The sequence below is a fragment of the Streptantibioticus ferralitis genome, assembly GCF_029223525.1.
GTDB lineage: Bacteria > Actinomycetota > Actinomycetes > Streptomycetales > Streptomycetaceae > Streptantibioticus_A > Streptantibioticus_A ferralitis.
Map to the genome: position 1 here is coordinate 172,104 of NZ_JARHTQ010000004.1, position 57,671 is coordinate 229,774.

The 57,671-nt window shown below is 71.3% G+C and carries 51 protein-coding genes (2 of these 51 cut by a window edge); 28 read left to right on the top strand and 23 right to left on the bottom strand.

All coding sequences use genetic code 11. The features are described from left to right. The 10 genes from P2L57_RS08065 to betA form a co-directional block, all read right to left on the bottom strand. On the bottom strand, positions 1 to 131 hold the start of the coding sequence (locus P2L57_RS08065) for a YchJ family protein (RefSeq protein WP_275810614.1). It extends 289 nt beyond the left edge of the window; 131 of the gene's 420 nt are visible here — the first part of the coding sequence; the start codon lies at positions 129 to 131; its stop codon lies beyond the left edge, outside the window. Positions 132 to 209: 78 nt separating this feature from the next. Next, positions 210 to 830, bottom strand: a complete 621-nt coding sequence (locus P2L57_RS08070; protein ID WP_275810617.1) for a DUF4126 domain-containing protein — start codon at positions 828 to 830, stop codon at positions 210 to 212. Positions 831 to 948: 118 nt separating this feature from the next. After that, positions 949 to 1,581, bottom strand: a complete 633-nt coding sequence (locus P2L57_RS08075) for a sarcosine oxidase subunit gamma (RefSeq protein WP_275810620.1) — start codon at positions 1,579 to 1,581, stop codon at positions 949 to 951. Continuing rightward, positions 1,574 to 4,414 carry a 2Fe-2S iron-sulfur cluster-binding protein gene (locus P2L57_RS08080; RefSeq protein WP_372515647.1) on the bottom strand — a complete coding sequence of 947 codons (2,841 nt, stop codon included), beginning with the start codon at positions 4,412 to 4,414 and terminating at the stop codon, positions 1,574 to 1,576. Before P2L57_RS08080 ends, P2L57_RS08075 begins: the two co-directional genes overlap by 8 nt. Next, positions 4,411 to 4,689, bottom strand: coding sequence for a sarcosine oxidase subunit delta (locus P2L57_RS40625; protein WP_372515648.1), 279 nt, complete (start codon positions 4,687 to 4,689; stop codon positions 4,411 to 4,413). The genes P2L57_RS08080 and P2L57_RS40625 overlap by 4 nt, the downstream gene beginning before the upstream one ends. A gap of 52 nt (positions 4,690 to 4,741) precedes the next feature. Then, the gene (locus P2L57_RS08085; RefSeq protein WP_275810623.1) at positions 4,742 to 5,974 is read right to left on the bottom strand and encodes a sarcosine oxidase subunit beta family protein; all 1,233 of its coding nucleotides are present in this window, start codon (positions 5,972 to 5,974) and stop codon (positions 4,742 to 4,744) included. After that, positions 5,971 to 7,254, bottom strand: coding sequence for a serine hydroxymethyltransferase (glyA, locus tag P2L57_RS08090; RefSeq protein ID WP_275810626.1), 1,284 nt, complete (start codon positions 7,252 to 7,254; stop codon positions 5,971 to 5,973). The genes P2L57_RS08085 and glyA overlap by 4 nt, the downstream gene beginning before the upstream one ends. Before the next feature lie 35 nt (positions 7,255 to 7,289). Further along, positions 7,290 to 9,728: a GcvT family protein gene (locus tag P2L57_RS08095; protein ID WP_275810630.1), complete on the bottom strand. Its 2,439-nt coding sequence runs from the start codon at positions 9,726 to 9,728 to the stop codon at positions 7,290 to 7,292. A 181-nt stretch (positions 9,729 to 9,909) separates the two neighbouring features. After that, positions 9,910 to 11,376 (bottom strand): aldehyde dehydrogenase family protein, encoded by a 1,467-nt coding sequence (locus P2L57_RS08100; protein WP_275810633.1) that lies wholly within the window; start codon positions 11,374 to 11,376, stop codon positions 9,910 to 9,912. Continuing rightward, positions 11,373 to 13,049, bottom strand: coding sequence for a choline dehydrogenase (betA, locus tag P2L57_RS08105; protein ID WP_275810636.1), 1,677 nt, complete (start codon positions 13,047 to 13,049; stop codon positions 11,373 to 11,375). Before betA ends, P2L57_RS08100 begins: the two co-directional genes overlap by 4 nt. A 152-nt stretch (positions 13,050 to 13,201) precedes the next feature. Here betA and P2L57_RS08110 point away from each other — a divergent pair, with 152 nt between their 5' ends. Further along, positions 13,202 to 13,999: an IclR family transcriptional regulator gene (locus P2L57_RS08110; protein ID WP_275810639.1), complete on the top strand. Its 798-nt coding sequence runs from the start codon at positions 13,202 to 13,204 to the stop codon at positions 13,997 to 13,999. Between the two features lie 8 nt (positions 14,000 to 14,007). Here the strand turns inward: P2L57_RS08110 and P2L57_RS08115 are convergent, their stop codons facing one another. The 4 genes from P2L57_RS08115 to P2L57_RS08130 all read right to left on the bottom strand — a co-directional run bounded on the left by P2L57_RS08115 (position 14,008) and on the right by P2L57_RS08130 (position 17,942). After that, positions 14,008 to 15,132, bottom strand: a complete 1,125-nt coding sequence (locus P2L57_RS08115; RefSeq protein ID WP_275810642.1) for an aromatic ring-hydroxylating oxygenase subunit alpha — start codon at positions 15,130 to 15,132, stop codon at positions 14,008 to 14,010. A gap of 66 nt (positions 15,133 to 15,198) precedes the next feature. Beyond that, positions 15,199 to 16,383 carry an NAD(P)/FAD-dependent oxidoreductase gene (locus P2L57_RS08120; protein ID WP_275810645.1) on the bottom strand — a complete coding sequence of 395 codons (1,185 nt, stop codon included), beginning with the start codon at positions 16,381 to 16,383 and terminating at the stop codon, positions 15,199 to 15,201. Next, positions 16,380 to 16,742, bottom strand: a complete 363-nt coding sequence (locus tag P2L57_RS08125; RefSeq protein ID WP_275810648.1) for a bifunctional 3-phenylpropionate/cinnamic acid dioxygenase ferredoxin subunit — start codon at positions 16,740 to 16,742, stop codon at positions 16,380 to 16,382. The genes P2L57_RS08120 and P2L57_RS08125 overlap by 4 nt, the downstream gene beginning before the upstream one ends. A gap of 111 nt (positions 16,743 to 16,853) precedes the next feature. Then, the gene (locus P2L57_RS08130; RefSeq protein WP_275810651.1) at positions 16,854 to 17,942 is read right to left on the bottom strand and encodes an S-(hydroxymethyl)mycothiol dehydrogenase; all 1,089 of its coding nucleotides are present in this window, start codon (positions 17,940 to 17,942) and stop codon (positions 16,854 to 16,856) included. A gap of 341 nt (positions 17,943 to 18,283) precedes the next feature. Between P2L57_RS08130 and P2L57_RS08135 the strand changes: the two genes are divergently transcribed. The 5 genes from P2L57_RS08135 to P2L57_RS08155 all read left to right on the top strand — a co-directional run bounded on the left by P2L57_RS08135 (position 18,284) and on the right by P2L57_RS08155 (position 23,273). Beyond that, positions 18,284 to 19,882, top strand: coding sequence for an amino acid permease (locus P2L57_RS08135; RefSeq protein WP_275810654.1), 1,599 nt, complete (start codon positions 18,284 to 18,286; stop codon positions 19,880 to 19,882). 118 nt (positions 19,883 to 20,000) lie between these two features. After that, a complete protein-coding gene (locus tag P2L57_RS08140; RefSeq protein WP_275810657.1) occupies positions 20,001 to 20,135 on the top strand; it encodes a hypothetical protein in 135 nt (44 codons plus the stop codon). 312 nt (positions 20,136 to 20,447) lie between these two features. Beyond that, complete coding sequence (locus tag P2L57_RS08145) at positions 20,448 to 21,005, top strand: M48 family metalloprotease (RefSeq protein WP_275810660.1); 558 nt, start codon at positions 20,448 to 20,450, stop codon at positions 21,003 to 21,005. 67 nt (positions 21,006 to 21,072) lie between these two features. Next, on the top strand, positions 21,073 to 22,281 hold the full coding sequence (locus P2L57_RS08150) for an MAB_1171c family putative transporter (protein ID WP_275810663.1): 1,209 nt from the start codon (positions 21,073 to 21,075) through the stop codon (positions 22,279 to 22,281). After that, positions 22,278 to 23,273 (top strand): aldo/keto reductase, encoded by a 996-nt coding sequence (locus tag P2L57_RS08155; protein ID WP_275810666.1) that lies wholly within the window; start codon positions 22,278 to 22,280, stop codon positions 23,271 to 23,273. The genes P2L57_RS08150 and P2L57_RS08155 overlap by 4 nt, the downstream gene beginning before the upstream one ends. Before the next feature lie 57 nt (positions 23,274 to 23,330). Here the strand turns inward: P2L57_RS08155 and P2L57_RS08160 are convergent, their stop codons facing one another. Beyond that, the gene (locus P2L57_RS08160) at positions 23,331 to 24,092 is read right to left on the bottom strand and encodes an alpha/beta hydrolase (protein ID WP_275810669.1); all 762 of its coding nucleotides are present in this window, start codon (positions 24,090 to 24,092) and stop codon (positions 23,331 to 23,333) included. Between the two features lie 488 nt (positions 24,093 to 24,580). Between P2L57_RS08160 and panD the strand changes: the two genes are divergently transcribed. Next, complete coding sequence (gene panD, locus P2L57_RS08165; protein WP_275810670.1) at positions 24,581 to 25,003, top strand: aspartate 1-decarboxylase; 423 nt, start codon at positions 24,581 to 24,583, stop codon at positions 25,001 to 25,003. On the opposite strand, the gene grpE is transcribed toward panD, so the two are convergent. The 4 genes from grpE to P2L57_RS08185 form a co-directional block, all read right to left on the bottom strand. After that, a complete protein-coding gene (gene grpE / locus P2L57_RS08170; RefSeq protein WP_275810672.1) occupies positions 25,004 to 25,570 on the bottom strand; it encodes a nucleotide exchange factor GrpE in 567 nt (188 codons plus the stop codon). Next, positions 25,567 to 27,453 (bottom strand): molecular chaperone DnaK, encoded by a 1,887-nt coding sequence (dnaK, locus tag P2L57_RS08175; protein WP_275810674.1) that lies wholly within the window; start codon positions 27,451 to 27,453, stop codon positions 25,567 to 25,569. Before dnaK ends, grpE begins: the two co-directional genes overlap by 4 nt. A 111-nt stretch (positions 27,454 to 27,564) precedes the next feature. Beyond that, a complete protein-coding gene (locus P2L57_RS08180) occupies positions 27,565 to 28,755 on the bottom strand; it encodes a sensor histidine kinase (RefSeq protein WP_275810676.1) in 1,191 nt (396 codons plus the stop codon). Then, the gene (locus tag P2L57_RS08185; protein WP_275810678.1) at positions 28,752 to 29,426 is read right to left on the bottom strand and encodes a response regulator; all 675 of its coding nucleotides are present in this window, start codon (positions 29,424 to 29,426) and stop codon (positions 28,752 to 28,754) included. The genes P2L57_RS08180 and P2L57_RS08185 overlap by 4 nt, the downstream gene beginning before the upstream one ends. 509 nt (positions 29,427 to 29,935) lie before the next feature. On the opposite strand from P2L57_RS08185, the gene P2L57_RS08190 reads away from it, so the two are divergent. Then, positions 29,936 to 31,318: a S53 family peptidase gene (locus P2L57_RS08190; RefSeq protein WP_275810680.1), complete on the top strand. Its 1,383-nt coding sequence runs from the start codon at positions 29,936 to 29,938 to the stop codon at positions 31,316 to 31,318. Positions 31,319 to 31,372: 54 nt separating this feature from the next. Here P2L57_RS08190 and P2L57_RS08195 read toward each other — a convergent pair whose 3' ends face one another. Together P2L57_RS08195 and P2L57_RS08200 are read right to left on the bottom strand one after the other, a co-directional pair. Continuing rightward, a complete protein-coding gene (locus P2L57_RS08195) occupies positions 31,373 to 32,605 on the bottom strand; it encodes a glycoside hydrolase family 27 protein (RefSeq protein ID WP_275810682.1) in 1,233 nt (410 codons plus the stop codon). Positions 32,606 to 32,660: 55 nt separating this feature from the next. After that, positions 32,661 to 34,121 (bottom strand): sugar porter family MFS transporter, encoded by a 1,461-nt coding sequence (locus P2L57_RS08200; protein ID WP_372515649.1) that lies wholly within the window; start codon positions 34,119 to 34,121, stop codon positions 32,661 to 32,663. Between the two features lie 217 nt (positions 34,122 to 34,338). On the opposite strand from P2L57_RS08200, the gene P2L57_RS08205 reads away from it, so the two are divergent. From P2L57_RS08205 to P2L57_RS08220, 4 genes are all read left to right on the top strand, one after another. Continuing rightward, the gene (locus P2L57_RS08205) at positions 34,339 to 35,244 is read left to right on the top strand and encodes an SIS domain-containing protein (protein WP_275810686.1); all 906 of its coding nucleotides are present in this window, start codon (positions 34,339 to 34,341) and stop codon (positions 35,242 to 35,244) included. A gap of 40 nt (positions 35,245 to 35,284) precedes the next feature. After that, entirely contained in the window at positions 35,285 to 36,169 is an 885-nt protein-coding gene (locus P2L57_RS08210) for a class II fructose-bisphosphate aldolase (RefSeq protein WP_275810688.1), read from the top strand. 63 nt (positions 36,170 to 36,232) lie between these two features. Further along, complete coding sequence (locus P2L57_RS08215; RefSeq protein ID WP_275810690.1) at positions 36,233 to 37,027, top strand: DeoR/GlpR family DNA-binding transcription regulator; 795 nt, start codon at positions 36,233 to 36,235, stop codon at positions 37,025 to 37,027. A gap of 184 nt (positions 37,028 to 37,211) precedes the next feature. Continuing rightward, positions 37,212 to 38,054: an SAM-dependent methyltransferase gene (locus P2L57_RS08220; RefSeq protein ID WP_372515650.1), complete on the top strand. Its 843-nt coding sequence runs from the start codon at positions 37,212 to 37,214 to the stop codon at positions 38,052 to 38,054. A 3-nt stretch (positions 38,055 to 38,057) separates the two neighbouring features. On the opposite strand, the gene P2L57_RS08225 is transcribed toward P2L57_RS08220, so the two are convergent. After that, complete coding sequence (locus P2L57_RS08225; RefSeq protein ID WP_275810694.1) at positions 38,058 to 38,582, bottom strand: ATP-binding protein; 525 nt, start codon at positions 38,580 to 38,582, stop codon at positions 38,058 to 38,060. Between the two features lie 229 nt (positions 38,583 to 38,811). Here P2L57_RS08225 and P2L57_RS08230 point away from each other — a divergent pair, with 229 nt between their 5' ends. The 15 genes from P2L57_RS08230 (at position 38,812) to P2L57_RS08300 (ending at position 55,207) form a co-directional block, all read left to right on the top strand. Then, positions 38,812 to 39,048 (top strand): DUF397 domain-containing protein, encoded by a 237-nt coding sequence (locus P2L57_RS08230; protein ID WP_275810696.1) that lies wholly within the window; start codon positions 38,812 to 38,814, stop codon positions 39,046 to 39,048. Between the two features lie 110 nt (positions 39,049 to 39,158). Beyond that, complete coding sequence (locus tag P2L57_RS08235; protein WP_275810698.1) at positions 39,159 to 40,070, top strand: Sco1979 family transcriptional regulator; 912 nt, start codon at positions 39,159 to 39,161, stop codon at positions 40,068 to 40,070. 260 nt (positions 40,071 to 40,330) lie between these two features. Continuing rightward, entirely contained in the window at positions 40,331 to 42,193 is a 1,863-nt protein-coding gene (locus P2L57_RS08240) for a WD40 repeat domain-containing protein (protein WP_275810700.1), read from the top strand. Beyond that, positions 42,190 to 42,840: a GTP cyclohydrolase II gene (locus P2L57_RS08245; protein WP_275810702.1), complete on the top strand. Its 651-nt coding sequence runs from the start codon at positions 42,190 to 42,192 to the stop codon at positions 42,838 to 42,840. The genes P2L57_RS08240 and P2L57_RS08245 overlap by 4 nt, the downstream gene beginning before the upstream one ends. Continuing rightward, positions 42,831 to 43,796 (top strand): formylglycine-generating enzyme family protein, encoded by a 966-nt coding sequence (locus tag P2L57_RS08250; protein WP_275810704.1) that lies wholly within the window; start codon positions 42,831 to 42,833, stop codon positions 43,794 to 43,796. Before P2L57_RS08245 ends, P2L57_RS08250 begins: the two co-directional genes overlap by 10 nt. Then, the gene (locus P2L57_RS08255) at positions 43,793 to 44,842 is read left to right on the top strand and encodes a pyridoxal-phosphate dependent enzyme (RefSeq protein WP_275810706.1); all 1,050 of its coding nucleotides are present in this window, start codon (positions 43,793 to 43,795) and stop codon (positions 44,840 to 44,842) included. Before P2L57_RS08250 ends, P2L57_RS08255 begins: the two co-directional genes overlap by 4 nt. Next, entirely contained in the window at positions 44,826 to 45,473 is a 648-nt protein-coding gene (locus P2L57_RS08260; RefSeq protein WP_275810707.1) for a class I SAM-dependent methyltransferase, read from the top strand. Before P2L57_RS08255 ends, P2L57_RS08260 begins: the two co-directional genes overlap by 17 nt. Positions 45,474 to 45,475: 2 nt before the next feature. Then, complete coding sequence (locus P2L57_RS08265) at positions 45,476 to 48,859, top strand: ATP-grasp domain-containing protein (protein WP_275810708.1); 3,384 nt, start codon at positions 45,476 to 45,478, stop codon at positions 48,857 to 48,859. Positions 48,860 to 48,902: 43 nt separating this feature from the next. Further along, positions 48,903 to 49,835, top strand: a complete 933-nt coding sequence (locus P2L57_RS08270) for an isopenicillin N synthase family dioxygenase (protein WP_275810709.1) — start codon at positions 48,903 to 48,905, stop codon at positions 49,833 to 49,835. A gap of 2 nt (positions 49,836 to 49,837) precedes the next feature. Beyond that, complete coding sequence (locus tag P2L57_RS08275) at positions 49,838 to 51,133, top strand: ATP-grasp domain-containing protein (RefSeq protein WP_275810710.1); 1,296 nt, start codon at positions 49,838 to 49,840, stop codon at positions 51,131 to 51,133. Further along, on the top strand, positions 51,130 to 51,729 hold the full coding sequence (locus tag P2L57_RS08280; protein WP_275810711.1) for a serine O-acetyltransferase: 600 nt from the start codon (positions 51,130 to 51,132) through the stop codon (positions 51,727 to 51,729). Before P2L57_RS08275 ends, P2L57_RS08280 begins: the two co-directional genes overlap by 4 nt. Continuing rightward, positions 51,726 to 52,949 (top strand): MFS transporter, encoded by a 1,224-nt coding sequence (locus P2L57_RS08285; RefSeq protein ID WP_275810713.1) that lies wholly within the window; start codon positions 51,726 to 51,728, stop codon positions 52,947 to 52,949. The genes P2L57_RS08280 and P2L57_RS08285 overlap by 4 nt, the downstream gene beginning before the upstream one ends. Positions 52,950 to 53,009: 60 nt before the next feature. Continuing rightward, the gene (locus P2L57_RS08290) at positions 53,010 to 53,420 is read left to right on the top strand and encodes a VOC family protein (RefSeq protein WP_275810715.1); all 411 of its coding nucleotides are present in this window, start codon (positions 53,010 to 53,012) and stop codon (positions 53,418 to 53,420) included. A gap of 22 nt (positions 53,421 to 53,442) precedes the next feature. Beyond that, complete coding sequence (locus P2L57_RS08295; RefSeq protein ID WP_275810717.1) at positions 53,443 to 54,261, top strand: flavin reductase family protein; 819 nt, start codon at positions 53,443 to 53,445, stop codon at positions 54,259 to 54,261. A gap of 76 nt (positions 54,262 to 54,337) precedes the next feature. Continuing rightward, complete coding sequence (locus P2L57_RS08300) at positions 54,338 to 55,207, top strand: arylamine N-acetyltransferase family protein (protein ID WP_275810719.1); 870 nt, start codon at positions 54,338 to 54,340, stop codon at positions 55,205 to 55,207. Positions 55,208 to 55,220: 13 nt separating this feature from the next. Here P2L57_RS08300 and P2L57_RS08305 read toward each other — a convergent pair whose 3' ends face one another. Then, the gene (locus tag P2L57_RS08305; RefSeq protein WP_275810721.1) at positions 55,221 to 56,552 is read right to left on the bottom strand and encodes an LmeA family phospholipid-binding protein; all 1,332 of its coding nucleotides are present in this window, start codon (positions 56,550 to 56,552) and stop codon (positions 55,221 to 55,223) included. A gap of 536 nt (positions 56,553 to 57,088) precedes the next feature. Between P2L57_RS08305 and P2L57_RS08310 the strand changes: the two genes are divergently transcribed. Next, on the top strand, positions 57,089 to 57,671 hold the 5' portion of the coding sequence (locus P2L57_RS08310) for a hypothetical protein (protein WP_275810723.1). Its footprint extends 374 nt past the window's final position; 583 of the gene's 957 nt are visible here — the first part of the coding sequence; its start codon is at positions 57,089 to 57,091; the stop codon falls past the right edge of the window.

The window sequence follows — 57,671 nt, forward strand, 5'->3', positions numbered from 1 at the left end:
TGCTCCGCGGTCGCCGCCCGGGCCGCTCCGCGGTGCAGTCGGCCGCAGCAGTCGTCGTAGGCCGAGGGAAGCCCGCAGGGGCAGGTCGTCCCGGCGGGGCGGCCGGCCGGGGGTGTGGTACGTCGGGACATGGCTCCAAGGTGACTGTGCGTGCCGGAAACCTGATGCGTGCCACAGCGTAGGGCACCCGGCGCGGGCGGGCCGCCAGGTCAGCCGCTGGCCACCGCCCGCAGGGCCCGCGCGGCGGCCCGCGCCGCCGCCCGCTCGCGGCGGCGCTGGAGGTAGCGCCGGATGCGCGACACCGCCAGCACCACCAGGACCACTCCGGCCACCAGCAGGACCGCAGCGACCGAGGCCGCCGCCCACGGGTGGAAGATCGCCAGGGTGACCACGGCGGCGACCGCCAGATCTTCCAGCAGACTGACCGTGATGTTGCTGGCCGGTTCGGGCGAGGTGTTGACCGCCATCCGCAGCGACGCCTTGACGGCATGGCTGACCAGCGCGGTCGCACCGCCCATCGCACCGGCCGCCACCTCACCGAGTGACCCCGGGTGGTGGCTGGCGAGCAGCGCGGCGACCGTGGCGCCGGCGATCGGCCGGATGATCGTGTGGATCCCGTCCCAGAAGGTGTCCAGGTACGGGATCTTGTCAGCCACCGCTTCGCACACGAACAGCGCGGTCGCCGCGATCAGCACATCGGTGCGTTCCAGCACCGGCGGCACCGCGGCCGCGCCGCCGTACCGTCCGAACAGTCCGAGCAGCATCACCACGCCGTAGGCATTGATCCCACTGGCCCAGCCGCTGGTGAAGACCAACGGGACAATCGTCAACTCACTCGCCTTTCCTGTCCGCTTCGCGGGCCGCGGCCGATCGGTACGCACCGCCGCCCGCGCCCAGCATGTCAGGACCGGAGACGGGGACGACCGGTTCCCCCCACCCAGAAGCCGCTCACTGCGAGGCGGAGCACCCCTGGGCCGCGTACCCCGGGGCCGTGTACTCAGAGGATGCGTCGAGCAGCCACTGCGCCAGATACCCGGCGAACGACGAACGCACCAACACCCAGAACCCCGGCCCTCGTTCATCACGGGCGGTCAGGATCACCTGTGCACGGGCGAGCATGGTCTGCGCACACCGGCCCGCGCCGAAGGACCGCGGATGCAGATCGAGCGCGATGCCGTGCGACAGCAGGTCGCGGGAGCGCGGACCGCTGACGAGCAGCGTGCTGCGCTGCGCCGACACATCGGTGACGGCCGCGTGATAGGCGCCGACCGCACCGCGCAGCCGCGATTCCAGATCGCCCGCCGTCCCGGCCGGGCCCACCACCAGCCATTCGTCGGGCCCCAGCCACAGCGCGGCCAGGCCGCCGCCGCGCACCGCGGTGTTGGGCTCCACCGGCAGCGCGATCCCCAGTGCCAGCCGGACGGCGTCCGCCGCCGGGCCCTTGGGGTCGAGCCGTACGTTGATCTGGGCCGGATACGGCAGTTCGGCCAGGCGCACCGCCCCGCCCGAGCCTCGGGTGGCGGCCGCGAAGCGGGCGGCGAAGCCGCCCAACGGGCTGTGGCGGGCGATGTGTTCAGCCATCACGGCGGGCCCCCTCGGGGTCGTAGAGAACCGGGCCGGTGACCGTCACCGGGATCAACTCCTCGCCGACCGGTACGTACAGGCGCTCGCCGACCCGCTCGCGGCCGGAGCGGACCAGGGCCAGCGCGAAGGTCCGGCCGAGGGCGACGCTGCGGTAACTGGAGGTGATGTGGCCCAGCATGGGCACCGGGGGATCGGCCAGCCGGTCGCCGGCGACGAGTTGGGCGCCTTCGGGGAGCAGTACGTCGTCCTGCGGCAGCAGGGCGACCAGCTGCTTGCGGTCGGCCCTGCCAGTGTCCGCGCGCAGGTGCGAGCGCTTGCCGATGAAGTCCCGCTTCTTCTTCGACACCACCCACCCCATGCCCAGGTCCTGCGGCGTCACCGTGCCGTCGGTGTCCTGACCGACGATCGGGTACCCCTTCTCGGCCCGCAGTACATGCATGGTCTCGGTGCCGTACGGGGTGATGCCGAGCGGACGCCCCGCCTCGTACAGCGCCTCCCACAACGCGGTCGCGTACCAGGGCAGGACGTTGATCTCGTAGGCCAGCTCGCCGGAGAAGCTGATCCGGCAGACCCTGGCCGGGATCCCGGCGACGGCCGTCTCCCGCCAGGCCATGAACGGGAAGCTGCAGGCGTCGACGGCGAGCTGCGGCGCCAGCCCGGCCAGTACCTCGCGTGACCGCGGGCCGACGAGCGCGACGGTGGCCCACTGCTCGGTGACCGAGGTGCAGTGCGCCCGCAGGTCGGGCCACTCCGTCTGCAGCCACTCCTCCATCCAGTCCAGTACGGCGGCCGCGTTGCCGGTCGTGGTGGTGAGCAGGAAGCGGTCCTCGGCGAGCCGGATGACGGTGCCGTCGTCGAAGACCATGCCGTCGGCCCGGCACATCACGCCGTACCGGATCATGCCGACCCGCAACGTGCTGATCATGTTGGTGTAGAGGCGGTCGAGGAAGTCGCCCGCGTCCGGGCCCTGGACGTCGATCTTGCCGAGCGTGCTGGCGTCCATGAACGCGACGCCCTCGCGGGCGGCCCGGCATTCGCGGGCCACCGCCGCCGCCATGTCCTCGCCGTCCCGCGGGTAGTACCAAGGGCGGTGCCACTGGCCGACGTTCTCGAAGCGCGCGCCGTGCGCGAGGTGCCAGTCGTGCAGTGCGGTCACCCGTACCGGATCGTGCAGTACCCCCCGGTTCCGGCCGGCCAGCGCGGCGAAGCTCACCGGTGTGTACGGCGGGCGGAACGTCGTCGTGCCCAGCTCGGCCACCTCGACGCCGAGGAGTTGGGCGATCACGCCGCTGGTCAGCACGCCCGATGTCTTGCCCTGGTCGTGCGCTGTGCCCGCGGTGGTGTAGCGCTTGAGGTGCTCCACCGATCGCAGGCCCGCGCCGGTGGCCCGGGCCAGATCGGCGACGGTGACATCGCGCTGGAGGTCCACGAAGTGCGTTCCGAAGCCGTCCGGACCCGGCACGACCCACAGGTGCGCGGACGGCGCGCTCCGCTCGGCGGACCCGGCCGCGGACGTCGGCGGCAGCGGCCGGGCGGCCGTGAACCCCGCGTCCTCGGCCGCCCGGCGTCCCGCTTCGGCGCCATCGGCCAGACACCCCGGCAGGTCGAACACGCCCCGGGCGGCACCCGCCACCCGCACCGCCTGGCGACACCCGTCGGGGACGAACGCGCCGAGCCCCGCGTCGTACCGCAACTGCCCGCCCGCCTGGCTGAACAGGTGCGCCACGGGGTTCCACCCGCCCGACACCAGCAGCAGATCGGCCGCGAACTCCCGGGCGGGACCGGTCAACTCCGCTGCGCACAACGCCCGTACGGCCACCGAGGCGACCCGCGGCTCGCCCGACGTGCCGGTGACCGCGTGCCCGGCGAGCACCTCGATCCCGGCCCGTGCGGCCCGCTCGGCCGCGCCCCCCGGCTCCGGGCGGGCGTCCACCACCGCGGCGACGTCCACCCCCGCCGCCGCCAGATCGAGCGCCGCGCAGTACGCGCTGTCACCGGTGGTGAACACCACCGCCCGGCGGCCCGGGGCGACCGCGTAGCGGTTGACGTACGTCCGTGCCGCGGCGGCGAGCATGACGCCGGGTCGGTCATTGCCCGCGAAGGCGACCGAGCGCTCGTGCGCCCCGGTCGCCAACACCACCTGCCGGGCGCGGATGTGCCAGATTCGTTCACGCGAGAGGCGCGAAGGCGCCTGTGAGCCGAGGTGGTTGGTGCGGCGTTCGGCCGCCAGCAGGTAGTTGTCGTCGTAGTAGCCGAAGACCATGGTGCGGCGCAGCACCCGCGCCTCGGACGCAGCGTCGAGTTCGGAGCCGGTCTCGGCGGCCCAGTCCGGTATCTCGGCGGTGCCCAGCAGGCTTCCGCCGGGCTCGGGTTGGTCGTCGGCGAGGATCACCCGGGCTCCGGTGCGGGCGGCGGCCGCCGCAGCCGCGAGGCCCGCTGGTCCCGCGCCGACGACCAGCACATCGCAGTGCGCGTATCGGGCGTCGTAGCGTGCCGGATCGGGTTCCGTGGCAAGCCGTCCCTGACCGGGCAGACCGCCGGCCACCAGACCGTCGTACAGTTCGACGGTGGTCGCCGGCAGCATCGGCTCGGGGAACGGGGCCTCGATCTGGACGATGGCGTTGGGCTCCTCGACGCCCGCGGTGAAGATGCCGCGCGGGCGGCCTAGTCTGACGCTGGTCGAGGTCTGGTGGACACCGGCCGCGAGCAGTGCGGAGGCCAGGGTGTCACCGCGGTAGCCCTGGTACGCCACGCCGTCGAAGCGGAAGGCCAGCGGCGCACCGCGGGAGATCCGGCCGCCGTCGGGCAGCCGGAACGGCTGGGGGGTCATACGATCACCGGCCTCGGCTCGCCGACCCGGTAGACGGCGAGGATCTCGTTGGTCGCCGTGTTCCGTACGGCGTTGAACCACCGGCGGCAACCGGCCGCATGGCACCACCGCTCGGGATGCGGCCCCTTGGGGTTGTTCCGGAAGAAGAGATAGCGTGCCCACTCCTCGTCGGTGAGGGCCGTCGGGTCCTCGGGGTACGGCACGTGTGCCTGGCCGCCGTAGCCGAACTCGGCCTCGTCACGCGGGCCGCACCAGGGGCAGGGGATGAGCAGCATCGTCGGGCTCCTCAGCGTCGTTCTTCGCTCGCCGTCGGGCGGTTGGGCCCGCTCAGTGGGCCACCGCGGCCGCGCCGTGCTCGTCGACGAGCGCGCCGGTGGTGAAGCGGTCCAGGCAGAAGGGTCTGGCCAGCGGATGGGGATCGTCGTGCGCGATGGTGTGTGCGTAGACCCAGCCGACACCGGGGGTGGCCTTGAAACCGCCGGTTCCCCAGCCGCAGTTGAGGTAGAGCTGGTCCACGGGGGCCAGCCCGGTGATCGGGGACGCGTCGGGGGTCACATCGACGATCCCGCCCCAGGTGCGCAGCACGTGCGCGCGGGCGAACACCGGGAAGAGCTCCAGGGCGGCGGCCATCTGCCGTTCGATGACGTGGAACGCACCGCGCTGGGTGTACGCGGTGTAGGCGTCGACCCCGGCGCCCATCACCAGTTCGCCCTTGTGGGCCTGGCTGACGTACACATGCACCGCGTTCGACATCACGACGGTGGGGTGGACGGGTTCCAGGAGTTCGGAGACGAGCGCCTGCAACGGATGGCTCTGCAGCGGGAGTTCGAAACCGGCCATGGCGGCGAGTACCGAGGAGTGGCCCGCCGCGCACAGGGCCACCTTGCCCGCCGCGATCGGGCCGAGCGAGGTGCGTACTCCGGTCACCCGGCCGCCGGTCACGTCGATGCCCGTGACCTCGCAGTTCTGGATCAGGTCGATCCCGGCCGCGTCGGCGGAGCGGGCCAGACCCCAGGCGACGTGGTCGTGCTTGGCGATGCCCGCGCGCGGCTGGTACGTCGCGCCCATGACCGGGTAGCGCGCGTCCGGTGAGATGTTGACGATCGGGCAGACCTCCTTGACCTGCCGGGGATCGAGCCACTGCGCGTCCACCGCGTTGAGCCGGTTGGCCTCCACCCGGCGCACGCTGTCCCGGACGTCCTGCAGGCTGTGGGCGAGGTTGAGCACACCGCGCTGGGAGAACAGCAGCGGATAGTCCAGCTCCTCTTCCAGGCCCTCCCACAGCCTGAGCGCGTGCTCGTAGATCCCGGCGCTCTCGTCCCACAGGTAGTTGGAGCGGATGATGGTGGTGTTGCGGGCCATGTTGCCCCCGGCGAGCCAGCCCCTTTCCAGCACCGCGACATCGGTGATGCCGTGGTTGCGGGCCAGGTAGTGCGCGGTGGCCAGGCCGTGTCCGCCGCCGCCCACGATCACCACGTCGTACGAGCGCCTGGGGTCGGGCGTGCGCCAGAGCCAGTCGGGGTGTTCGGGCAGCTGAGCGCCCGGGGTGCGGGGGCTCATCGCGCGGCTCCCGACAGGTGCGGGTAGAGCGGATGGCGGGCGGCGAGCGTCTCGGCCCGGGTGCGCAGCGCGGGCAGGTCGGCGCCGGGCCGCAGCGCCGCTGCGATCACCTCGGCGACCTCGGTGAAGTCCTCGGCGCCGAAGCCGCGGGTGGCGAGTGCCGGGGTGCCGATCCGCAGGCCGGAGGTGACCATGGGCGGGCGCGGGTCGAAGGGCACCGCGTTGCGGTTGACGGTGATGCCCACCTGGTGCAGCCGGTCCTCGGCCTGCTTGCCGTCGAGTTCGCTGCGCCGCAGGTCGACCAGGACCAGATGGACTTCGGTACTGCCGGTCAGCACGGTGACGCCGGCCTCCGCCACGTCGTCGGCGAGCAGCCGTCTGGCGAGGATCCGCGCGCCCGCCAGCGTACGGCGCTGCCGCTCGTGGAACTCCGGTGTCGCGGCCAGCCGGAACGCCACCGCCTTCGCCGCGATGACATGTTCCAGCGGTCCGCCCTGCGTGCCGGGGAACACCGCCGAGTCGACCTTCTTGGCCAGCTCGGCGTCATTGGTGAGCACCACCCCGCCGCGCGGTCCGCCCAGTGTCTTGTGCGTGGTCGTGGTGGTGATGTGCGCGTACGGCACGGGGTTCGGGTGGAGCCCCGCGGCGACCAGCCCCGCGAAGTGGGCCATGTCGACCAGCAGATGGGCGCCCACCTCGTCGGCGATCCGGCGGAACGCCGCGAAGTCCAACCGCCGTGGATACGCCGACCACCCCGCGATGATCAGCTTCGGCCGGTGCTCCTTGGCCAGCCGCTCGACCTCGGCCATGTCGACCAGGCAGTCCGACTCGCGCACGTGGTACGGCACCACGCGGAACATCCGGCCCGAGTAGTTGATCCGCATGCCGTGCGTCAGATGGCCGCCATGCGCCAGGTCCAGACCCAGTATGGTGTCGCCGGGCTGCAGCAGCGCGAAGAACACCGCCGTGTTGGCCTGTGCCCCCGAGTGCGGCTGGACGTTGGCGAATCCGGCGCCGAACAGCGCCTTGGCCCGCTCGACGGCCAACCGCTCGGTCACGTCGACGTGTTCGCACCCGCCGTAGTAGCGGCGGCCCGGATAGCCCTCCGCGTACTTGTTGGTCAGTACCGATCCCTGCGCCTGGAGCACCGCCGTCGGGGCGAAGTTCTCCGACGCGATCATCTCCAACGTGCTCTGCTGGCGGGTGAGTTCGGCGGTCACCGCCGCGTGGACCTCCGGATCCAGCTCGGCGAGCGGCGCGTCGAGGATGTCTGCGCTCACAGTCTTCCCTTCGTGGACCAGCGGGTTTCACCGGGTCAGCCGCGCAGGCGCCGCATCGCCGGGTCGAACAGCGGTTCCTCGGCGACGACCGCGGGCACCCGCCGCTCGAAGTAGCCGATCTCCAACGGGCACCCGGCCGCCACCAGTTCGGCGGGCAGCCACGCATAGGCGATGCCCTTGCCGATCGTGTGGCCGTAGGCCGCGCTGGTGACGTAGCCGACGCACGTCCCGCCGTCGTACACCGGCTCCTTGCCCATCACCACGGCCGTCGGATCGTCGATGGTCAGGCACGCCAGGCGGCGGCGCACCCTGGTCGCGCGCCGCTCCAGGGCGGCCCGGCCCAGGAAGTCCCCCTTGTCCAGCTTCACGGCGAACCCGAGTCCGGCCTCGTAGGGGTCGTGCTCGAAGGTCATGTCGGTGCCGAAGGACCGGTAACCCTTTTCCAGACGCAGGCTGTTGAAGGCCCCGCGCCCGGCCGCGATCCCGCCGTGCGGCCGGGCGGCCTGCCACAGCGTGTCCCACAGTTTCAGCCCGAGGTCGGCGGTGGTGTAGAGCTCCCAGCCGAGTTCGCCCACATAACTCAGCCGCATCGCGGTGACCGGAACGGCGCCGATGTGGGCGCGCTGGGCGCGGAAGTAGCGCAGGGCGCTGTTGGAGAAGTCCCGGTCGGCCAGCGGTTGCAGTACGTCGCGGGCGAGCGGCCCCCACAGGCCGATGCAGCAGGTGCCCGCCGTGACGTCCCGCAGCACCACGGAACCGTCGGCGGGCAGATGCCTGCGCAGCCAGTCCAGGTCCAGGTTTCCGTTCGCTCCGACCTGGAAGTGATCGGCACCGAGCCGCGCCACGGTCACATCGCCGCGGATGCCGCCGTCCTGGTCCAGCAGCAGGGTGTACGTCACGGAGCCGGTGGACTTGTCCATGCTGCCGGTGGTCAGGCGCTCCAGGAACGCCACGGCGCCGCGGCCGGTGACCTCCAGCCGTTTGAGCGCCGTCATGTCGTACATCGCCACGGTCTCACGGGTGGCCCGGGCCTCGGCGCCGACGATCGGGGACCAGTAGCGGGCGGCCCAGTCGTTGGGGGTGGGGATCTCCCGGCCGTGGGTGAGCGGTTCGTTGGCGGCGTACCACTGCGGGCGCTCCCAGCCGGACGCCTCCAGGAAGACCGCGCCGAGCGCGTCCTGGCGCGGATGGAAGGGGCTGGTGCGCAACGGCCGCGGGGCGCCGGGTGGTTGCAGCGGATGGATGATGTCGTAGACCTCGGTGAAGTTCTGGCAGCCGCGGGTGAGGACGTACTCGGGCGCGAGCTGGTGCGGCTCGAAGCGGTTGACGTCGCACTCGTGCAGGTCGAACGAGGAGCAGTGGCCGTCGACCAGCCATTCGGCCATCGCCCGGCCGACGCCCGCGGAGTGGGTGACCCAGACCGCCTCCGCCACCCAGAAGCCCCGCAGTTGCGGTGACTCGCCCAGCAGCGGCATCCCGTCGGTGGTGAAGGAGAACAGCCCGTTGATGCCCTCCTCCACCTTCGCGTCCCGCGTGGCGGGCAGCAGCGAACGCGTCTCGGCCCAGGCGTCGGCGAAGTCCTCCTCGGTGAACTCCAGTACGGAGGGCATCACTTCGGCCGTGCCGACCGGGGCGATGTCGTCGGCGGCCACCGGCATCGGGCGATGGCCGTAGCTGCCGATGCCGAGCCGGTCGTAGCGGTCGCGGTAGTACAGGTCCGCGTCCTGGTGGCGCAGGATCGGACGGACGGCCTCGGCGCCCTGCCCGGCCAGTGCGGGGAGCGGGCCGGTCCAGGCCAACTGGTGGGCGAGGGGCGTCAGGGGGAGGTCCATTCCGGCCATCCGGGCGATCTTCGGCCCCCAGATGCCCGCGCAGCACACGATGACGTCCGCGGGGAACTCGCCCTGGTCCGTGACGACCGCGGTGACGCGGTCGCCCTCGGTCCGGATGTCCAGCACCTCGTGGCGGGCGAGGAAGCGCACACCACGGGCGCGCGCCGCCCGGATCTGCGCCTCGACCGCCAGGACCGCCTTGGCCAGGCCGTCGGTGGGGACCAGCAGCCCGCCGAGCACCCGCTCCCGGTTCACCAGCGGGTGCAGCTCGACGCACTCGTCGGGGCCCACCAGCCGTGCCCGTACGCCCCATGCGGTGACCCAGCCGTGCCGGCGGTGCAGTTCGGCCAGGCGTTCCGGGGTGGTGGCGATCTCCAGCCCGCCCACCTGGAGGAAGCAGGGTTGGCCGTCGACATCGAGGGCGGAGAGCTTATCGACCGTGTAACGGGCCAACTCGGTCATGGTCTTGGACGGGTTCGTCTGGAACACCAGGCCCGGGGCGTGCGACGAGGATCCGCCGGTGGCGGGCAGCGGGCCCTGGTCGACGACCGTCACCTCGGTCCAGCCCCGGCAGGAGAGCTCGTCGGCCAGCGCCGCACCGACGACGCCCGCCCCGATGATGACCACGCGCGGTCCCGCCATCACCAAACCTCCAGTTGCTCTCAGCGCAACAAGATTCAGGTTGCGCAACTTACGGTGCCGGTCGCCGGAAGGCGGTGTCAAGGGGGCTGTTCAGGCCGTACGGCGGGGGCCGTTCGGGCAGCGCCAACGGCCCCGCCGACGGACCGAGTTGACGGGGCGGGGCGCGTGGTGCGGGCGGCGGTCAGCCGCGGAACCAGTGCTGCGGCCGGGGCGCGATGTTCTGCCAGATGTGCTTGGGCTCGCGGTACTCCGCCAGGCCGGTCGGCCCCAGCTCCCGGCCGACGCCGGAGTGTCCGAAGCCGCCCCACTCCGCCTGCGGGACATAGGGGTGGTAGTCGTTGATCCACACGGTGCCGTGCCGCAGCCGGTGCGCGACCCGCTGGGCCCGGCCCGCGTCCTGTGTCCACACCGCACCCGCCAGCCCGAACTCGGTGTCGTTGGCGATCCTTACGGCATCGTCCTCGTCGTGGAACCGCTCGACGGTCAGCACCGGGCCGAACGACTCCTCGTGCACCACACGCATGCCCTGGTGGCACTCGCCGAGCACGGTGGGCAGGTAGTAGAAGCCGCCGTCCAGTACGGGGTCGGCGGGTCGCCGCCCGCCGCAGCGCAGCACCGCTCCCTCGGCCAGGCCCGCCGCGACGTACCGCTCGACCTTGGCGCGGTGCTCGGCGGAGATCAACGGCCCGGTCTCGGCCTCGTCGTCGAAGGGCCCGCCCAGCCGGATCCGCCGGGCGCGCCGCACCACCTCGTCGACGAAGGCGTCGTGCAGCGAGTCCTCGACGACCAGCCGCGCACCGGCCGAGCAGACCTGACCGGAGTGCAGGAAGACGGCCGTCAGCGCGAAGTCCACCGCCGCCTCGAAGTCGGCGTCGGCGAAGACGACATTGGGGTTCTTGCCGCCGAGTTCCAACGCCACCTTCTTCACGGTTGCGGCGGCCGCGGCCATGATCCGCTTGCCGGTCTGCAGACCGCCGGTGAACGAGACCATGTCGACCGCGGGGTGCTCCGCGAGCGGCGCGCCCACCTGTGGTCCGGTCCCGAGCACCAGGTTCGCGGCGCCCGGCGGCGCCCCGGCCTCGGTCAGCGCGCGCATCAGCAAGGCCGCGGTGGACGGGGTGAGTTCGCTGGGCTTGAGGACCAGCGTGTTGCCCGCCAGCAGGGCGGGCGCGACCTTCCACGCGGCCTGCAGCAGCGGATAGTTCCACGGGGTGATCAGGGCGCAGACCCCGACCGGCTCGTAGACGATCCGGCTGATGGCGTCCTCGCGCCCGGTGTCGGTGACCCGGCCCGCACTGGTGCCCGCGATGCCGCCGAAGTACCGGAAGCACGCCACGACATCGGCGATGTCGTACTCGCTCTCCACCAGCCGCTTGCCGGTGTCCAGCGACTCGGCGCGGGCGAACTCCTTGGTGTCCCGCTCGATCACCTCCGCCGTCCGCAGCAGCAGCGCACCACGTTCGCGTTCCGGGGTGCGCGGCCACGGCCCGTGGTCGAACGCCCGGCGCGCGGCGGCGATCGCGCGCTCGGCGTCGGCCCGGGTCCCCTCGGCCACCGTCGCCACCAGGGCGCCGTCGGCCGGGCAGCGGATCTCCCTGCGGCCGCCCGCTACGGCATCCCGCCACTCGCCGTCGACATACAGGTTCACGCGCTCTGCTCCCGGGTGGCCTGGCGGTGCCGGTAGAACTCCTCCTTGTCGGGCGGCAGCGGCTCGTTGCCCAGGATGAGATCGGCCGCCTTCTCGGCGGTCATCATCACCGGGGCGTAGATGTTGCCGTTGGTGATGTACGGCATCACCGACGCGTCCACCACGCGCAGCCCGTCGACTCCGTGCACCCGCATGCTGGCCGGGTCGACCACCGCCATCTCGTCGGTGCCCATCTTGCACGTGCACGACGGATGCAGCGCGGTCTCGCCCTCCTTCCGCACCCAGTCCAGGATCTGCTCGTCCGACTGGATCCGCGGGCCCGGTGAGATCTCCCCGTCGTTGTACGGGTCGAGGGCGGACTGGCCGAGGATGGTGCGGGCGGTGCGGATCGCCTCGACCCATTCGCGGCGGTCCTGGTCGGTGGACAGGTAGTTGAAGCGCAGCGCGGGTTTGACCCGTGGGTCGTTGCTCCGGATCTTCACCGAGCCGCGCGCGTCGGAGTACATCGGTCCGATGTGCACCTGGTAGCCGTGGCCGCCCGCGGGCGCCGAGCCGTCGTAGCGCACCGCGATGGGCAGGAAGTGGAACATCAAGTTCGGGTAGTCCACCTGCTCGTTGCTGCGGGCGAAGCCACCCGCCTCGAAGTGGTTGGTCGCGCCCGGGCCGCCGCGCAGGAACAGCCACTGGAAGCCGATCCACGGCCGGTACCGCCACTTGAGATACGGCTGCACCGACACCGGCCGCTTGCAGGCGTACTGCACGTACACCTCCAGATGGTCCTGGAGGTTCTCGCCCACCCCGGGCAGCTGTTGTACGACGTCCACGCCCAGCGCGCGCAGTTCGTCCGCGTCGCCGACGCCGGACAGCTGGAGCAACTGGGGTGAGTTGACGGCCCCGCCACATAGGATCACCTCGCCCGCGTGGACGCGCTGCGGGGCCCCACGGCCGCGCCGGTACTCCACGCCGACGGCGCGTTCGCCCTCGAACAGCACCCGGGTCACCATGGCCCTGGTCCGCACCTCCAGATTGGGCCTGGCCATCACCGGATGCAGATAGGCACGGGCCGCGGACAACCGCCGCCCGCGGTGGACGTTGCGGTCGAACGCGGCGAAGCCCTCCTGCCGGTAGCCGTTGACGTCGTCGGTGAGGGGGAAGCCCGCTTGCCGCGCCGCGTCCAGGAAGGCGGTGAACAGCGGGTTGGCCGCGGGTCCCCGCTCCAGCACCAGCGGTCCGCAATGGCCGCGGAACGCGTCGTCGTCCTCGGCGGCCAGGCAGTTCTCCATCCGTTTGAAGTACGGCAGACAGTGCGCGTAGTCCCAGGTCTCCATGCCGGGATCGGCGCCCCAGCGCTCGTAGTCCATGGGGTTGCCGCGCTGGAAGATCATCCCGTTGATGCTGCTCGACCCGCCGAGCACCTTGCCCCGGGCGTGGTAGACGCGGCGGCCGCCCATGTGCGGCTCCGGCTCGGACTCGTACTTCCAGTCGTAGAAGCGGCTGCCGATGGGGAAGGTGAGCGCCGCGGGCATGTGGATGAAGACGTCCCACGGGTAGTCGGACCGGCCGGCCTCCAGCACCAGGACTCGGTTGCCCGGATCCGCGGAGAGGCGGTTGGCCAGTGCGCTTCCGGCCGAGCCGCCGCCGACGATGACGAAGTCGTAACTCTGGAGCGCCATGGCTGCCTCGTCTCCTTCGAGCCGTCGATTGGCGGGCATGCTAGTACGGGTATCGCTATGCGCACCAGGTTGCGTTCAACGCAACTTTCCCAAGATCGGGCCACGGCGCACCGCTGCCGCACCGTGTTGTTGACAGCACTTATAGTTTCGCCATGAGCAACCACAGTGGAGCCGCGGAGACCGCAGGCCAGCCTGCCGGTGGTGTCCAGTCCGTCGACCGCGCCGTCAGCGTGCTGGAGATCCTCGCCCAGCGTGGCGAGGCAGGCGTGAGCGAAGTGGCCGCGGAGATCGACGTGCACAAGTCCACCGCGTTCCGCCTGCTCGGCGCGTTGGAGGCGCGTGGTCTTGTCGAGCAGGCGGGGGAGCGCGGGAAGTACCGTCTCGGTTTCGGGATCGTACGGCTGGCCGGCGCCGTCACCGACCGGATCGACATCACCCAGCAGAGCCGTCCGATCTGCGAGCGGCTGGCCGAGGAACTGGGCGAGACCGTCAACATCGCGGTGCTGGAGTCGACTTACGCGATCAACCTCTACCAGGTGCGCGGCCCCGGCGCGGTGACCGCGCACAACTGGGTCGGCCAGCTGACCCCGCTGCACGCCACCTCCAGCGGCAAGATCCTGCTCGCCCAGCTGCCCGCCAAGCGGCGCGCCGAACTGCTGGCGGCGGCCGGTCTGGAGAAGCTGACGCCGGGCACCATCACCTCCAAGGCCCGGCTGGAGAAGAACCTCGCCGAGATCCGCGAGCGCGGATACTCCACCACGCACGAGGAGTTCGAGGTCGGCCTGAACGCCATGGCCGCCCCGATCCGCTCCCGGGACGGCGAGGTCGTCGCGGCGGTCAGCGCGTCCGGCCCCGGCTACCGCTTCACCGACGAACGCATGCACGAGCTCGCACCACTGCTGCTCAAGGGCGCCGAGGAGATCAGCCACCGCCTGGGGTACCTGGGCTGAGGCCGGGGCTACCGGGTCCCCAACCGGTCGAGGACGAAGGCGTGGAACGCGCCGATGTGGTGCTCGCTGGGCACCAGCACACCGCCGCGCGCGTACAGACGGGATCCCATCCCCGGCTGGCAGCGCTCGCAGGCCGCGAAGTCCTGCCGGTTGACCCGGTCGAAGAGCTCGACCGAGCGGCTGACGTCCGTGCCCGACGCGACCACCTCCGGCAGGTAGAGCCAGTCGCACTCGATGACGGTGCGGTCGGCCGCCAGCGGGTACATCCGGTGGAAGATCACATGGTCCGGCACCAGGTTGACGAACACCTGCGGCTTGATGGTGATCGCGTAGTACCGGCGGTCCTGGTCCGCCGTGACCGTGGGGATCCGGTCGACACCCTCGGAGCCGTCCACGGTGAAGCCCTTGATGCCCGCCCCGAACTCGGCGCCGTGTCCGACGAAGTACTGCGCCGCGTAGCCGTCGGCGAACTCCGGTAGGACTTCGGTGAGTTCGGGGTGGATCGTGGCGCAGTGGTAGCACTCCATGAAGTTCTCGACGATGAGCTTCCAGTTCGCCCGTACGTCGTAGACGATCCGCCTGCCGACCGCGAGGCCGTCCACGCCGTACCGCTCGATCGCCCCGGCGTCACCGAGGCGGGCCACCACCTCGGCGACCACCTGCTCCTCGAACGAGGGCGGGTCGTCCGCCAGGCAGACCCACACACAGCCCAGCCACTCCCGTACCGCGACGGTGGCCAGGCCGTACGCGGTGCGGTCGATGTCCGGCATCTTCGTCAGGTTGGGGGCGGCCACCAACTTGCCCTCCAGACTGTACGTCCAGGCGTGGTACGGGCACTGGAACGCCCGCCTGACCTCACCCGACTCCTGTGTGCACAGCCGCGCGCCGCGGTGCCGGCACACGTTGAGGAAGGCGCGCACGGCATCGTCCCGGGTACGGGTCAGCAGTACGCTCTCCCGCCCCACGGTGACGGTGCGGTACGCGCCCGGCGTACCGAGGTCCGAGGAGCGGGCCGCGCAGAACCACATCGACTCGAAGATCCGCTCCTGCTCCGCGGCGAAGATCTCCGGGGAGGTGTAATGGTCGCCGGGCAGCGTGGAGATGAGGCTTTCCGGCAGGCTTGTGGGTATCACGGTGCACTCCTCGCGGGAGATGTCGTGGACCGGGGACAGGACACCCCGGTGTGCGGATTGCGTGCCTCAGGGCGCACCGGCCGCGGGGGTGGCCGCGGAGTCGGCGAGTTGGCGGCGCCAGCGGGTGAACGGCCGTGTCCGGTCCATCCCGAGCACCGCGACGGGCCGACCGCCGCACCGGTAGACCGCGACAAAGCTGCGGTCGGCCGGATCGCCCTCCTCCACCGTGACGCTGTCCGCCCCGCCGGCGTGCCCGGCGAACTGGATGCGCACGCCGTACTGGTCCGACCAGAAGTACGGCGGCCTGGGCGGCTCCGGGGTGGCCAGGCCGCCGGACAGCAGCGCGGCCACCGCGGTCGCGGGCCGCTCCCGCGCCGCCGTCCAGTGCTCGACCCGGCGGTGGGCCCCGGCCGTGGGGTCGTACCAGGCGGCGCAGTCGCCCACCGCGACGACGCCGGGGATGCTCGTACCGCCCTTCGCGTCGCACTCGACACCGTCGCGCAGTGCGACGCCGGATCCCGCCAGCCACTCGACGCGGGGGCGCACACCAACCCCGACGACCACGGTGTCGGCGGGCAGTTGGCGGCCGTCGTCGAGCACCACCGCGTCCACCCGCCGTCCGCCGCTGAGTGCCGCCACGCCCACGCCGCACAACAGCCGGACGCCGTGGTCCGCGTGCAGTGCGGCGACGGCGGCGGCCATCGTCCCGCCGAGCGGCCCGGCCAGAGGTGTCGGTGCCGCCTCGACCACGGTCACGTCGAGACCGAGGCCATGCGCGGTGGCGGCGACCTCGGCCCCGATGAAGCCGCCGCCGATGACCACCAACCGGCCGCCGAGCAGCAGATCCTGGCGCAGCGCCCGCGCGTCGTCCAGGGTCCGCAGCACATGCACGCCCGCGAGCCCGGCCGCGCCCGGCAGCGTCCGTGCCGCGGCCCCGGTGGCGATCACCACGCCATCGGACCTGACCGTCCGGCCGTCCGCCAGCCGCACCGAGCGGTCCCGGCGGTCGAGCCCGACGGCGGTCGCCCCCAGCAGCCAGTCCGCGCGCAGCTCCTCGCCCTCGGCTTCGAGCGCCAGGGCCGCTTCGCTGATCTCGCCCGCGAGGAACTCCTTCGACAACGGCGGCCGGTCGTAGGGGCGGTGGTGCTCGTCGCCGACGATCGCCAACCGTCCGTCGTAGCCCTGTCTGCGCAGTGCGCGGGCGGCCGACAGCCCGGCCAGTGACGCGCCGACAACGGTCACGGCCCTCACTCGGCAGCTCCGACGACGCGGGCGGCGGCGCAGGGCGGCAGCGGCGGCGGGGTGTCGCAGAGCAGGACGTACACCATGCCGTCCTCGACCAGCACCTGGTGCGTACGGACCGGGAGCCGGGCGGGCGGTGCGTCGACGGCGCCGGTGCGCAGGTCGAACTTCGAGGCGTGCAGCGGGCATTCGACCTCGCACCCTTCCAGCCAGCCGTCGGAGAGTGAGGCGTCCTGGTGGGTGCAGGTGTCGTCGATAGCGAAGAGCTCGCCCTCATCGGTGTGGAACACCGCGACGGGAGGAACGGTTTCGAGCCGGAAGGCCTCGCCCCGCGGTAGATCCGCGAGACGGCACACGGGAATCATCATGACACCTCGGTGCGTATAGTGAAACGAATTGCGGTCAGCGCAACGCTCAGCAGTCTGAGGGCGGCCCGGAACCAGTGTCAAGGCACGGAGAGGGCAGCCGTGAGGGGGAGTTCAGGCCGTCACCACGACCGAGCGCAGCACGTCTGCGTGCCGCATCGTGTCGAAGGCCTTCTCGACGTCCGCCAGGCCGATCGTCTCGGAGACGAAGGCGTCGAGATCGAAGCGTCCTTGCAGATAGAGGTCGATCAGCGCCGGGAAGTCGCGGGACGGCAGACAGTCCCCGTACCAGCTGGACTTCACCGCGCCACCGCGGCCGAAGACGTCGAGCAGCGGCAGTTCGACCGACGCCCCGGGGGCCGGGACGCCGACCAGTACGACCACTCCGGCGAGGTCGCGGGCGTAGAACGCCTGGCGGAAGGTCTCCGGACGCCCGACGGCGTCCACCACCACATCGGCGCCGAATCCGCCCGTCAACTGGCGTACCCGGGCCACGACATCGGACGCGGCGGCGTCGACGGTGTGGGTGGCGCCCATGGCCAGCGCCCGGTCCAGTTTCCGCTGGTCGATGTCGACAGCGATGATCGCGGCGGCCCCGGCCAGCCGCGCCCCGGCGACGGCGGCCATGCCGACACCGCCGCACCCGATGACGGCCACGCTGTCGCCCCGGCCGACGCCGCCGGTGTGTACCGCGGCGCCGAAACCGGCCATGACCCCGCAGCCGAGCAGCCCGGCCGCGGTGGCCGCGGCCGCCGGGTCGACCTTGGTGCACTGTCCGGCGGCCACCAGCGTCTTCTCGGCGAAGGCGCCGATGCCCAGGGCGGGGGCGAGCGGGGTGCCGTCGAGCAGCGTCATGGGCTGGGTCGCGTTGTGCGTGGCGAAGCAGTACCACGGCCTGCCCTTGCGGCAGGCCCGGCACTGTCCGCAGACCGCTCGCCAGTTGAGAATGACGAAGTCGCCGGGTGCCACCTCGGTGACGCCCGCACCCACGGCCTCGACACGTCCCGCAGCCTCGTGTCCGAGCAGGAAGGGGAAGCCATCGCTGATGCCGCCTTCCCGGTAGTGCAGATCGGTGTGGCATACGCCACAGGCCTCGACCTTCACCAGTGCCTCACCAGGACCGGGATCGGGCACGACGATCGTCTCCAGTGCGACGGGCGCGGACTTCTCCCGGGCGATGACGGCGCGGACTTGGTGAGCCATGACTACTCCTCGTCTGGAACCCGTCGATACCGAATGCGGCGCATCGTTGTTGCAGATCGCGGTACGCGTCTCGTTTCCCGCAACTGGAGGATCGGGGAGGGCAGGTTTGACGGTCAAGACCTGGGTACCAGCCAGGGAAGCCGTGGGCGGCGGATTCGTGGCAGGCCCTTGACGCCTGTACGAGCGGTCCCCATGCTGGTCGGCATTTAGTTGCGAGATAAGCAATCGTTCCGTAGTGCGCAACGATCAAGAGGAGGTGGCACTGCTCCCCGCACTCGGCAGCCCGCGCCGGCCGACGCCATGCCCGCTCATAGGTCCCCGACCCCCGCCCTGGAGCAAACATGAGCAAACCAGGAAATACCGGATCGACCGTAAGTACCGCGACCGCCACCGCCGCCGGGCCGCCCGGACCTCCGGGTGACGACTCCAGAGACCTCGCACGCTTCGGCTACCACCAGGAACTGGAGCGCTCGCTGGGATCCTTCTCCAGCTTCGCCGCGGGCTTCAGCTACATCTCCATCATGACCGGGGTCTTCCAGCTGTTCGGCTTCGGATTCGCGTCCGGCGGGCCCGCGTTCATCTGGACCTGGCCGCTGGTCTTCATAGGCCAGGGCGCCGTGGCGCTGTGCTTCGCCGAGGTGGCGGGCCAGTTCCCGCTGGCCGGAGGCGTCTACCAGTGGTCCAAGCAGATCGCCCGGCCCGCGACCTCCTGGCTGTCCGGCTGGATCATGACGATCGGCGCCGTGGTCACCGCGGCCGCCGTCGCCGTCGCGTACCAGGTCATCCTTCCGCAGGTCTCGCTCGCCTTCCAGATCGTCGGCGGCTCCGCCGACGCGGGGCAGACCACCACGCCCAACGGCGCCAAGAACGCGATCCTGCTCGCCCTCGGCCTGGTCGTCTTCACCACCGTCGTCAACATCGTCGGCGTACGGCTGATGGCGAAGATCAACAACGTCGGTGTCGCTGTCGAGTTGATCGGCGTCACCCTGCTCATCGTCATGCTGGCGGTGCACATCAGACGCGGACCGCAGATCGTCACCCACACCCAGGGCACCGGCGCCGGACAGTCCTGGGGCTATTTCGGTGCCTTCCTGGTCGCCTCGATCATGAGCGCCTACGTCTTCTACGGCTTCGACACCGCGGGCTCGCTCGCCGAGGAGACCAGGGAACCCCGGCGCCACGCACCGCGCGCCATCATTCGCGCGCTCACCGCCGCCTTCCTCGCGGGCGGACTGCTGATGCTGGTGGGGATGATGGCGGTCGGCAACATCAACGCCAAGGAACTCGGCACGCTCGGCATGCCGTACCTCATCAAGTCCACCCTCGGGCCGGGCCTCGGCAACGTCTTCCTGGTCTGCTCCGCGATCGCCATCACCGTCTGCTGCCTGGCCGTCCAGACCGCCGCCATCCGGCTGCTGTTCGCCATGGCACGAGACGGCCGGCTGCCGTTCGGCGCGGCCATCGCGAGGGTCTCGCCGCGCTCCAAGACGCCGATCGTCCCGGCCGTGCTCACCGGAGTGCTGACCATCGCCCTGCTGCTGGTCAACATCGGCAACCAGCGGGCGTTCTACATCCTCACCTCGGTCGCCATCATCCTGTTCTACATCCCCTATCTGATGGTCACCGGCCCGATGCTGCTGCGCCGCCTGCGCGGCGAGTGGCCACGCCCCGACCACGGCCCGTACTTCAACCTCGGCCGCTGGGGCACCCCGGTCAACGCCTTCGCGGTGCTCTACGGAGCGGCCATGACCGTCAACCTCGCCTGGCCGCGCGCGGCCGTCTACGGCACCGACCACTGGTACTTCCAGTGGGGCGCCGTCGTGTTCACCTCCGTCATCGTGGCGGTCGGCGCGGGTGTCTACCTCACCCGCCGCCGCGGCGCCGACACCAATGCGCCGCGTGGCGGCCTGCCATCCGAGGAACCCGTCCCGGAGGGCTGACCGGCGGCCGGTGGCAGCCATCTCGCGGACCCCCGGTGCGGGACGGCGGACAGCGGTAGTCTCGCGCGTGACGACCGGTCATATGGCTTGCATCGGGGGAGAGTTGTAGACATTCAAGGTGGTCACGCTGGGCGAGGCGGGGGCCGGTAAGTCCGTGTTCATGGCGGCGATGTTCCGCAAGCTCGGCTTCGAGCGGCAGAACCTCTCCACGGCGGCGTTCTACCTCACCGCCACGGGATCGTACGTGCGCTGACCGGCCGCCGGGCCGCCGATGCGGCCGCCGACGCACAACGCCCCTGGGTCGTACACATCTGTTGGAACTGGATGAACGCCGAGCGGTGCGTGCCATCGGCACCGGGAACGGCGGCGTGCGGCACTCGTCATAGGCGTCGGTCGAGCCGCGGAGGACAGCCGAGCCGGTTCACGGCCATCCCGTCAACTGGTGCGACCGCACCGTCCGCTGGGCGCGGTTGGCCGGAACGTGTTGTTCGGCCGTGGCAGCTGTGAACGGCCTTGGCTAGACTTGCCGATCGGCGGACCCGTCGCTGCAAGGAGTACGGAATTTGTGAACCCCTCCTCTCGCTCCGGGTCCAAGCCCCGCAAAGGGGACATCAGGCGACTACGTCGTATCGCGGAATCACTGCTGAACCGCTTGAACCTGCCCGAGAAGTGCGACATCTCCACGCTCTGCGAACTTCTCAGCCAAGAGCGCGGCCGCCCCTTGCACCTGGTGCCGCTGGCCATGGGCGCATCACACCCCTGCGGCCTGTGGATCGCGTTGGACGTGGCCGACCTCGTCGTGTTCGAGGCCAACACCACCCGGCTGCACCGGGATCACATCATCGCCCATGAGCTCGCGCACATGGTCTGCAGCCATCGGGACGTCAGCCGACCCGACGCGGCGAGCATCGAACTCCTCTTCCCGGACCTCGATCCGGAGCGCGTACACGAAATGCTGGGGCGCACCGGCTATTCGTCGCAGGAGGAGCAGGAGGCGGAGATCCTGGCGTCCCTGATCCTGGAGCGCGTCACGCGGCCACCGAAGGAACCGGTCTGGACGGTCCCGCCCGCCGAGGCGCAGACCGTCGCACGGATCGACCGCACTCTCCAACACCCACTGTGAACCCGTCCCAACGCCCCGACCGGTCCGCTGCGCCGGTGCCGTCGGCCCGTCACCGCTTGGAGGGTACGTGGGAGACCTCAAGGGGGTCGTCTTCCCGCCGTGCGCCGTACTGTGCGCCTTGGCGTTCCTGTACAAGGTCCGCGATCTGCGGCAGCACCGGCGCGATCCCGCACTCCTCGCCCTGATCGCGGCCTTCCTCCTCAAGGGGATCTCCTTCACCCTGTCCGTCCCCGCGGTGTCGGCCGGCGTCGACAGGCATTCCGGGGTGCCCAACCTGGCGGCGCTGGGGATCCATCTGCTGGGCGGAGTGTCCTCCAGCGCCGCCATCCTGGTGGCCGTCACGTACTGGGTCCATCCGGCCCGGCAGGCACGCCCCAGGGCCCGGGCATGGCTGATCGCCGCCGCCGCGTGCGCGATCGCCATGGTCGCCCTGTGGCTGGCGGCCGAGCCCCGGGGGCACGGAAGGTCGGCGCACTACATCCTGCAGAACGTGGCGAATCCGGCGGTCGGCGGGTACACCCTGCTCTATGCGACCGCCTTCGGGGCCGGAATGCTGGAAATCGCGTTGCTCTGCCGACGCTATGCGAAGGCCGCCGGTCGGCAGTGGCTGCGATGGGGGATGGCCACCACGCAGATCGGTGCGTTCTGCTGCATCGTCTACTGCGCCAATCGCGCCTGGGCGGTGATCGCGGTCCGGTTCGGACTCAATCCGCTCCAGTGGGAGGCGCTGACGCCGATCGCCAACGGCATCGGCATCCTCTTCCTGGCGGCCGGGCTCACCATGCCGTCCTGGGGGCCGCAGGTCTCCGAACTGCGCCGCCGGACCGGCAACTTCGTGGCGTACCGAAGGCTCCATCCCCTGTGGCGCGATCTGTACTCCGCGATCCCGGACATCGCGTTGAGCCCGCCGGCGTCCGCGCGCCTCGACCGGTTCACCCCGCGCGACATCGACTACCGGCTGTACCGGTTGGTCATCGAGATACAGGACGGCATGCTCGTGCTGCGCCCGTACATGGACCCGGAAACCGCCGTGGCCGCCGCCCGGTCGGCCCGAACCGCGGGCCTCGCCGGTGAGAACCTGGACGCGGCCGTACACGCCGCCCAGGTGAAGGCCGCGTTGCGGGCGAGGAAGGACAACCTGCCGATGGCCGACGCCACATCGGCCGCCGCGCCCGCCGCGGACGAGGACGGAGACTACCGGGGCGAGGTCTCCCGACTGGTCGGTGTCGCCCAGGCCTATACGGCCCTCGGACGGAGAAAGAGGAGTAGCACATGAAGCAACGCAGGCTGGGAAAAAGCGGGTTGGAGGTGTCCGCACTCGGTCTCGGCTGCATGGGCATGTCGATCGCGTACGGGCCCACGGACGACGCCGAGGCCAGACGGGCGCTGGATCGCGCCAGCGAACTGGGCATCACCTTTCTGGACACCGCGGACGCCTACGGGCGCGGCGCCAACGAGGAACTGCTGGGCGGCTGGCTGCGCGGCCGGGACCGGGACAGCGTGGTGCTGGCCACCAAGTTCGGTCTGCGGCATGACGCGGCGACCGGCCGGGTCGGCGACGTCGACACCTCCCCGGACTATGTGCCGGTGGCCTGCGATGCCTCGCTGCGCCGACTGGGCGTCGAGCACATCGACCTGTACTACGCGCACCGCCGCGACCCCGGTGTCCCCATCGAGGACACCGTGGGGGCGATGGCCGCCCTGGTCGAGGCGGGCAAGGTGCGCCACCTCGGCCTGTCGGAGGTCAGCGCCGAGACACTGCGCACGGCGCACGCCGTCCACCCCATCAGCGCCATCCAGCTCGAGTACTCGCTGTTCACCAGGGACGTGGTCGAGGGGGAGATGCTGGCCACCTGTCGCGAGCTGGACATCGCCGTGGTGGCGTACTCACCCCTCGGCCGCGGCATGCTCGCCGGAGCCGTCTCCTCCCGCGAGGACCTGACGGAGGACGACAACCGGCGGCGCTGGCCGCGGTTCTCCGCCGAGAACATCGGACCGAACCTCGATCTCGTGTGCGCCGTAGGCGAGTTGGCGGCGCAGATGGGCTGCACCCCCGGCCAGGCGGCGCTCGCCTGGCTGCTCGCCCAGGGCGACGACATCGTGCCGATCCCGGGTACCAAGCGCACCCGCTACCTGGAGGAGAACGCCGCGGCGGCCCAACTCCGGCTCAACCCGGAGCAGATCGGCCGACTTCGCCAGGCGGTGCCCGCCGACGCGGTGGCCGGTGCGCGCTACCCCGAGCAGGCGCTGCGCCGCCTGGGTCACTGACGCCACCGTCGGCTCACGGTTGGTCGGCGGACGCGGCGACCGCCCGGGCCCCGCCACTCACCGCGAGTCCACCCCGGGCGAGGCGTCCGCCAGGCCGGCGGCCCGGGCGAGGACCCGGGCGGTGAGCAGGCCGCCCTCGACGGCGTGCGAGGATCGGGCGGCACGGCACCGGCCCAGTTCGGGGTCGTATTCGGTCAGGGCCGCGCCCGCGTGGTCCGTCGCGGGCTCCTCCAACTGCACCGGCCAGCCGCGGTCCTTGAGCGCCAGGGCGAACTCCCGCGAGTACCGGCTCTCCATGATGCTGTCCGCCGACCCGTGCACCAGCCACACCGGCACCGGAGCGGCGGTGGTGGCGGCAAGGTCGTCCAGCGGGCGGGAACCGGTGGTACGGGCCGGCCAGTCGTAGCGCGAGGCGATGCCGACGACGGCCATCGGGCGCCAGCCGCCGACCAGTTCGGGGCGCAGTGCCACCCCCATCGCGGCCGGGGCCCCGGCCGACCATCCGGCGAGCACGATCCGGTCGGAGCGGCCGCCGTAGCCGGGCACGTGCTCCCGGGCGAACTCCAGCGACTCCAGCAGATGGCGGCGTCCGCCGTCCGGTGCGTCGGAGCGCCAGTCCGGCACCAGGGCGATCAGGCCCCGCCGTACCACCTGCCGCGCCAGCGGCCCCAGCATGTCCCGCTCGTCCGGCCCCCTGCCGTGCCAGAGCAGGACGGTGGGCACGTCGTCCCCGCCTCCCGCCGCCGGGAGGTACACATCGATCTGCTTGCCGTCCGTCCCGTGGCTGACGGTGTGCGTCACACCGGGGTCTACCGTCACAGCGGAGCGCTCCTCATCGTGTCTCGTCCCGCGGTGCCCGCGGGCCACCCGGTCGCCCAGCGTACGTCCAGGGGCGCGGGAATCCGCAGACCGCGCGGCAGGCTGCGGCAACGCCGGTTCGCCCACCGTAAGTTCACCGCGCGCTCGCCTCGCCCCCTCGTGCGCTCCCACTTCTGGTGATCAACGCGCCCTTCACCCGCACGGTGCTACTGCTCCTCGCCCGTCGGATCGCCGGGGAATGCCCTCCAACTCACGTACCCGTTCGATCACTTCGGCGATCGAACTGAGGCTCTGCGGTGACAGGCCCGCGCTGTGAGCGCACACCGTTCCCTGCGCGGCCGCACCGCTCACCGGAAGCAGTACGAGTCCGCTGAGCCCGCCGTGCCCGCCGTCGGCTTCGAGCCTGACCAGCCGGGCGCTTACCATGGGGTCCGCAGGCGCGTACCTCGGGAGAGGGCGCGACCCTTCTCTCACAGGAGCGTGCTGCTGTGCTGCGCACCATGTTCAAGTCCAAGATCCACCGGGCGACGGTGACCGAGGCCGATCTGCACTACGTGGGGTCGGTGACGGTCGACGCCGAGCTGATGGAGGCCGCCGACCTGCTGCCGGGTGAGCTGGTCCACATCGTCGACATCGACAACGGGGCCCGCCTGGAGACCTATGTCATCGAGGGCGAGCGGGGCTCCGGCGTCATCGGGATCAATGGTGCGGCGGCGCATCTGGTGCGTCCCGGGGACCTGGTGATCCTGATCAGCTATGCGCAGGTCGACGACGCGGAGGCCAGGGCGCTGCGGCCCAGGGTCGTGCATGTCGACGGGCAGAACAAGATCGTGGAGCTGGGCGCGGACCCTTCCGCTCCGGCGCCGGGCAGTGACACGGTGCGCGGCCCGCGGGCCGTCCCCGCTCACTGACTACTGCTGCTGCGGCTCGGTGACGATCACCAGGGCCGGGCTGAGGAGCTGGTCGCCGAGTCGGTAGCCGGGGCGCAGCACGCGTGAACAGGTGGGGCGGTCGACCTCCGCGGAGTGGGACTGGGACAGCGCCTCGTGCACATGCGGATCGAACGGCTCGCCCGGTTCGCCGAAGGACCGCAGGCCGAGCGCGGCCAGATGGGTCTCCAGCGCGTCGCTGACCGCGATGAAGCCGTCGGTCATGTCGCCGTGGCGGCGCACCCGCGTGACGGTGTCCAGCACGGGCAGCAGCTCACGCAGCACGTTGGCCACCGCGATCTCGCGGACCGCCAGCCGGTCGCGCCGTACCCGCTTGCGGTAGTTGTCGTACTCGGCCTTCACCCGCTGCAGATCCGCGGTGCGCTCGGCGAGCTGCGCCCTGAGCTGCCCGGGGCCGGTCTCCTTGGCCGTGCTGTGCGGCGGCCGCAGCCGCAGCACCGGGTCCGTCGGGTGGGCGCGCGGGTTGTACGGGGCGGATACCGGTACCGGTAGCCGTGCCCCGGGCGGGGGGCCGGTGGGGTGGCTCATCCGGTGCCTCCCTGGGGTTTCTCGTCGTCGACGATCTCGGCGTCGACTACCTCGTCCTCGGGCTTCGCCCCGGCGGCGCCGGACGTGCCGCCGGACGTGCCGGTGTCGCCGCCTCCGGCGGTGCCGGCGCCCTCGCCCGCGGCCGCGTACATCGCCTGGCCCAGCTTCTGGCTGGTGGTGGCCAACTTCTCGCTGCCCTCACGGATCGCGGCGATGTCCTCGCCCTTGAGCTTCTCCTTCAGCTCCGCGATGGCGGCCTCGACCTCGGTCTTGACCTCGCCCGGGACCTTGCCCTCGTTGTCCTTGAGGAACTTCTCGGTCTGGTAGACGAGCTGCTCGGCCTGGTTGCGGGTCTCGGCGGCCTCGCGGCGCTTGTGGTCCTCCTCCGCGTACTGCTCGGCCTCGCGCATCATCCGGTCGATGTCGTCCTTCGGCAGCGCCGAGCCGCCGGTCACCGTCATCCGCTGCTCGCGCCCGGTGCCGAGGTCCTTGGCGGAGACGTGCATGATGCCGTTGGCGTCGATGTCGAAGGTGACCTCGATCTGCGGGACGCCGCGCGGCGCCGGGGGCAGACCGGTCAGCTCGAACATGCCGAGCTTCTTGTTGTACGCGGCGATCTCACGCTCGCCCTGGAAGACCTGGATCTGCACCGACGGCTGGTTGTCCTCGGCCGTGGTGAAGATCTCCGAGCGCTTGGTCGGGATCGTGGTGTTGCGCTCGATCAGCTTGGTCATGATGCCGCCCTTGGTCTCGATACCGAGGGACAGCGGGGTGACGTCCAGCAGCAGGACGTCCTTGACCTCACCCTTGAGCACACCGGCCTGCAGGCTGGCGCCGATCGCCACGACCTCGTCCGGGTTGACCCCCTTGTGCGGGTCCTTACCGGTCAGCTCCTTGACCAGGTCGGTCACCGCCGGCATCCGGGTCGAACCACCGACGAGGATCACATGGTCCAGATCGGCGACCTTGATCCGCGCGTCCTTGACCGCGGCGTGGAACGGGGCCTTGCAGCGTTCCAGCAGGTCGGCGGTGAGCTGCTGGAACTGGGCGCGGGTGAGCTTCTCGTCCAGGTGCAGCGGGCCCTCGGCGGACGCCGTGATGTACGGCAGGTTGATCGAGGTCTCGGTGGACGACGACAGCTCGATCTTGGCCCGCTCCGCGGCCTCACGCAGCCGCTGGACGGCCATCTTGTCCTTGGACAGGTCCACGCCGTGGGCGTTCTTGAACTGCTTGACCAGGTGTTCGACGATCCGCTGGTCCCAGTCGTCACCGCCCAGGTCGGTATCGCCGTGGGTGGCCTTCACCTCGACCACGCCCTCGCCGATCTCCAGCAGCGAGACATCGAAGGTGCCGCCGCCGAGGTCGAAGACCAGGATGGTCTGGTCGTTCTCCTTGTCCAGGCCGTACGCCAGCGCGGCGGACGTCGGCTCGTTGATGATCCGCAGCACCCTCAGGCCCGCGATCTCGCCCGCCTCCTTGGTGGCGGTGCGCTGGGCGTCGTTGAAGTAGGCGGGCACGGTGATGACGGCGTCCGCCACGTCCTCGCCGAGGTACGCCTCCGCGTCCCGCTTGAGCTTCTGCAGCACCCGCGCGGAGATCTCCTGGGCGGTGTAGCGCTTGCCGTCGATGTCGCCGGTGTCCGGAAAGCGCCAACTCGGGTCGCCCATATGGCGTTTGACCGACCGGGCGGTGCGCTCCACGTTGGTGATGGCCTGGCGCTTGGCGATCTCGCCGACGAGCACCTCGCCGCTCTTGGCGAAGGCCACCACCGACGGGGTGGTGCGCGCCCCCTCCGTGTTGGTGATGACCGTGGGCTCGCCACCCTCCAGCACGGACACCACGGAGTTCGTCGTACCGAGGTCAATACCGACTGAGCGTGCCATGGGGGCTCTCCTCTTCGCTCGGCGCCCACGCCGGTTCCGGCATGGACGCCGTCGACTCCAGAGTGCCTCGGTGGACTGGCGTCCACCAGTTGATGGCCGACTGGCCGCGCCCTACCCGGCGGTGTCCGTCCGCTCCGGCACCCCGAAGGGCAGATCGAGCCGTACCGCGAACCCGCCGTCCGGCTCCGCGGCGGCGGTCAGCGCGCCGCCCAGCAGGGTGGCGCGCTCGCGCAGGCCCACGATGCCGTGTCCGCCGCCCGGCAGATCGGGACGCGGCGCGTGCGCGCCCGGCGGCCCGTTGCGGACGCACACCCGCAGCGACTCCTCCTCGACGAGCACGGTCACGGTGGTGGCCGCCCCCGGGGCGTGCTTGCGCACGTTGGTGAGGGCTTCCTGCACCGTGCGGTACGCGGCCCGCTCGACCGGCTCCGGCAGCACCCGGCCGTGCACGCCGTCGATCCGCAGGTCGGCGTCGACCTCCGAGGCGGCCACCAGCGCGGGCAGATCGGCGAGCGTGGGCTGCGGTGCCAGTTCCGTCGGCCCGGCCCCGGCCGCCCGCAGCACCAGGATCATGCTGCGCAACTCCTCCAAGGTGGCCACCGCGAGCCCGCGCAGCGTCCCGGCGACCTCCTTGACTTCCGGATCGCGGGCGGTGACCTCCAGCGCGCCCGCCTGGACGGCTATCAGGCCCGCCTGGTGCGAGACCACGTCGTGCATCTCCCGGGCAATCCGCGCCCGCTCCTTGGCGATGACGGTCTGTGCGTGCAGCGCCCGCTCGTGGTCACGTAGCGTGGCGAGCTCCGCGATCCGGTCCGACAGGTCCTTCCTGGTCTGGGCGAGCAGCCCGAGCATGACCGGGCCGGTGCCCAGCATCACCGCGTAGATCAGCTGCTGCACCAGGTCGCTGACCGTCTCCTTGGAGAACGCGGTGAGCGGCCACGGCACGAACGCACCGGCCGCCACCACCAGCGCGGCCAGCGCCTTGTGCCGCACCGGGCGCTCGGTCCTGGCCACGGTGTAACCGGCGACCATCGCGGCGATCAGCGCGTTGCCCGCGTACAGCCCCGGCAGGGTGGCCACCAGCACCGTGCGCGGCCAGCGCCGCCTGAGCAGCAGGATGGCGGCGGCCGCCAGTGAGGCGACGAAGCGCCAGTCCCGCGGCGGCGGATAGTTCAACACGGCATCGAGACCGGCCAGCGCGACCAGGCCGAGATCGACCGCCCGCGGCTGCCAGCGGCCGTGCGTCCGCCACAGGAACCGCACGAACGGCAGGGGGCCCGCCGTGCGCCGGGCGCGCCTCACGGCGCCTGCTCCTCGACCAGCCCGACCCGGTCCGCCAGCACGGCGGCCTGGATGCGGTTCGCCACCCCCAACTTGGTGAGCACGGCTCTGACGTAGTCCTTCACGGTGGCGACCGCTATGTGCATCCGCGCCCCGATCTCCGCGTTGGACAGCCCCTGCCCGACGAAGGAGAGCACCTGCCGCTCGCGCGGGGACAGCGTGCTCACCGCCTGGGCGGCCTCGTACGACGCGGCGGCCCGGTCGGGGCGCCCCAGCCGCCGTACGACGGACGGGGACAGGCAGCCGGCGCCGGTGGCCACCGCGCGCACCGAGCGCACCAGGATCTCCGGGTCGGTGTCCTTCAGCAGGAACCCCGAGGCCCCGAGCCGTAGCGCCTCACCGAGGTACTCGTCGGTGTCGAACGTGGTCAGCATGGCGACGTGCGGCGGCTCGGGCAGCCGGGTCAGCCGGCGCAGCACCGTGAGCCCGTCGACGTCCGGCATCCGGATGTCGAGCAGCACCACATCGGGCCGGTCCTGCTGGACCGCGGCGACCGCCTGCGCCCCCTCGCAACTGGCCACCACCGTGATGTCGGGCGCACTACCCAAGATCATGGCGAGCCCCGATCTGATCAGGGCCTCGTCATCGACGATCAGCACCCGCACCGGGGAAGAGGTTTCCACTGGAGTCATGCGGCGTTTCCCGCCCCGTTCAACAAAACGCGCCTCGGCCAACGACCGTGTGCTACCCGTGCAACAACCTTGCGTGAAGCTCTGCGTGACCGTACCGCAGCCCGAATCGCCCCAGAAGAGCCAATTCGTAGCGGGCCGCGTACTGTCCGTCAGAATTTGCTTCACGGTGCATGTATACGGCCGTCGTTCTCAGGTCTGATCGCGTACCTCCGGTAGGAGGTACCCTCTCCGTCGGCGGATGGATGTTCTTCGAGCGCGGGCGCTGAAAGGCTGGGCCACCAGCCGACGGGTGGTCCGGTCGGCGGCGGCACGGCAGCCGGTCTCCTCGTCGGGACCCGCCGATCCCCCCACGCGCAAGCGCGGATCCGGCGGCGGAAGCGCCAGCGGCCCCGCCTCGGGCCCCGGGCACGCCCGCCTCGCCGCGGCCGTGCCCAGGGCCCGATCCACCCGGGCCTCGAACAACCCCCACCGCCGTGTGTCATCACGGTGTACCCGCTGGAGGAAAGCCCTTGCCCCGGAAGCGTTCCGCGCGCTCGACCGCGTTGGCGACCACCGCCGTTCTGCTCGCCACCGCGGCCATACCCGGCCTGACCGGGATGTCGCAGGCTCGCGCCGCACACCAGGACATACCGAAGCCGGTACCGGCGTCCGCCGGGCAGTTGACCCGGCTGAGCGCCGGCCAGCCGCTGTCCACCGCGGAATGCCGCCAGAAGGTGCACCATGACTGCTACGGACCGACGCAGTACCAGGCCGCCTACGACGTGCAGCCGTTGTACGACGCGGGCATCGACGGCACCGGGCGCACCATCGTCATCGTCGACTCGTTCGGTTCGCCCACCATCCAGCACGACCTTGAGGTCTTCGACAAGCAGTACGGTCTGCCGGACACCCGGGTCGAGGTGGCCAAGTGGGGCCAGGTACCTGTCTTCGACCCGAAGAACCAGGACATGACCGGCTGGGCGGGGGAGACCACGCTGGACGTGGAGTACGCCCACGCCATGGCCCCGGGCGCGCACATCGTGCTGGTGGAGACCGGCACTTCGGAGCAGGAGGGCACCTCCGGCTTCCCCGAGATGATGGACGCCATCAAGGACTTCGCGGCCAAGGGCCGGGGGGACGTCATCAGCCTGAGCCTCGGCGCGACCGAGGACACCTTCGCCGAGGAAGCGGGCAGGACCGGCGACTACCACCTGCTGAACGGACTGCGCTATGGCCTGAAGGCCGCCGCCGCCCAGCACACCACGCTGCTCGCGGCCAGCGGTGACAACGGCGCCACCGACAAGAAGCTGGACGGCAAGGCCTACTTCACCGACCGCCAGGTGGGCTGGCCCGCGTCGGACCCGCTGGTCACCGGAGTCGGCGGCACCCGCCTGTACCTGGACGACAAGGGCAACCGGACCAAGCCCGACGAGGCGTGGAACGACGGCGACGGCAGCGCGACCGGCGGCGGCACCTCCCATGTCTTCCCGCGCCCCTCCTTCCAACGCGGCGTCTCCCGGGTGACCGGCGCGGCCCGTGGTGTGCCGGACATCAGCCTCAGCGCCTCGCCCGCGGGCGGCGCCTGGGTGTACAGCTCCTACGACCCCGCCCATACCGGCTGGGACATCATCGGCGGTACCAGCCAGGCCACCCCGATGTTCTCCGGTGTCATGGCACTCGCCGACCAGGCCGCCGGCCGCCGCCTGGGCAACATCAACAGTGTCCTGTACCGGCTCGCCCAGACCCAGGACACCGACGACCCGCACGGCATCGTCGATGTGACCAAGGGCGACAACAGCGGACACGGAGTCAAGGGCTACCAGGCCGCTCCTGGCTACGACCTGGCCACCGGCTGCGGCACGGTGGACGGCCACCAGTTCGTCAAGTCCCTCTCGGGCCGCGACGACCTGTAGTGAACCTGCCGTGGTGACCGACAGACAGACCCGGCGGTCACCACGGCAGCCCTGTCATCCGGCCGCGCGCAGCCGCAGCATCACCGTGGCGTGCGGCCGGACCTGGACCGTGACCGAACTTCCGTAGCTGCTCGTCCGCTTGGTCACCAGGTCCTTGCCGGACAGGTGTTGGGCCTTGCCGAAGCCCAGGGTGCCGGCGGACGCGCCGATGGTGAGCGGGGCGTCGCCGCGGTTGAGGAAGACCACGGCGCGGTCACCGCCCGCCAGCGGTTTGGTGAGCACATCGTGGGTGCCGGTGTGCACGACCCTCGTGCCCTGTACGCCGGCGCGGTCCTGGTCGACGGCGATGATGTCGCGGTTGCCGAGGATCGACAGCGCCTGCGGTGACAGCTTGGTCAGGTCGGTGCTGCTGATCAGCGGTGCGGACATCTCCGCCCACAGCGTCAGCTGCGTCTGCATCTCGTCGGCGGTCAGCCCGGAGTCGCCGACCAGCAGGAAGTCCGGGTCGTTCCAGTGCCCGGGGCCCGCGTACTTCACCAGCGGTGCGTTGTAGTCGTAGTTGCCCAGCAGGCTTTTCCACTTCGCCGCGCCGCTCTCCTGCCCCAGGGCGATGTCCGTACCCTCGCGCCACAGATTGCCGTACCTGGCCACCCAGCCGAGCACCGTGTACCAGTCGGAGGTGCCCTGGAAGTACGCCGGGGCGGACTCGGAGAAGACGATCTTCCGGCCGCTGTGCTGCAGCGCCTGGCTCATCCCCGCGTACGCCTGGCGGTAGGTCTCCTGGCCGGACTGGCCGGGGATGGACGGAACGTTGCAGCCGTCCAGTTTGAGGTAGTCGACGCCCCACTTCGCGAACAGTCTGGCGTCGGCGTCGTAGTGCTGCCAACTGCCCGCGTATCCACCGCACGTCTGGGTGCCCGCGTCCTCGTAGATGCCGAACTTCAGCCCCATGGCGTGGAGTTGGCGTCCGACGTAGGCCATGCCGTCGGGGAACTTCTGCGGGTCGGAGACGAGGTTGCCCGATGCGTCGCGGGTCTTGGTCATCCAGCAGTCGTCCGTGGTGACGGTGTTGTATCCCTTGACCGCCAGCCCGCTGCGGACCAGGGCCCGGCCCTGGTCGAGGATCAGCTTCTGGTCGATGTTGCACTGGTAGTACGACCAGTCGTTCCAGCCCATGGGGGGCGTGGCGGCCAGCCCGTGGTAGCCGCTGGACGGTACGGGTGCGGTGTGCGCGACCGCCGGGCTGGCGAGCGCGAGAGCGGCGGCCACCGCGATTTTCGCGAACATGACAACCTCCGATTGGGGAAAGGGGGTACGGGGGCCGAAGCCCCCGAGAAGACGCCTAACCGTCGCCCCGGCGAGCGGCGCCGACCGCCGCGGCCGGAGCCGCCGTTGGCCGGGGGGCCGAGACCCACCGGCCGCCGTTCTGCCAGTAGGACTGGATCTCCTCCAGGCGGCGCCCCTTGGTCTCCGGCGCCATCCGGGCCACGAAGACGATGGCCAGCAGGGCCAGTACCGCGAAGCCCGCGAAGGTCCAGGTGGGGCCCGCCCGGTCGATGACGGACGGGAAGAACTGGGCGATGAGGAAGTTCGCCACCAGGTCCGCGGTGAGCATCGCCGAGGCGCCCATGGACCGCAGCCGGGACGGGAACGCCTCGCTCGCGTACACCCAGATCAGCGAGCCGAAGCCGAAGTTGAACGCGGCCGTGAACAGCAGCAGCGCGGCGAAGCCGATCCAGGTCGCGGCCCCGCGCAGCGAGGTGAGCCCGAATACGGCGGTGAGCACCACCAGCGAGCCCAGCATGGTGCCGATCCCGCTGAACAGCACCACCCGCCGCCCGAACCGGTCGATGATGAACAGGGCGAGCACAGTGGCCGCCAGCGAGGCGAGTTCGACGATGGACGGCAGCAGGAAGCTCTGACCGCTGCCGGTGAAGCCCATCTTCTGGAAGATCTCCGGGCTGTAGTACGTGACCGCGTTGATCCCGGTGATCTGACAGAAGAACCCGAGGGCCAGGACGAACAGGGTGGCGCGGGTATACGGCGGCCGGAACATCGCGGCCAGGCCGCCGTGTCCGCCGCGCTCCTGGCGGATCTGCGCCGCGATGGCCCGCGTCTCCGCCTCAGCGTCGACATCGGGATCGACAAGCCGCAGCACGCGTACGGCTTCCTCGTCGCGCCCCTTGAGCACGTACCAGCGCGGGGTGTCCGGCAGGAGCAGCAGCGGGATGACGATGAGTGCCGCGGGGACGGCGGACAGACCGAGCATCCACCGCCAGTGCCCGCCGTCGGCCAGGCCCCAGTTGACGAAGTACGTGATGGTGATGCCCGCGACACAGGCCACCTGGTAGGTGGCGGTCGCGGCGCCCCGGATGCGGGCCGGAGTGGATTCGGCGATGTACAGCGGCGCGGCGACGATACACAGGCCGATCGCCACACCGAGCAGAAAGCGCATCGTGTCCAGCACCGTCACGTTCGGGGCGAACGCCGACAGCGCGACGAAGACCGCGTACGAGGCGGCCACCATCACCATCGTCTTCCGGCGGCCCAGCGCGTCGGCGACCCGGCCGCCCAGGACCGCGCCCAGGACCGAGCCCACCACCAGAACGCTGTTGACCAGGCCCTGCTCCGCGGAGCTCAGCTGGAAGTCCTTGCTGAGGAAGACCAGGGCTCCCGAGACGCTGCCCGTGTCATAGCCGTAGATCACCCCGACCAGGGCGCCGGTCAGCGCGATCATCCGACCGGTGCGGTACGCGCTGACGTGCGGCGGACGAGTGGGGGGCACGTGGGGCGGGTGAGGCATAGCGGCAACCACCGGTTGATTGGTTTTGGGGGTTGTGCTGATCGGTTTTGAAAATATCCAGCCCCAACCGAGCAGCTGTCAACAGCCCGCTTGCGCAGTCTTGCGCACCGAGCCCGGGCCTCACGGACGTGGACAGACCCCCCGACCTTGCGCGATGCTGATCGAAGTGCACCTTATTCGTGCATCAGAAATCACTCAGAGCCTGAGAGAAGGATCGATGGCCGCGATCGAGCACATGGCGCAGGAAATCGACAGCCAGCCGGACGTGTGGCGCCAGGCCGCCGAGATCGCCGCGGGCGATGTCCCGCTGCCGGCCCCCGGCGAGCGGGTCGCCGTCGTCGGTTGCGGCACCTCGTGGTTCATGGCGCAGTCCTACGCGGCGCTGCGCGAGCGCGCGGGCCACGGCACCACCGACGCCTTCGCCGCCTCGGAGGCGTTCGCCGCGGGCGACGCCTTCGCCGAGCGCGGGTACGACACGGTCCTGGCCATCACCCGCTCCGGCACGACCACCGAACTGCTGCGGCTGATGGACCGGTTGAAGGGCCGTACCAGGACGGTCGCCGTCGTCGGTGACCAGCGGACGCCCATCGCCGAGGCGTGCGACGCCATCGTGGGACTGCCGTTCGCCGACGAGCGGTCGGTGGTGCAGACCCGCTTCGCCACCTCCGCGCTGCTCCTGCTCCGCCGCCACCTGGGCGAGGCCGTCGAGGGCGCGGTACGCGATGTGGCGGACGCGCTGCGCCGACCGGTCGACCCGGCGTGGGTGCGCGCGGAGCAGTTCACCTTCCTGGGCCATGGCTGGACGTACGGCCTGGCGAACGAGGCCGCGCTCAAGATGCGCGAGGCGTCGCAGAGCTGGACCGAGGCGTACCCCCTGCTGGAGTACCGGCACGGCCCGATCGCCATCGCCGCACCGGACCGGGTCACCTGGGTCCTCGGGCCGGAGACCGGCGAGTTGGAGGCGGATGTGGCGAAGACCGGCGCGCTGTTCGTACACCACGACCGCGACGCGCTGGCCGATCTGGTCCTGGTGCAGCGGGTCGCCCTGGAACGCGCCCGGGCCCGCGGACTCGACCCCGACCGGCCGCGCGGTCTCACCCGGTCCGTCATCCTGAACGCATGATCCCGAGTATGTGACGGTCAGCCGAGAAAGGACCCCCGTCGTGCCGCTGACATCCACCGCGTCCGTGATGCGGGCCGCCGCCGCCGCGGGCTGCGGCGCCGCCGCCTTCAACGTCCTCCATCTGGAGACGGCCGAGGCGCTGGTCGCCGCGGCGGAGCAGACCGGTGCGCCGCTGATCCTGCAGATCAGCGAGAACTGCGTCAGATACCACGGCAGCCTGCTGCCGCTCGCCCGGGCCACGCTGGCGCTGGCGGAGCTGAGCGGCGCATCCGTCGCCGTGCACCTGGACCATGTCACCGACGCGGCGCTGCTGCGCGAGGGCGTCGAGGCGGGCATCGGCTCGGTCATGGTGGACGCCTCGGCCCTGCCGTACGAGCGGAACGTGGCGACCACCGGTGAGCTCACCGCCTGGTGCCATGACCGGAAGGTGTACGTGGAGGCCGAGTTGGGGGAGGTGGGCGGCAAGGACGGGGTGCACGCACCCGGCGCCCGGACCGACCCGGACGAGGCGCTGTCGTTCGTCCGCGCCACCGGCGTCGACGCGCTGGCGGTGGCCGTCGGCTCCTCGCACGCCATGCGTGAGCGCACCGTCGAGCTCGACAAGGAGCTGATCAGCCGGCTGCGCGACCGGCTGCCGGTGCCGCTGGTGCTGCACGGTTCCTCCGGCGTGCCGGACGAGGAGATCCGCCGGGCCATCGCGGCCGGGATGACGAAGATCAATGTGTCGACGCACCTGGTGGCCGCGTTCACCGCCGAGGTACGGCAACGGCTGGCGGCGGACCCCTCGTTGGTCGACTCCCGCAAGTACGTGGGACCCGCCCGATCCGCGGTGACCGCCGCGGCGGCGCAGCTGCTGCGGGTCATCACCGAGCCCGCCATGACCCCGACCCCCGGGGGCGAGGACGTTGCCGCAGGTCGCGCCTGACACACTGGAGGTCCGGGGGAGCGGCCCCCGCCGGATCCCGTACCCCCGCAGGAGGTGTCAGACGTGCGCCATGAACGGCTGACGGCCTTGCTGGAACTGCTCGGCGAACGAGGCCAGATGGGGGTCGAGGAGGCCGCCGGCGAGCTCGGTGTGTCCGCCGCGACGGTACGGCGCGACATGGACACCCTGGCCGAGCAGCAGCTGCTGACCCGCACCCGCGGTGGCGCCGTGCTGAGCTCTGTCGCGTACGACCTGCCCATACGCTACAAGGGCAGCCAACGCGCCCCGGAGAAGCGGCAGATCGCCCAGGCCGCGAGCGCCCTGGTACCGCGCGGCAGCGTGGTCGGCCTCAGCGGGGGCACCACCACCACCGAGATCGCCCGAACCCTGGCGAGCCGCCCGGACCTCGCGGAACCGGGCCCCAATCCGCATCTCACGGTGGTCACCAACGCCCTGAACATCGCCAACGAACTGGCCGTACGCCCGCAGATCAAGATCGTGCTGACCGGCGGCGTCGCCCAGCCCCGCTCCTTCGAACTCGTCGGCCCCTACAGCGACTTGGTGCTGCGCGAGGTCACCATGGACATCGCGTTCATCGGTGTGAACGGCCTCGATCCGAAGGTCGGCGCGACCGTCCACGACGAACGCGAGGCCCGGGTGAACCGCCTCATGGCCGAGCGTGCCACCCGCCCGGTCGTGGTGTCCGATTCCTCCAAACTCGGCTTGCGCGCCTTCGCCGCCATCGGCACCTGCGACCTCTTCGACACCCTCATCACGGACGAGGGCGCCGACGAGGAGATCCGCCGGGAGTTCGCCGAGCGCGGACTGCGGATCATCACCGCCCCGGTCCCCGACTGACAGCGCACGACCGGGGCGCATCCCTCTTACGGGTGAAGCGTGGCCGCTCCGGCATCGCGAGCATCGAGAACATCCCAACTGATCGGCCAGTACGCCGACATGACCTGTGAACCCGGTCAACGAGCTAGGCTGGCAAGGACTGTTGACGGCTCGCTCGGGGGGCGCGGAAGGGGTGTGCGGGGGTATGGTGCGGGGTCCGGAGTGGATGCGGTCAGGTCCCAGGAAACCCGTGGAACTGCACACCGACCGGCCGCACGCCGCGCGGGTGTACGACTTCCTGCTCGGCGGAAAGACCAACTACGCGGCGGACCGCGAGGCCGCACAGCGAACCCTGCTGGCGCTCCCCAACGCCGCCCTGATCGCCCGGCAGAACCGCGCCTTCATGCACCGGGCGGCCCGCTACCTGGCCGCCGAGGCAGGGATCCGGCAGTTCCTGGACATCGGCACCGGCATCCCGACCACGCCCAACCTCCATGAGGTCGTCCAGGCGATCGAGCCGCGGTCGCGGGTGGTCTACGCCGACAACGACCCGATCGTGCTCACCCATTCCCGCGCCCTGCACACCAGCCACCCCGAGGGTCGTACCGCGTATGTGCACGGTGACCTCTGCCACCCGGACGGCATCCTGGACGACCCGGAGTTGGCGCGCACCCTCGACCTGGGCGAGCCGGTCGCGCTCACCCTCGTTGCCGTACTCCACTGGCTGCCGAAGGAGTGCGATCCGTTCGCCATCGTGTCCCGACTGCTGGACGCCCTACCGCCGGGCAGCTTCCTGGCGCTGAGTCATGTGACGGACGACTTCGAGCCGAAGGCACTGGACGAGGTCGCGGAGGACTTCCGGCGCTCCGGATCCCACGTGAACGTCCGCAGCAAGGCCGAAGTGGCCGAGTTCTTCACGGGGTTGGAGCTGGTCGAACCCGGCATCGAGGTGCTGCAGCGCTGGCGTCCCGACTCCGCGGACATCGAGGCCGGATCGCTGGCGGACACCGACATCCCGCTGTACGGGGCGGTGGCCCGCAAGGGCTGACCGTCAGGCGCACGCCGAGACGGCCGCCCAGACCACCTTTCCGCCGTGGTCCGGCGGGGTCCAGCCCCAGGACTCGCTGAGCGCGTCGATGACATGCAGTCCGCGCCCGGTCTCCGCGAGATGGTCGGGCTCCTTGAGCACCGGTACGCCCGTACCGGGGTCGCACACCGCGCACAGCACGGTCGTTCCCCGGAGCAGCAGGCCGAGCCAGACCGGGTGCGCCGGTGCGGGAAGCTCCTGCGCGGTCGCTAATCCGTACCGCATGGCGTTGCTCAGCAGCTCGGAGACGATGATGGCGGCGTTGTCCACGAGGGCGGGCATGCCCCACCCGGTCAGGGTCGACCGGGTGAACTGGCGTGCCGCGCCCGCCGCTTGGAGGTCCCCGGCCAGCCCGCAGGCGGCGAATCCACTGGGGCCCTGGGCGCTGTCGTCCAGCGGGAAGGCCCCCCTCGCGGCCAGTGCCAGCCAGTGCCTGCCGGAACCGTCGGGTACGGCGTTGCCTGCTGAATCGGCCGGGTGTGTGGTCATCACGATCTCCATGGAACCTCTCGGGCAGTCGTTGCGGACGGGCCTCCCGGGCCCACTATCCCGCGTTTGCCGGTGGCACTGCAAGCACATCTGCAATTACAGTCGTAAGGACACCGGTAAGTACATCTGCAAGAACGGATGCACGTGCACGAGGAGTTGACGGTGCGTCAGCAAATTCGGATGCGGTCCGGTGGACACCACGCACGGCAGCGGCAAAGGAGCGACGGGGATGCAGCAGATCGACAACGGTGTGCAGGCCACACGGATCGAAGGGGCGGTCTGGCAGAAGAGCCGGCGGAGCAATCCGAGCGGTAACTGCGTGGAGCTCGCCGCGCTGCCCGGCGGCCAGTTCGCGGTCCGCAACTCCCGCCACCCCGAGGGCCCCGCGCTGGTGTACACCCGTGAGGAGATGATCGCCTTCATCGGCGGAGCGAAGGACGGCGACTTCGACGCCCTGGTGGGCTGAGCAGGGCCCGCCCAGGCCGGCGCGGAGCGGATCCGTGCCACCCATCCGCTGTACTGATGGGCGGCACGGATGCCAGACTGGGCAGTCACCCGTCACTCAGGAGAGTTGGAATGCCCGCCATGATGCGGCCGAGCAGCGAGCCGTCGATACGGCGCTACCTCGAACACCCGCGGGGCGGGCCGACCGTCCTGCGGATCGTGCTGGGTACCCAACTGCGCAGGCTCCGTGAGCAGTGCAAGGTCAGCCGCGAGGAGGCGGGCGAGGCGATCCGCGGCTCGCACGCCAAGATCAGTCGGCTGGAACTCGGCCGGGTGAGCTTCAAAGAGCGCGACGTGGCCGATCTGCTCACCCTCTACGGTGTCGTGGACGATCAGGAGCGGGCGGACTACCTCGCACTGGCCCGGCAGGCGAGCACACCCGGCTGGTGGAACCAGTACGGCGATGTGCTGCCCAACTGGTTCGAGACGCACATCGGCCTGGAAGAGGCGGCGTCGATGATCCGGACCTACGAGGTCCAGTTCGTCCCCGGCCTGCTCCAGACCGAACACTACGCGCGCTCCGTCATCCGGCTCGGCTATCCGCACGCCTCGGTCCGCGAGATCGACCGCCGGGTCGAACTGCGCATGGCCCGCCAGAGACGGCTGACCACACCGGACGCGCCCCGGCTGTGGGCCGTCGTGGATGAGGCGGCACTGCGCCGTCCGCTCGGCGGAGCCGACGCCATGCGGGCCCAGTTGGAGCATCTGCTGAAGGCCGCGGAACTGCCCAACATCACCTTGCAGGTCGCCCCGTTCAGCGTTGGCGGACTCGCGGCGGCGGGCGGCCCGATCACCATCCTGCGCTTCCAGGAGCCGGATCTGCCCGACATCGTCTATCTGGAGCAGCTCACCAGCGCGCTCTACCTGGACAAGCTGGACGAGGTCGACAACTACCTGAGCGTGATGGACCGTCTGTGCGCGGAAGCCGAACCGCCCAGGGACAGCGTCAAGTTCATCAAGGAACTGGTCCAGCAGGTCGGCTGAGCGGATCGCTGAATTTCCGCCCGACGCCACCAGCGTAGGCGCGACATCGCGGGTGCGGACACCGTCCCCCGCGTTTTCGTCATGTCGGCCGCCGTGCCGTTCTGAGGTGCCGCACGGCCGACTCAACGTGCCCTCATGGCATATGACGAAGTAATACGGCCGCCTTTGTTCACCGTATGGGCGCTGCCACACGATCAGTGAGTTCGCGTATCCGCTCCGCTCGCTTTCGTCTTGTTGTCTTCGCCTAGAAAGACATAACCATGCGCACGATCGAACTGCCCGGCAACGCGACAGGGCATGCCGCTCCCCTTACCCATGTGGCTTTCCGTAGCGATGGCCGGCGTCTGGCGACCTGTTCCTATGACGGCACCGCGATTGTCTGGGACACCACCGAGCCGTCAAATCCCCTGCCGATGAACCGGCTTCGGCACCGAAGACTGGTGAACGCCGCGGCCTGGAACCCGGCGGACTCCGCACTGCTGGCAACGGCGTCGGCCGACAAGACGGTCGCGGTGTGGCGGGTTTCCGAAACGGGCCGCGCCGACCTGGTGAATGTCCTTGCCCGGCATACCGATGACATCAACTCCCTTGCCTGGCTGCCCGATGGCGAGCACTTGATCTGCGTTTCCGAGGACGGCCGGGCAACCATGTGGGACGCCCGCACCGGTGCCTTTCTGACGGAGGTCGGCTCACATGAGGCGCACTGCATGATGGTCTCGGTCAGCGTGCGCGGGAATGTCGCCACGGTGGGCGAGGACGGCATGGTCGCCGTCACCGACCTGAGCGACCCCGGCTCGCCGGGCGCCCGGTTCGTGCGCCGCTACCCGTCCTCCATCGAGGGCTGCGCCTGGTCGCGTACCGGGGAGACGCTCGCCGCGGCTCGGGACGACGGCGCCGTCGACCTGCTCACCGCCGAACTGGAGCATGTGCGCACCATCGAGGTCTCCACCTCCGCCGCCCGCACCGTGGACTGGGCCGACGACGACTCCTCGTTCGTGGTGGGGGCGTACGACGGATCCCTGCACTTCTTCGACCGTTCGGGCCTGCGCACCCACCGGGTGGACGACGCCCGTATCTGGCCGCGTTCGGTGTCGGCCGCGCGGGGCCTGGTCGCGGCGGGCAGCTTCTGGAGCAGTCCGCACATCCTCGACCTGGCCACCGCCACCGAGATCGCGGCGCCCGCCCGGGCCACCCACGGTCCCAACGCCCTCGCGGTGCGGGGCGATGAGCTGCTGGCGGGCTGCGACTCGGGCGCGGTCATCGCGATCGATCTGGGCGGTGACGCCGACGATCCCGCTGTCGAGGTGCTGCAGGTGGCCGAGGGCCCCATTCTCTCCCTCGCCGTACGCGCCGGGACGATCTACGCCGGAACCTACTCCGGACATGTCGTGGCGTTCGACGGCACCCGCACCGTCAGCGGGCAACTCGGGGCACCGCTCCCGTCGCTCTGCCTCGACGGCGGACTCCTGGTCGCCGGTACCTACAACGGTGAGTTCATCGCGCTGGATCCCGCGACGCTCACCGTCGTCGACCGCCGCGCGGCGCACGGCGGTTCGGTGAAGTCGCTGGCCGCGCTGCCCGGTGGCGGCTTCCTGTCGGCGGCCACCGACCGGACCGTCGCCGTCGGTTCCTTCCATGACCGCGACACGCTGTGGGAGCACGGCAACCTGGTCAACGCGGTGGCGGGACTGGGCAGTTCGGTGGCGGCGAGCGCGTCCCGCGACCACACGGTGAAGGTGGGCAGGCTGGACCCGTCCGACGGGACCGTACGGCAGACGCAGACGCTGCTGGGCCCGGACGAGTCGGTCAAGTGCGTCGGCCTGCTGGGGCGTCCCGAAGCGCCGGTGGTGCTGGCGGGCTCGTACGACTTCGGGCTGTACGCCTGGGAGGTCGACTGGCGGGACAACGCGGGCACCCTCGCATCGGGCAGGGTGATCGCCGAGTTCGGCCAGGGCCTGTCCTGCATGGTGCGGCTGGGCGACCACCGGCTGGCCGCCGCCGGGTGGGACGGCCGGGTGGTGATCGTCGCACACGACGGATCCGGTCCGGTGCGGGTGGTGCGTTCGCTGCGGCTGCAGGAACTGCTGGCCGCCCCGGTGAGCAACGAGATGGTGATCGCATGAGCGCGACCGTCCCCGCCCCCGCGCTGTCCGCGGTCCGCGCCAGGGTGGGCGTCACCCTGGATCGAGCGACCGGCCGCCGAGCCGAACTGGTCACCTTCCACGGCCTGCCGGACGGCGCTGAGCACATCGCCTGCGTACTGCCCGCACCCCGTGCCGCGGCCCTGGCCGCGCCCCTGGTCAGGCTGCACAGCGAATGCCTCACCGGGGACGTCTTCGGTTCGGCCCGCTGCGACTGCGGACCCCAACTCGACGAGGCACTGCGGCGGATCGCCGACGAGGGCGGGGCCGTGCTCTATCTGCGCCAGGAAGGCCGCGGCATCGGCCTGTACAACAAACTCGACACCTATCTGCTGCAGGACCGGGAGATCGACACCTTCGAGGCGAACCGCAGGATCGGACGCGGCGCCGACGAGCGGGACTACTCGGCGGCCGCCGCCATGCTGCGCGCCCTCGGCCTGGACCGGATCCGCCTGCTGACCAACAACCCGGACAAGGTCGCCCAGTTGCGCGCCCACGGCATCGAGGTCGAGGCGGTCGTACCCACCCGCGTCCACCTCACCACGGAGAACGCCCGCTATCTGGAGGCCAAGGCGCGGCTCGGCGGCCACACGCTGACCGGACACCAAGGAGATCTGCCGTGGAACTAGCCGACGTCGCGGCCTCCCCGCACTTCGAGGAGCACGCCGCGCTGGCCGAACCGGGCCGCGTACCGCCGGTCGCCGCCGGATCACTCCACCATGCCGACCCGGCGGGCCTGGCCCGCATGGTGGAGGACGCCCGGGTACCGCTCGCCGACCGGCTGGCCGCGGGCACCGTGCTCGCGGTGCTGGGCGACCCCCGGATCACGCCGGTCCCGGCCACCGGCTTCGTCTCCGGTGGAGACGTCGAGTTGGGCCTGGACCCGGCAGCGGTCGCCCCGACCACCGCCGCCTGGGCGCATGCCGGGGTGGTGGAGTCCTGGATCGAGAAGGAGACCCCGGCGCACTGCGTGCGGCTGGAGGACTTCTGGATCGGCAGCTATCCGGTCACCAACGCCGAGTACCGCGACTTCCTGTACGACACCGGACACGAACGCAGGCCCAGCACCTGGTACCTGGGCGCCTATCCGTGGGAGCGCTCCAACCACCCCGTCGCGGGTGTGGCACCGCAGGACGCCGACGCGTACGCGGCCTGGCTGACCCGGCGCACCGGGCACCCTTGGCGGCTGCCCACCGAGGCCGAATGGGAGCACGCCGCCAAGGGCCCGGACGGCCGGGAGTTCCCGTGGGGCGATGAATTCGACCCGGCCCGCGCCAACACCCGGGAGACCGGGGTGCACACCACCACGCCGGTGGGCGCGTTCCCGGCCGGGCGCGCACCGTGCGGCGCGTACGACATGGCAGGCAACGTCGAGGAGTACGTCGCCGACCACTACACCCCCTATCCCGGTGGCCCGTTCATCGACGACCACCTGGTGCAGTCGATCGGCGACTACCGGGTCGCCCGGGGCGGCAGCTTCTGCCGGTTCGGTGATCTGGCCAGGACCAGGCGACGACACGGAGCCTTCCCCGGGCCGCTGTATCCGGTGGGCTTCCGCCTGGCGACCAGCGAGCGCCCGGCATGACCGGCGGGACACCGCAGCCGGCCGCCGACGCGGCCCGCGCACTGTCGCAGCGGGCGCCACGGCGGGCGGAGATCGCCGCCGCCTTCCACGACGTCGAACGGCAGGCGCACCGGCTGCTGCCGGAGCTGGCCGCGCTGCGTCCCGCCGTCGGCGGCACGCCGATCATCGCCGTACCGAGCGAACAGGGTTGCGGACGGGTGTGGTTGAAGCTCGAATCGGCCAACACCACCGGAACCATCAAGGCCAGGACCGCCTACGCGCTGCTGTGTACCGCGGTCGCGCGAGCGGGCGCACAGGTGCGGATCGTCGAGTACTCCGGCGGCAGTCTGGCCGTGGCGCTCGCCGAGTTCTGCGCGCTGCTCGGTATCGACCTGCACATGGTGGTGCCGCACGGGGCGCCCGAGCGGCTACGGCGCACGCTGCGCGGCCATGGGGCCCGGGTGTCCGCCGGGCGGCCGGGCACCGGGTTCCTCGGCGCGCTCGACGAGGCGGTACGGGTCGCCGCGGCCGAGGAGCGCTACCTGCTGCTCCAGCACTGCGCCGCCGAGGCCGCGGCCATGCACCGCGAGCACACCGGAGCCGAGATCGCCGACCAGTTGGCGGCGCGCGGCGTCGCGCCCGCGGTGCTCGCCGCCACGGTCGGCTCCGGCGGTACCGCGCTCGGCGTGGCGCTCGCACTGCGTGAACGCTGGCCGGACTGCGCCGCGTTGGCGGTGTTCCCCGCCGAGGCACCGTACGGCGACCCGTCACCGCCGGACAGCACACCGCGGATGAACGGCACCGGAGGACTCGGCCACGGACTGCCGCAGCCGCTGCTCGCCCCGTACGAGGACCGGTTCACGTTCCGGACCGTCGGATACCGGGACGCGCTGCACGCCATGCGGCACCTGCGGTCGGCGCATGGGCTGGCCGTCTCCAGCAGCGGTGCGGGCGCCTGGCTGCAGGCGTCGCGAGAACTGGACCGCGGGCCCGCAGGACGGGACGCGGTAGCGGTGGTGGCCGGACGAGGAACGATCGAGGAGTGGGCACATGCGGCGGGAGACTGACTACCCCGGATACCGGCGGATCGTGCGGGACTCCTTCCAGCACTGGTACGAGGCGGGCAGGGACTCCTGGACCGGGGCGCCCACCAACGACAAGGTGACCGAGTTCGCCACCGCCCACGCCCCGCTGCCCGGCCCCGGCACCCGTCGGGTGCTGGACATCGGCTGCGGCCGAGGGCACCAGACGGTACAGCTGGCCGAACGGCTGGACGCCGACGCGATCGGCCTCGACCTGCTGGACGTGTGGGACGCGGCACCGCCCGCGCACGGCACGGCGAGCTTCCGGCGCACCGACTTCCTCGGGTTCACCGACGGGCCGATGGACCTGCTGGTGGACAACGGCTGCCTGCACCACCAGCGCCGCGAGGAGTGGCCGGGCTGGGTCGAGCACGGCCGTACGCTGCTGCGCCCCGGCGGGATATGGGTGGTCAGCTGCTTCCTCAGCCCGACCGCGGACGTGGTGGCCAAGCCGCTGGCGGACGGGCGGCTGAACTGGTGGCTGACCGAGCCCGCGGTCACCGCGCTGTTCGCCCGGTCCGGCCTGGTGGCGACCGAACGGACCGTCATCGACAGGCAGTTCAACTACCAGGGCCATTGGCTGAAGTACCTGGCCCTCGCCTTCGTCAGGAGCTGACCGTGCACATCGTGATGCTGGAGGTCGCGCTCTCCCGCGGCTTCGACTACCTCGACGATCTGGTCGACGCGGGCGTCGAGGTCTCGTTGGTGGTCAAGAGCCTGGCCGGGTACGCCGACGCGCCGGGCTTCGCCCGGCACCGGCGCGCCGCCCGGGTGATCGAGGTGCCGGAGACCGAGGGCGCCCGGGACCTGGCCGAGCAGATCCGCGGCCGGCTCGGCCCGAACCCGCCGGACGGAGTCTTCTGCGTCACCGAACGCTGCATACCGGCGGCCGCCCATCTGGCCCGCGGTCTGGGCGTACCGGGCGAGCCGGTGGAGACGGTGGCGCTGCTGCGGGACAAGGCCGCGGTGCGTGACCGCCTCACCCGGGCGGGCCTTGGCACCCTGTGCTGGCGGCGGGTGGAACGGGTCGCGGACGGTCTCGACGCCGCCGCCGGGATCGGCTACCCGGTGGTGGTCAAACCGCTGTCCGGCTATGCGTCGATCGGCGTGACGGTGGCGTGGGCGCCCGAGGAGGCCGAACCCGCCCTGGCGGCGGCTCTCCAGGCCCCCGGCGGCGCCCGGGCGCTGGTGGAGGAGTACGCCGTCGGCCGCCATGTCAGCGCCGAACTGCTGGTGCAGCGCGGGCGCCCGATCCTGCTCGGCTTCGCCGAGCGGCTGCCCACCCGTCCGGGCACAACGGCCGAACTCGGCGGGCACTTCCCCGCGGCCTTCGAGGGCCGTGGCGCCGCCCGCCGCTTCGCCCTTGACGTGGTGTCAGCTCTTGGGGTGCGCGACAGCCCGCTGCACATCGAGATGCTGATCACTCCCACCGGTCCGGAACTCATCGAGGTCAACGGCCGGATCGCCGGCCATGTGGTCACCCGGCAGATGGAGTTGGCGCTGGGCCGCTCGCTGACCTTGGACCTGGCGGCGCTGGCGGCGGGTCGTCCGGTGGTCGAGGCCGCCGAGCCGGTGGCGGCGGTGGCGCTGCGCCAGCTGTGGAGCGAGCGAGGCGGTCCGGTACGCGCCGTGCGGCTTCCCGACGAGTTGCCCTCGGGTGTCGCGGACTGCCAGGTGACCGTACGACCGGGCGACGTCGTGCGGCCGATGCGGCACAACTACGACCGTATCGGCCATGTACTCGCCGAGGCGCCCACGGTGGCGGAGGCCGCCGGCCTCGCCGAACGGACCGCCCGGCAGATCCGGATCACGCTCGACGAAGCCGTCGACCCCACCCGTACGCCCACGGTCGGCACCGGCCGCCATGTGCTGCTCCTGCTCGCCCCCGACGGGGTCGAACCCGAGCGGGTCCTGGCCGCGGTCGGTGCGACGACCGGTCGGGTGAGCGTCCTGTGGTGCGGCGGCGCGGCGGTGGCCGGGGAGGTCAGGGCACGGTGGGCCGAGCGATACGCCGGATCCTGGTACGACACACCGGACGCCGACAGCGCACACCGGGCGCTGGCCGAACTGCACGCCGTGGCGCCGGTGGCCGCCGTGGTCGGCTTCGCGCCGTCCACCGCCGCACTCGCCGAGGCGCTGACCGCGGCGGTACACGGCACGCCCGCACCCCGGAGCCCGAGGCCGCACGCCGCAACGCCGGGGGAAGGGCGCACAGTTGTGTCACTGGTCAGCGATGACGCGGTACACCACCTGGGCGTCATCGAGGACCTCGGCGCAGACTCCCGAGGGCATCGCACCGTCCGCTACCCCTGCCCGCTGCCCCCGGCCGACCGCGCCGCACTGCTGGACCGGGCCACCAGCGCCGTACGGGAGGCGGGCGTCCAACTCGGGCTGGTGCGCTGCCGGTTCCCCGACGACGGGGGACCCGCGACGGTGCTTCCCGGCCTCGACGAGGAGAGCCGGGCGCTACTGGACGCGCTGCATCCGCGGGACGTGGTCGCCACCGCGACGGCCGCCGCGCTCGGCGTACCCGTGCGGTGGGCCCCGCCGCGCCCCGGGACGGCACTGCTGCGCCTGCTGGCCGGTCCTGAGGGTGCCTTCCGCGTCGTCCAGGCCACCAGCGAGGAGGAGTTGTACGACGACCCACGGGTGGCGTCCGTCCACGCCGCGCTGCCTTCCGGCACTGTGCACCAGGCTTCGGCCGCCGGCCGGCCGGTACGGCTGCGGTACGTCGTGACCGGTGAGGACGAGGCCGACTGCCGAACGGCCACCGCACGGATCGAGGCCCGACTGACGTTCCGCCACCTCCCGTTGGACCGCCGCCACATCGTCCTGATCGACCGGACCGGCGGCGCGGCCTGGACCCAGGACAACGGGGATCCGGTGCTCGACCCCGAGCGCTTCCGGGTCAGCGTCCTCAGCGGCCATCCGCAGGCGGGCACCGCCGCCGCAACCGTGGACCATCTGCAGCGTCTCGACGTCTGGGACACCGACGCGATCGACCGGACGGTGCGGACCCTGCACGCCACCCATCCGGTGCACCGCATCGCCTGCGGATCGGAGCGGCTGCTGGAGTCAACCGCGGCCCTGCGCGGCGTACTCGGCATTCCCGGCGACACCGTCGGCTACGCCCGCGCCTTCCGGGACAAGGCCGAGATGAAGCGGATCGCCCGCACCGCGGGTATCCGGCACGCCGAGGGGCGGGTGGTCTACGAGCCCGCCGACGCCTGGGAACTGCTGGACCGGCACGGCGCGATCGTGGTCAAGCCGCGCGACGCGTCCGGATCGCAGGGCGTCGCGATCTGCCGCGACCGGGCCGCACTGCGCCACTGGCTGCGTACCGGGTTCGCGCCGGGCCGCCAGCTCGCCGAGGCGCTCGTCCACGGGCCGATGTGCCACATCGACGCCGTGGTCCACGGCGGTGTCGTCGCCTGGGACGTCTCCCGGTACGCCAGGGACACCCTCGCCTACACCAGGGGTCTGCCGCTTTCCGGCCAGACCTGCGACGACCCCCGGATCCGCGGCCAGGCCCAGGAGTTGCTGGAACAGGTCGTGGCGGCCTGGCGGGTACGCGCCGGGGTGCTGCATCTCGAGGCGTTCGACGAGGGGAGCCGGCTCACCTTCTGCGAGGTGGCTGCCCGGCCCGGCGGCGCCGGGGTGATCCGGGCCTTCCGGGCCACCCGCGGCATCGACCTACGGCATGCCAAGGTGCTGATCGACGCCGGCGAGGACCCACGTCAGCTGGCGGTCGAACCGGTCGCCGAGCACGCCGGTTGGACGGTGCACTACTCCGGCGGCGGCTGGCTGGAGGAGTACGACGACTCCGCGGTGGCCGACCGCGCGCTGCACCGCACGATCAACGCCCGGGTCGGCGCCTACGCGCCCGCGTCCGACTTCTCCGGCACCGGGATCAGCACCCACGTTTTCGCTGACGACTCCGCCGCCGAGGTGGGCCGCCTGGTCACGGCGGCCGAGCGGGACATCCGGATCCGGCTGCGGTAGCCCGCTCAGGGGTGATCCCGGGCCTGAGGAAAGGGAAGGAAACATGCTCCAGGAAATCGACCTCACCGCCCGGTGCGGGCACCAGCGGCTGCGGACCGCGCTGCGGGACGGCTTCTTCTTCGTCCGCAACACCGTCCCGGAAAGCCTGCTGGACGACGCGTACCAGCTGCTGGAGGCGTTCTTCGCGCTGTCCGAGCAGGACAGGCGCGACTGCCGGGTGCCGGGCAGCAACGGCCAGTCCGGCTACACACCACCGCTGGTGGAGACCGCGGAGAAGTCCGACGCCGCCGACTGGAAGGAACTCTTCCACTGGGGAGTGTGCCTGCCCGCCGGACATCCGCTGGCCCTGCGCTACCCGTCGCGCTACCCGCAACCGCTGATGCCCGACCACCTGGTGCCCGGCATCGGCGCCGTACTCACCGAACTGCACACCCGGATGCTGCGTTTCCAGCACGAGGTCGCCGCCGCGATCGGCGACGCCCTCGGCGCGCACCCCGGATACTTCGCGGAGATGCTGGAGGACGGTCCGGTGGTGAACCGCGCCACCTGGTATCCGCCCATGGAGCAGGCCCCGTCCGAGCGGCACATCTGGGCCGTGGAACACCAGGACTTCGACCTGATCACCGCCCTGCCCCGGGCCACCGCGGCAGGACTGCAGGTCCAGGTGGAGGGCGGCGAATGGCTCAGCGTCGACGCGCCCGCCGGGCACGCCGTGATGAACGTCGGCATGGTGCTGGAACGGCTGACCGGCGGCCTGGCCCGGGCCGCCGTACACCGGGTCGTCGCCGCCCCGGGACAACGCGGCGGACGGCTGTCCATCGTGCAGTTCTGCCATCCCACCCCCTGGACCGTGCTGACCCCGCTGCTCGTACAACGCGAGCAGGAGGCGGCGCGCTTCCCCGCGCTCACCGCCGACGATCTGTTCCAGCGGACCATGTACCGGATCAACCGGCTCGAATCCCGGCAGGTGAAGTGACCATGCCCGACCAGCCGCCCCACCTCCTTCTCATCGCGGGCGTCGGCGGGCTGTCCCCGGTCGACGCGCTCGCCGCCGCACGCCGCGCCACGCCGCGGGTCAGCCTGGTCTTCGTCGCGGCCTGGAGCACGCCCGACGCCACGCGTCAGGCCTGGGAACTCGCCACCGGCGGCGCGGAGTTCCTGGTCGCCGACGACCTCGACGGTGTCGTGGACGCGGCCGTCGCGCTACACGACCGGATCCCGCTGGACGGAGTGGTCACCTACTCGGAACTCCTGCTGCGCCCGCAGGCCCGGATCGCCGCGCGACTCGGACTGCCGGGCAACAGCCCGGAAGCCGTCGCCGTCGCCCAGTCCAAGGCGCGGCAGCGAGCGGTGTTCGCCGCACACGGGGTGCCGTCCCCCCGCTCGGCGGTGATCCGCGGCGAGTGCGACCTCGACGCCGCCGTGGCCTCGGTCGGGCTGCCCGCGGTGTTCAAGCCGTCGCTCGGGGCGGGCAGCCAGGGCGTTCATCTGGTGTGCGGCGCCGCCGAGTTGACCGCCTCGTTCCATGCCGCGCTCGGCGCCGACACGCCCTTCATCCAGGAGGACGGCGCCTTCCTGCTGGAGGAGCCCATGCCGTTGGAGGGCGCGGCGCCCTCGCCGTACGCGGACTATGTGAGCGTCGAGTCACTGCTCTTCCAGGGCGAGGCCGAGCATCTCGCGGTCAGCGACCGGCTGCGGCTGCGGCACGGCTACATCGAGGAGGGCCTGGTCCTGCCGAGCCGGTTGGACGAGGAGACCTCCCGGCAGGTGATCGACTGCGCGGACCGGGCGATCAAGGCCATCGGACTGACCCATGGCGCGGTGCACACGGAGGTCGCGCTGATCCCCGGCGGTCCGCGGGTCATCGAGGTCAACGCGCGGGCGGGCGGCCCGCTGCCGAACCTGCTGCGGGAGGCCGCCGGTTACGACTTCGCCCGGGAGATCGCCCGTACCGCCCTCGGAGCGCGACCGGCGGGTCGCCCGCGGATCAGCGCCGTCGCCTGGTTCCGCTTCGTCCCCATCCCGGCGGGTGCCTGGCGGGTGGTCTCCCAGCGGACCGTCGAGGAGGCGCGGGCGCGCTTCCCGCAACTCGTCCGCCTGGGGCTGCGGTTCCGTCCGGGCGCGGAGGCGCGCCGCGACACCACCCAGCACCTGGCCGCCTTCACGGTGGTGGGCGCCAGTACCGACGAGGCACGGCGGACCGCGGAAGCCGTCGAACGGTACCTGGACATCCGGTTGGCGCCGCTGGACGAGCCGCGAGGAGCGGGACGGTGACCCAGCCGACGCTGCCGCGCAGCCGTAAGCGCCCCCGCCTCACCCGGCCCACCGGACCGCCGCGCGAGCGCCCCGGGACCCCGACCGGCGAGGGGCTGGGCGACCTCCTACGCACCATGCGGGAGGATCTGCGGACCGTCACCGCCCGCGACCCCTCACGGGCGACGCCGCTCGACGCCGTGCTGCACGCGCCATGGCAGGGGCTGGTGCTGCACCGGTTCGCCCACCGGCTGTACGTCCGCGGCCACCGGTTCGGCCCCGGCCTGCTCACCTGGGTCGCCCGGATGGTCTCCGGAATGGAGATCCACGCCGGTGCCCGGATCGGCCGCCGGATCTTCATCGACCACGGATTCGGGGTGGTGATCGGTGAAACCGCCGTCGTCGGCGACGATGTGACGCTCTATCACCAAGTGACCCTGGGCTCCCGGGGCTGGTGGCAGGACGGCGGACCCGGCGCCCGGCGGCACCCCGTGGTGGGCGACCGGGTCACCATCGGCGTCGGCGCCTCACTGCTGGGTGCGATCACCGTCGGCGACGACTGTCCGATCAGGGCCCATGAACTCGTACTCCACGACCGCCCGGGAGGCCCCAGATGAACCACGACCGTACGCCCACGGCACGTCGCCGGGTCTACGCCGTGGGCCTCGCCGACGCGACCGGACTCGGCATGTACCTCGCGTTCTCGGCCGTCTACCTCAACCAGGCCGTGCACCTGTCGAACAGCCGGATCGGACTGGTCCTGGGGATCACCGGAGTGACCTCGCTGATCGGCGCGCTGCCCATCGCACGGTTCGCGCAGCGCCACGGGCTGCGGCGCTCGCTGTGCTGGCTGTTCCTGGCGCGGGCGGCGTCGTTCGTCGCACTGGCCTGTGCGGTGAACCTGCCCACGGCCGCGCTCGCCGCCGGGCTCGGCGGGCTGCTCAACCGCGGTATCGGCCCGCTGGTGCAGTCGGTGCTGATCGGGGGCACCGACTCGGCGGGCGCCGTCGCCGGGCTGGCCCGGCTGCGCGCGCTGCGCAACGCCGGTATGGCCGCCGGCGCGTTGCCGTCCGGTGCCGCGGTCGCCATCGGGGAGCAGTGGGCGTACCGCGGGGTGATGGTGGCCGCCGCGGCCGTCTTCGTGGTCTGCGCCCTGGTGTCCCGCGGGTTCCCCGGCGCCGGCGAGGTCAAGCGGCCGGTCGGACGGCGCGGAGCCGGAGTCGGCCGCAACCGGGTCTTCCTGCTGATCACCGCGAGCTACGGCGCGTTGACCCTCTCGGCGATCCTGCTGGGCGTCGGCCTGCCGTTGTGGATCACCCAGAGCACCCATGCCCCGTCCTGGAGCGTGGGCCTGGTCCAGATCCTCAACACCGTCCTGGTCGTACTGCTCCAGGTGCGGATCAGCCGCGGCTCGGAAGACCCGCGCCGCGCCCGGAAGATGATGCTGGCGGGCGGACTGCTCGCGGCCGCCGGGTCGCTCGCCGCACCGCTCACCGGACTCGGCCGCGGCGTGGTACCGCTGGTCGCGGTCGTCCTCACGGTGCTGCTGATGACCGGGGCCGAGCTGTACATCACCGCGGGCGGGCTGAGCCTGGCGCTGGCTCACACCCCGCAGGAACGGCGGCCGGTCTACCTCGCCACGTTCAACCTGGGGTTCGCCGCCACCACGGTCATCGGTCCCACGCTGGTGAGCCTCGGCCTCGGCCTCGGCCGACCGGGCTGGTTCGCCTGGGCGCTGCTGTTCGCCCTGCTGGGCCTGGCGGCCCTGGCCCTGCCGACGGCACCGCTCCCGGAATGCGCTGACCGTACGGCGGAGCAGCGGCCCGTCACCACATAAACTCCGGCACCCGGCGGCCAGTTGACGTCGCCGCAGCCGCGCACGAAGGGAACCGCAGACGTGATCGAACCGCACTTCACCATCCGCATCGCCCGCCCGGCGCTCGACCTGGACGCCAGCGAGGACTTCTACGTACACGGCCTCGGCCTGGCCCGGCTGGCCCGGATCGCCGGTCGACCGGAAGCCGGTGAGCGCGATCTGCTGATGACCGGTCCGGCCGACGGGCACTGGCATCTCGAACTCACCGCGAGCACCCACGACGTGGTGGAACCCACCCCCACCCCGGAGGACCTGCTCGTCATCTACCTGGGACACACCGTGCCGCGGGAGGCCGTCGAGCGGGCGGTCCGGCACGGCGGCACCATCGTCCCCTCGCACAACCCCTACTGGGACCGCTTCGGCGTCACCATCGCGGACCCCGACGGGTACCGCGTGGTGCTCACCGAGCGGAACTGGAACACCCCGGGCTGAGCCCTGACACAAAGGGAGTGGAATGTCCCACACGGTCCCGACCGGACTGCCCAACAGGCTATGGAAGAAGCTGACCAGCGCGGTCGGGATCATTTCCGTCCGCCATCAGGACGGCATCAACGTGATGTCGGCGGAGTGGTCGTATTTCGTCAACAAAGAACCGTTGTACGCGGCAGTGGTACTCAGCCCGAAAGCGGGCACCCGCGAACTGCTGCCGGGTGCCGGGGAGTTCAGCCTCACCCTCTGCTCTGAGCAGCAGGCCGAACTCGCGGACTTCGTGGGCAGCTTCTCCCTTGGGGAGGTCGACAAGACCACCAGCGAACTCATCGAATTCGGCACACCCCGGGTCATCCGCACCCCGTGGGTCACCGGAGGCCTGGTGGCCCTGGAGTGCGTGCTGCGCGAGACGGTGTCCTTCCCGGTCCACACCATGTTCGTGGGGGAGGTGGTGGCGTCCCATCTTCCCGAATCCGAGCGCAGACCACTGGTGAAGCACGGTCCGATGCACACCCTCGGCGGACCGGTGCGGCATGCGACGGTGGTGGCCGCCGCACAACTCCTGCCGAATGGCACGGTGCGGGTCGCGGCCACCGGACCCGCGGCGCCGGAAGCCGATGTCTGGCGATTGAGCCTGCTGCTGCCGGACGGCGGAACACACGCCCTGGGGGACCATCCGTCCGGGGAATTCGGCGACTTCCTGCTCGAACTCCCGCTCCCCCCGGGCCCGCTGCCGCTTTCCGCCGCGCGGATCAAAGTGGAACGTCAGGGAGCGAAGCCCGGGTACGCCCGGATAGCACCGAGCGGCAGCGCGCCGCGGGCGCTGCGGGCCGAGCGGACTTGACGTCGAATTCCCGAACTTGACGTCCTTGACCCCGGTCCATGGCTGACAGCCACCCGAACATGGAAGCTCAAGTCTCATGACAGCTATCACTGACGCCCGCAGGTGGAACGGCGAACTGCTCGATCTGGACGCCTACCTGGCCCGGATCGGCTTCGACGGGGACACCTCCCCGACCCTGTCGACGCTGCGCGCGCTGCAGCGAGCGCACATCACCTCGATCCCCTTCGAAAACCTGGAAATGGTGCTGGGGCGCACCATCTTGTTGGATGTCGAGAGCCTTCAGGACAAGATGGTGCGACGGCCGCGCGGCGGCTACTGCTACGAGCACAGCAAGCTGTTCGCGGCCGCCCTGGAGCGGCTGGGCTTCACCGTGTGCGGCCTGGCCGCGCGCGTCCGGGTGGGCACCAATCTGCTCCGGCCCGCGACACATGCGCTGCTGCGGGTGGCGACCGCCGAATCCGCGGACACCGGCCGGACCTGGATCTGCGATGTCGGCTTCGGGCGGGACCCGTTGGAGCCGGTGGAACTCGCCGACGGCACCGAGATAGCGCCCGACGGCTGGCGGTTCCGAATGGAACGGCAGAGCCCGATGCCCGGGGTGGAGGAGTGGATGCTGCGCTCGCTCGGCGGCGAGGGCTGGTTCGACATGCACGGGTTCACCCTCGACCCCCGCTACGCCGTCGACTACACGGTGGCCAACCACTACATGTCCACCCACCCCTCCTCCCCGTTCGCCAACCGTCTGCTGGTGCAGCAGATGGGCCCCGAGGCCCTGTACGCCCTGGCGGCCACCGAGTTGACCGCGACCCGGCCGGACGGCTCGGTCGAGACATGGCAGCTCAAGTCGGACGAGGTCCCGCGGACCCTGGACGAGGTCTTCGGGATCACCCTGCCCGAGGAGGAGACGGCGCGGCTGGTCGCGGCGATGGACGGGTTACGGCGATGAGCACGGCCGCCGCTCACAGCTTCGTGCCGTCGCCGACCGGTACGTCGGTGCCGTAGGCATGGAGCTCGATCCCCTCGCGCCGGACCGAGACGTCCTGCAGACGTATGCCACCGGGCAGTTCGGGAAGTCTGAACGACAGCGACAGCCGCTCGGCGAGCTTGGGCACCTCGATGTCCAGCAGCCCCCGCACGAGGGAGAGGTCGACCCCGATCTTCCCCAGGACCCAGGGGTTCCGCTCCACCAGGTCCAGGATGTTGACCTGCATCAGCTGCTCGGCGAAGTGCGGCGTACCGGTGATCCGCCGCAGCTCCGCATCGCTGCGTTGCGCCCGCTCGGCCATTTCCGGTGTGAGGCCCAGGCGTTCGGCGATGGAGCCGACGGACAGCAGCGCCTTGGCCTTCTCGCCGTCCCGGCTGATCCGTTCCGCCATGGGGCGGGCGAGCCGCAGTCCACCGTTGCCCCCCGGTGGGTAGCTGGCGACGCCGGGAACATCGATCCGCATGTTGTCCACGGTCGTGCTGACGGACCGGCTGCCGACGAGGTGCAGATGCGCCTCCGCACGCGCCCGGACCCGGTATCCGGCGATCGGCAGCTGACCCACGGCCAGCACGCAGTGCTCGTCCTTGGCGGTGAACCGCACCTGCGAGGAACCGAGTTCACGATCGAGGTCATCGAAGGCCAGCAGCACATTGCCCTGCATCTGACCGATCACCGCACCGCGGATCGACGAGGGCACATCACCGAGGATGCGGATGTCGTGCACCGCCCCGTCCACCTTGGCGACGGACACCGGCCCGGCCGACACATGCGGTACCGCGATGTCCACCTGGTCAAGTCGCCCGTGCAGCACCTGGGTCAGAAACGGGAAGCCATGGATGTCGACCTCTGGGGCGGCCTGCAGATGCATGGCCTCCTTGAGCCGGTGCGCCGCCTGCTTCTCGGCGTACAGCGCCGCCCAGCGGTCCGCGAGCGTGAGGACGGATCCGCAAGTGACCACGGCGACCAGCGCTTTGGCGGTCAGCGGGACCCTGAGCCGGCGCTGCGGACGGGACCGTTCGGTCCGGTGCCGCCGGTGGCCGCGCCGACCGGGCGGGTCGCCCTCTTGCGGGTACTCCTCGTCGTCGTACTCCAACCGCAGGCCAAGGCCGAGTGGGTCGTGGTCGTCCGCGCGGACTCCCAACGCCCCCAGTTCCTCGTACGGGTTGTGCCACGGCGGCGGCGGCTCGACGCCGCGCGGGTCCGCCAGTTCCTCGTACGGGTTGCGCCACTGGGATTCACTGAAGTGGGGGTGGGAATCCTCGGACGCATGGCCCACGGTTGTCCTGTTCGTGGTGTGGGGTGCCATCAAACGATCTCATCACGAACACCCGTGCGGCCCGCAAGTCCTCTTGACGGTCTTCGGTGGCTTCAGGACATGCCCGGACCCTGCCCGGCGGTCTCTGGCCTGATGCGACCGCCGCAGAAAACGGGCACCTGGCGATCACTGGGCACGTGAAACCGCAGGTCGGCGGGCGTAAAGTCAGGAAAATGACCGATTGGTCCAGGTTTTCGGAGAGAGGTAAGTCACACCCGCGCGACCGTGAACCGACCCATCTCGGCGCGCCGCGCCGAGCGCGTCGGTGTGGCTGCCGCGCCGGTCGGGGGTCGTGCGGGCGGCGCGGCCCACGTGCTGAACTCGGCTGGATTCGGCGGCAGTTGGGGAATATTCAGTTCCAGTCCGGTCTTGACGCGAAGCGACGGCTGCCGGTTTGCTGTGCGCGATCACCCAAGTCTGTATCCGTGCTGTGTGCCTGTTCTGTGCCCGTACACGGATCTGTGCCTGTACGCGGACGACCCGACCACTCGTCCGGAGGGGAAGCGCGCCATGGAGGAAGCCCGTCGATGACGCCGCCTCCGCCTCCCCTGGGACGCTCCCGCGGCAGGGACGATGTCACCCTCGATCCCGCACTTGACGACGCCGACCTGGCCACCGTCCGGGACGCGCTGGCCCGGGGGCGCTGGGACCACGCCCGTGCGCTGCTCGCCGCGACCGGCGACGACTGGGACCGGCGCGGACACCGCCTCGTCGTCCTCGCCGAAGGTCCGACCAGTGCCGCCTGGGCCCGGGACTGGCAGCTGGCGGAGCCGGACAGCGCGGATGCCGCCGCGCTCCTGGCCTGCGCCGCGGTCTTCCGGGCGGTACGCGGCAAGGGCACCCGCGAGGCGGCGCACGAGGCCTGTGCGGCCGCCGCGCGACTGGCACCGGAGGATCCCTCGCCATGGCTCGGCCTGCTTATCCTGGCCCGCCGCACCGGCACCGACGACGAACGGGTACGGGCCTTCGACCAGGTCCGCACCCGGCACCGGGAGCACCACCACGCCCACCATCTGATGGCCGCCTGCTTAGCCGAGCGCCAGCACGCGGACTCCGACGACCCGCTGCACGAGGTGTACGACTTCGCCTCCTGGGCGGCGGAACAGGCGC

Excerpts from the sequence above, each read along its gene's own strand:
- P2L57_RS08075 (WP_275810620.1), bottom strand. The coding sequence starts at position 1,581 with ATGGCTGAACACATCGCCCGCCACAGCCCGTTGGGCGGCTTCGCCGCC.
- P2L57_RS08080 (WP_372515647.1), bottom strand. The coding sequence starts at position 4,414 with ATGACCCCCCAGCCGTTCCGGCTGCCCGACGGCGGCCGGATCTCCCGC.
- P2L57_RS40625 (WP_372515648.1), bottom strand. The coding sequence starts at position 4,689 with ATGCTGCTCATCCCCTGCCCCTGGTGCGGCCCGCGTGACGAGGCCGAG.
- P2L57_RS08085 (WP_275810623.1), bottom strand. The coding sequence starts at position 5,974 with ATGAGCCCCCGCACCCCGGGCGCTCAGCTGCCCGAACACCCCGACTGG.
- P2L57_RS08095 (WP_275810630.1), bottom strand. The coding sequence starts at position 9,728 with ATGGCGGGACCGCGCGTGGTCATCATCGGGGCGGGCGTCGTCGGTGCG.
- betA (WP_275810636.1), bottom strand. The coding sequence starts at position 13,049 with ATGGCGCTCCAGAGTTACGACTTCGTCATCGTCGGCGGCGGCTCGGCC.
- P2L57_RS08110 (WP_275810639.1), top strand. The coding sequence starts at position 13,202 with ATGAGCAACCACAGTGGAGCCGCGGAGACCGCAGGCCAGCCTGCCGGT.
- P2L57_RS08125 (WP_275810648.1), bottom strand. The coding sequence starts at position 16,742 with ATGATGATTCCCGTGTGCCGTCTCGCGGATCTACCGCGGGGCGAGGCC.
- P2L57_RS08130 (WP_275810651.1), bottom strand. The coding sequence starts at position 17,942 with ATGGCTCACCAAGTCCGCGCCGTCATCGCCCGGGAGAAGTCCGCGCCC.
- P2L57_RS08135 (WP_275810654.1), top strand. The coding sequence starts at position 18,284 with ATGAGCAAACCAGGAAATACCGGATCGACCGTAAGTACCGCGACCGCC.
- P2L57_RS08155 (WP_275810666.1), top strand. The coding sequence starts at position 22,278 with ATGAAGCAACGCAGGCTGGGAAAAAGCGGGTTGGAGGTGTCCGCACTC.
- grpE (WP_275810672.1), bottom strand. The coding sequence starts at position 25,570 with ATGAGCCACCCCACCGGCCCCCCGCCCGGGGCACGGCTACCGGTACCG.
- dnaK (WP_275810674.1), bottom strand. The coding sequence starts at position 27,453 with ATGGCACGCTCAGTCGGTATTGACCTCGGTACGACGAACTCCGTGGTG.
- P2L57_RS08185 (WP_275810678.1), bottom strand. The coding sequence starts at position 29,426 with ATGACTCCAGTGGAAACCTCTTCCCCGGTGCGGGTGCTGATCGTCGAT.
- P2L57_RS08195 (WP_275810682.1), bottom strand. The coding sequence starts at position 32,605 with ATGTTCGCGAAAATCGCGGTGGCCGCCGCTCTCGCGCTCGCCAGCCCG.
- P2L57_RS08200 (WP_372515649.1), bottom strand. The coding sequence starts at position 34,121 with ATGCCTCACCCGCCCCACGTGCCCCCCACTCGTCCGCCGCACGTCAGC.
- P2L57_RS08205 (WP_275810686.1), top strand. The coding sequence starts at position 34,339 with ATGGCCGCGATCGAGCACATGGCGCAGGAAATCGACAGCCAGCCGGAC.
- P2L57_RS08220 (WP_372515650.1), top strand. The coding sequence starts at position 37,212 with ATGGTGCGGGGTCCGGAGTGGATGCGGTCAGGTCCCAGGAAACCCGTG.
- P2L57_RS08225 (WP_275810694.1), bottom strand. The coding sequence starts at position 38,582 with ATGACCACACACCCGGCCGATTCAGCAGGCAACGCCGTACCCGACGGT.
- P2L57_RS08230 (WP_275810696.1), top strand. The coding sequence starts at position 38,812 with ATGCAGCAGATCGACAACGGTGTGCAGGCCACACGGATCGAAGGGGCG.
- P2L57_RS08235 (WP_275810698.1), top strand. The coding sequence starts at position 39,159 with ATGCCCGCCATGATGCGGCCGAGCAGCGAGCCGTCGATACGGCGCTAC.
- P2L57_RS08240 (WP_275810700.1), top strand. The coding sequence starts at position 40,331 with ATGCGCACGATCGAACTGCCCGGCAACGCGACAGGGCATGCCGCTCCC.
- P2L57_RS08245 (WP_275810702.1), top strand. The coding sequence starts at position 42,190 with ATGAGCGCGACCGTCCCCGCCCCCGCGCTGTCCGCGGTCCGCGCCAGG.
- P2L57_RS08255 (WP_275810706.1), top strand. The coding sequence starts at position 43,793 with ATGACCGGCGGGACACCGCAGCCGGCCGCCGACGCGGCCCGCGCACTG.
- P2L57_RS08260 (WP_275810707.1), top strand. The coding sequence starts at position 44,826 with ATGCGGCGGGAGACTGACTACCCCGGATACCGGCGGATCGTGCGGGAC.
- P2L57_RS08270 (WP_275810709.1), top strand. The coding sequence starts at position 48,903 with ATGCTCCAGGAAATCGACCTCACCGCCCGGTGCGGGCACCAGCGGCTG.
- P2L57_RS08275 (WP_275810710.1), top strand. The coding sequence starts at position 49,838 with ATGCCCGACCAGCCGCCCCACCTCCTTCTCATCGCGGGCGTCGGCGGG.
- P2L57_RS08285 (WP_275810713.1), top strand. The coding sequence starts at position 51,726 with ATGAACCACGACCGTACGCCCACGGCACGTCGCCGGGTCTACGCCGTG.
- P2L57_RS08295 (WP_275810717.1), top strand. The coding sequence starts at position 53,443 with ATGTCCCACACGGTCCCGACCGGACTGCCCAACAGGCTATGGAAGAAG.
- P2L57_RS08300 (WP_275810719.1), top strand. The coding sequence starts at position 54,338 with ATGACAGCTATCACTGACGCCCGCAGGTGGAACGGCGAACTGCTCGAT.
- P2L57_RS08305 (WP_275810721.1), bottom strand. The coding sequence starts at position 56,552 with ATGGCACCCCACACCACGAACAGGACAACCGTGGGCCATGCGTCCGAG.